The 55,482-nt window shown below is 70.8% G+C and carries 53 protein-coding genes, 1 tRNA gene, 6 pseudogenes and 1 riboswitch (1 of these 61 only partly in view); of the genes and pseudogenes, 23 read left to right on the forward strand and 37 right to left on the reverse strand.

The genetic code is table 11. The annotated features are described in order from the left end of the window. Nucleotides 1-276: 276 nt before the first annotated feature. A complete protein-coding gene (locus Vqi01_RS16210; RefSeq protein WP_013288855.1) occupies nt 277-480 on the reverse strand; it encodes a cold-shock protein in 204 nt (67 codons plus the stop codon). 397 nt (nt 481-877) lie between these two features. Between Vqi01_RS16210 and Vqi01_RS16215 the strand changes: the two genes are divergently transcribed. Beyond that, the gene (locus tag Vqi01_RS16215; protein WP_204035637.1) at nt 878-1,408 is read left to right on the forward strand and encodes a GNAT family N-acetyltransferase; all 531 of its coding nucleotides are present in this window, start codon (nt 878-880) and stop codon (nt 1,406-1,408) included. Nucleotides 1,409-1,572: 164 nt separating this feature from the next. Here Vqi01_RS16215 and paaN read toward each other — a convergent pair whose 3' ends face one another. The 6 genes from paaN to Vqi01_RS16245 form a co-directional block, all read right to left on the reverse strand. Continuing rightward, nucleotides 1,573-3,246 (reverse strand): phenylacetic acid degradation protein PaaN, encoded by a 1,674-nt coding sequence (gene paaN, locus Vqi01_RS16220; RefSeq protein WP_204035638.1) that lies wholly within the window; start codon nt 3,244-3,246, stop codon nt 1,573-1,575. Between the two features lie 52 nt (nt 3,247-3,298). After that, on the reverse strand, nt 3,299-4,318 hold the full coding sequence (locus Vqi01_RS16225) for a GNAT family N-acetyltransferase (protein WP_204035639.1): 1,020 nt from the start codon (nt 4,316-4,318) through the stop codon (nt 3,299-3,301). Nucleotides 4,319-4,591: 273 nt separating this feature from the next. Further along, nucleotides 4,592-5,878: a threonine synthase gene (gene thrC / locus Vqi01_RS16230; protein WP_204035640.1), complete on the reverse strand. Its 1,287-nt coding sequence runs from the start codon at nt 5,876-5,878 to the stop codon at nt 4,592-4,594. A gap of 9 nt (nt 5,879-5,887) precedes the next feature. After that, nucleotides 5,888-6,023: riboswitch (SAM riboswitch) on the reverse strand. A 117-nt stretch (nt 6,024-6,140) separates the two neighbouring features. After that, nucleotides 6,141-6,590 (reverse strand): DoxX family protein, encoded by a 450-nt coding sequence (locus Vqi01_RS16235; protein WP_204035641.1) that lies wholly within the window; start codon nt 6,588-6,590, stop codon nt 6,141-6,143. 289 nt (nt 6,591-6,879) lie between these two features. Next, nucleotides 6,880-7,872 carry an ABC transporter permease gene (locus Vqi01_RS16240; RefSeq protein ID WP_372444367.1) on the reverse strand — a complete coding sequence of 331 codons (993 nt, stop codon included), beginning with the start codon at nt 7,870-7,872 and terminating at the stop codon, nt 6,880-6,882. After that, nucleotides 7,872-10,736, reverse strand: coding sequence for an alpha/beta fold hydrolase (locus Vqi01_RS16245; protein WP_204035643.1), 2,865 nt, complete (start codon nt 10,734-10,736; stop codon nt 7,872-7,874). Before Vqi01_RS16245 ends, Vqi01_RS16240 begins: the two co-directional genes overlap by 1 nt. Before the next feature lie 371 nt (nt 10,737-11,107). Here Vqi01_RS16245 and Vqi01_RS16250 point away from each other — a divergent pair, with 371 nt between their 5' ends. The 8 genes and pseudogenes from Vqi01_RS16250 to Vqi01_RS16280 all read left to right on the forward strand — a co-directional run. Continuing rightward, nucleotides 11,108-12,298 (forward strand): hypothetical protein, encoded by a 1,191-nt coding sequence (locus Vqi01_RS16250; RefSeq protein WP_204035644.1) that lies wholly within the window; start codon nt 11,108-11,110, stop codon nt 12,296-12,298. Then, complete coding sequence (locus Vqi01_RS16255) at nt 12,285-14,648, forward strand: ATP-binding protein (RefSeq protein WP_204035645.1); 2,364 nt, start codon at nt 12,285-12,287, stop codon at nt 14,646-14,648. Before Vqi01_RS16250 ends, Vqi01_RS16255 begins: the two co-directional genes overlap by 14 nt. Then, nucleotides 14,645-15,115 (forward strand): roadblock/LC7 domain-containing protein, encoded by a 471-nt coding sequence (locus Vqi01_RS16260; protein ID WP_189041803.1) that lies wholly within the window; start codon nt 14,645-14,647, stop codon nt 15,113-15,115. The genes Vqi01_RS16255 and Vqi01_RS16260 overlap by 4 nt, the downstream gene beginning before the upstream one ends. Continuing rightward, nucleotides 15,112-15,594, forward strand: a complete 483-nt coding sequence (locus tag Vqi01_RS16265; protein ID WP_204035646.1) for a DUF742 domain-containing protein — start codon at nt 15,112-15,114, stop codon at nt 15,592-15,594. The genes Vqi01_RS16260 and Vqi01_RS16265 overlap by 4 nt, the downstream gene beginning before the upstream one ends. Further along, nucleotides 15,572-16,318 (forward strand): GTP-binding protein, encoded by a 747-nt coding sequence (locus Vqi01_RS16270; protein WP_204035647.1) that lies wholly within the window; start codon nt 15,572-15,574, stop codon nt 16,316-16,318. Before Vqi01_RS16265 ends, Vqi01_RS16270 begins: the two co-directional genes overlap by 23 nt. Nucleotides 16,319-16,358: 40 nt before the next feature. Then, the gene (locus Vqi01_RS16275; protein ID WP_204035648.1) at nt 16,359-16,874 is read left to right on the forward strand and encodes a hypothetical protein; all 516 of its coding nucleotides are present in this window, start codon (nt 16,359-16,361) and stop codon (nt 16,872-16,874) included. Nucleotides 16,875-16,910: 36 nt separating this feature from the next. Further along, a pseudogene (locus tag Vqi01_RS31610) lies at nt 16,911-17,514 on the forward strand (AAA family ATPase); the annotation flags it as partial. A gap of 200 nt (nt 17,515-17,714) precedes the next feature. Continuing rightward, nucleotides 17,715-19,274, forward strand: a pseudogene (locus Vqi01_RS16280) (AAA family ATPase); the annotation flags it as partial. A 375-nt stretch (nt 19,275-19,649) separates the two neighbouring features. Here Vqi01_RS16280 and Vqi01_RS16285 read toward each other — a convergent pair. Next, entirely contained in the window at nt 19,650-19,886 is a 237-nt protein-coding gene (locus Vqi01_RS16285; protein WP_204035650.1) for a winged helix-turn-helix domain-containing protein, read from the reverse strand. 280 nt (nt 19,887-20,166) lie between these two features. Between Vqi01_RS16285 and Vqi01_RS16290 the strand changes: the two genes are divergently transcribed. Then, the gene (locus Vqi01_RS16290; RefSeq protein WP_239098435.1) at nt 20,167-20,379 is read left to right on the forward strand and encodes a hypothetical protein; all 213 of its coding nucleotides are present in this window, start codon (nt 20,167-20,169) and stop codon (nt 20,377-20,379) included. Continuing rightward, nucleotides 20,376-20,693 carry a hypothetical protein gene (locus Vqi01_RS16295; protein WP_204035651.1) on the forward strand — a complete coding sequence of 106 codons (318 nt, stop codon included), beginning with the start codon at nt 20,376-20,378 and terminating at the stop codon, nt 20,691-20,693. The genes Vqi01_RS16290 and Vqi01_RS16295 overlap by 4 nt, the downstream gene beginning before the upstream one ends. Here the strand turns inward: Vqi01_RS16295 and Vqi01_RS16300 are convergent. From Vqi01_RS16300 to Vqi01_RS16375, 16 genes are all read right to left on the reverse strand, one after another. Beyond that, nucleotides 20,647-21,000, reverse strand: a complete 354-nt coding sequence (locus Vqi01_RS16300) for a gas vesicle protein K (protein ID WP_204035652.1) — start codon at nt 20,998-21,000, stop codon at nt 20,647-20,649. The two genes, Vqi01_RS16295 and Vqi01_RS16300, sit on opposite strands and share 47 nt — an antisense overlap. Next, nucleotides 20,997-21,416, reverse strand: a complete 420-nt coding sequence (locus Vqi01_RS16305) for a gas vesicle protein (RefSeq protein WP_204035653.1) — start codon at nt 21,414-21,416, stop codon at nt 20,997-20,999. The genes Vqi01_RS16300 and Vqi01_RS16305 overlap by 4 nt, the downstream gene beginning before the upstream one ends. A 28-nt stretch (nt 21,417-21,444) precedes the next feature. Beyond that, nucleotides 21,445-22,455: a GvpL/GvpF family gas vesicle protein gene (locus Vqi01_RS16310; RefSeq protein WP_204035654.1), complete on the reverse strand. Its 1,011-nt coding sequence runs from the start codon at nt 22,453-22,455 to the stop codon at nt 21,445-21,447. Then, nucleotides 22,439-22,828, reverse strand: coding sequence for a gas vesicle protein (locus tag Vqi01_RS31790; RefSeq protein ID WP_239098436.1), 390 nt, complete (start codon nt 22,826-22,828; stop codon nt 22,439-22,441). The genes Vqi01_RS16310 and Vqi01_RS31790 overlap by 17 nt, the downstream gene beginning before the upstream one ends. 1 nt (nt 22,829) lies before the next feature. After that, nucleotides 22,830-23,150, reverse strand: a complete 321-nt coding sequence (locus Vqi01_RS16320) for a gas vesicle protein GvpO (protein WP_204035655.1) — start codon at nt 23,148-23,150, stop codon at nt 22,830-22,832. Next, nucleotides 23,110-23,565 carry a gas vesicle protein GvpG gene (locus tag Vqi01_RS16325; protein WP_204035656.1) on the reverse strand — a complete coding sequence of 152 codons (456 nt, stop codon included), beginning with the start codon at nt 23,563-23,565 and terminating at the stop codon, nt 23,110-23,112. The genes Vqi01_RS16320 and Vqi01_RS16325 overlap by 41 nt, the downstream gene beginning before the upstream one ends. Nucleotides 23,566-23,568: 3 nt before the next feature. Further along, a complete protein-coding gene (locus Vqi01_RS16330; RefSeq protein ID WP_204035657.1) occupies nt 23,569-24,324 on the reverse strand; it encodes a GvpL/GvpF family gas vesicle protein in 756 nt (251 codons plus the stop codon). A 1-nt stretch (nt 24,325) separates the two neighbouring features. After that, nucleotides 24,326-24,745: a gas vesicle protein GvpJ gene (gene gvpJ / locus Vqi01_RS31795; RefSeq protein ID WP_204035658.1), complete on the reverse strand. Its 420-nt coding sequence runs from the start codon at nt 24,743-24,745 to the stop codon at nt 24,326-24,328. Continuing rightward, nucleotides 24,742-25,800, reverse strand: coding sequence for an SRPBCC family protein (locus Vqi01_RS16340; RefSeq protein WP_204035659.1), 1,059 nt, complete (start codon nt 25,798-25,800; stop codon nt 24,742-24,744). The genes gvpJ and Vqi01_RS16340 overlap by 4 nt, the downstream gene beginning before the upstream one ends. A gap of 5 nt (nt 25,801-25,805) precedes the next feature. Continuing rightward, on the reverse strand, nt 25,806-26,387 hold the full coding sequence (locus tag Vqi01_RS16345; RefSeq protein WP_204035660.1) for a hypothetical protein: 582 nt from the start codon (nt 26,385-26,387) through the stop codon (nt 25,806-25,808). A gap of 275 nt (nt 26,388-26,662) precedes the next feature. Next, nucleotides 26,663-27,172: a GNAT family N-acetyltransferase gene (locus Vqi01_RS16350; RefSeq protein WP_204035661.1), complete on the reverse strand. Its 510-nt coding sequence runs from the start codon at nt 27,170-27,172 to the stop codon at nt 26,663-26,665. A gap of 104 nt (nt 27,173-27,276) precedes the next feature. Next, entirely contained in the window at nt 27,277-28,248 is a 972-nt protein-coding gene (locus tag Vqi01_RS16355) for a hypothetical protein (RefSeq protein ID WP_204035662.1), read from the reverse strand. 209 nt (nt 28,249-28,457) lie between these two features. Continuing rightward, on the reverse strand, nt 28,458-28,937 hold the full coding sequence (locus Vqi01_RS16360; protein ID WP_204035663.1) for a DUF3263 domain-containing protein: 480 nt from the start codon (nt 28,935-28,937) through the stop codon (nt 28,458-28,460). A gap of 178 nt (nt 28,938-29,115) precedes the next feature. Continuing rightward, nucleotides 29,116-30,129 carry an ABC transporter permease subunit gene (locus Vqi01_RS16365; protein WP_204035664.1) on the reverse strand — a complete coding sequence of 338 codons (1,014 nt, stop codon included), beginning with the start codon at nt 30,127-30,129 and terminating at the stop codon, nt 29,116-29,118. Continuing rightward, nucleotides 30,126-31,136 (reverse strand): ABC transporter ATP-binding protein, encoded by a 1,011-nt coding sequence (locus Vqi01_RS16370; protein WP_275408817.1) that lies wholly within the window; start codon nt 31,134-31,136, stop codon nt 30,126-30,128. Before Vqi01_RS16370 ends, Vqi01_RS16365 begins: the two co-directional genes overlap by 4 nt. Nucleotides 31,137-31,292: 156 nt before the next feature. Next, nucleotides 31,293-32,078, reverse strand: coding sequence for a DeoR/GlpR family DNA-binding transcription regulator (locus Vqi01_RS16375; protein ID WP_204035665.1), 786 nt, complete (start codon nt 32,076-32,078; stop codon nt 31,293-31,295). A gap of 197 nt (nt 32,079-32,275) precedes the next feature. On the opposite strand from Vqi01_RS16375, the gene Vqi01_RS16380 reads away from it, so the two are divergent. From Vqi01_RS16380 to nagA, 3 genes are read left to right on the forward strand one after another with little or no spacing between them, the layout of a single operon-like run. Beyond that, nucleotides 32,276-33,205 carry an SIS domain-containing protein gene (locus Vqi01_RS16380; protein WP_204035666.1) on the forward strand — a complete coding sequence of 310 codons (930 nt, stop codon included), beginning with the start codon at nt 32,276-32,278 and terminating at the stop codon, nt 33,203-33,205. A gap of 43 nt (nt 33,206-33,248) precedes the next feature. Then, nucleotides 33,249-34,241: an ROK family protein gene (locus Vqi01_RS16385; protein WP_204035667.1), complete on the forward strand. Its 993-nt coding sequence runs from the start codon at nt 33,249-33,251 to the stop codon at nt 34,239-34,241. Further along, entirely contained in the window at nt 34,238-35,344 is a 1,107-nt protein-coding gene (gene nagA / locus Vqi01_RS16390) for an N-acetylglucosamine-6-phosphate deacetylase (protein ID WP_204035668.1), read from the forward strand. The genes Vqi01_RS16385 and nagA overlap by 4 nt, the downstream gene beginning before the upstream one ends. Nucleotides 35,345-35,353: 9 nt before the next feature. Here nagA and Vqi01_RS16395 read toward each other — a convergent pair whose 3' ends face one another. Next, on the reverse strand, nt 35,354-36,562 hold the full coding sequence (locus Vqi01_RS16395) for a DUF4032 domain-containing protein (RefSeq protein WP_204035669.1): 1,209 nt from the start codon (nt 36,560-36,562) through the stop codon (nt 35,354-35,356). A gap of 111 nt (nt 36,563-36,673) precedes the next feature. Between Vqi01_RS16395 and Vqi01_RS16400 the strand changes: the two genes are divergently transcribed. Both Vqi01_RS16400 and Vqi01_RS16405 read left to right on the forward strand, forming a co-directional pair. Beyond that, a complete protein-coding gene (locus Vqi01_RS16400) occupies nt 36,674-37,441 on the forward strand; it encodes a phosphatase PAP2 family protein (protein WP_204035670.1) in 768 nt (255 codons plus the stop codon). A 9-nt stretch (nt 37,442-37,450) separates the two neighbouring features. Further along, nucleotides 37,451-38,682: pseudogene (locus Vqi01_RS16405) on the forward strand (APC family permease). 66 nt (nt 38,683-38,748) lie between these two features. On the opposite strand, the gene Vqi01_RS16410 reads toward Vqi01_RS16405, so the two are convergent. Further along, a complete protein-coding gene (locus tag Vqi01_RS16410) occupies nt 38,749-39,045 on the reverse strand; it encodes a GRAM domain-containing protein (protein WP_204035671.1) in 297 nt (98 codons plus the stop codon). A 258-nt stretch (nt 39,046-39,303) separates the two neighbouring features. Here Vqi01_RS16410 and Vqi01_RS31460 point away from each other — a divergent pair. Beyond that, a pseudogene (locus Vqi01_RS31460) lies at nt 39,304-39,611 on the forward strand (hypothetical protein); the annotation flags it as partial. A gap of 107 nt (nt 39,612-39,718) precedes the next feature. Here the strand turns inward: Vqi01_RS31460 and Vqi01_RS16415 are convergent. From Vqi01_RS16415 to Vqi01_RS16425, 3 genes are all read right to left on the reverse strand, one after another. Beyond that, the gene (locus Vqi01_RS16415) at nt 39,719-40,213 is read right to left on the reverse strand and encodes a hypothetical protein (RefSeq protein ID WP_204035672.1); all 495 of its coding nucleotides are present in this window, start codon (nt 40,211-40,213) and stop codon (nt 39,719-39,721) included. A 638-nt stretch (nt 40,214-40,851) separates the two neighbouring features. Further along, nucleotides 40,852-41,325: an NUDIX domain-containing protein gene (locus Vqi01_RS16420; RefSeq protein ID WP_204035673.1), complete on the reverse strand. Its 474-nt coding sequence runs from the start codon at nt 41,323-41,325 to the stop codon at nt 40,852-40,854. Next, the gene (locus tag Vqi01_RS16425) at nt 41,322-42,044 is read right to left on the reverse strand and encodes a helix-turn-helix domain-containing protein (protein ID WP_239098442.1); all 723 of its coding nucleotides are present in this window, start codon (nt 42,042-42,044) and stop codon (nt 41,322-41,324) included. The genes Vqi01_RS16420 and Vqi01_RS16425 overlap by 4 nt, the downstream gene beginning before the upstream one ends. A 270-nt stretch (nt 42,045-42,314) precedes the next feature. Between Vqi01_RS16425 and Vqi01_RS16430 the strand changes: the two genes are divergently transcribed. Continuing rightward, nucleotides 42,315-42,563 carry a flavin reductase gene (locus Vqi01_RS16430; RefSeq protein WP_204035710.1) on the forward strand — a complete coding sequence of 83 codons (249 nt, stop codon included), beginning with the start codon at nt 42,315-42,317 and terminating at the stop codon, nt 42,561-42,563. 52 nt (nt 42,564-42,615) lie between these two features. Here Vqi01_RS16430 and Vqi01_RS16435 read toward each other — a convergent pair. After that, nucleotides 42,616-42,771: pseudogene (locus Vqi01_RS16435) on the reverse strand (site-specific integrase); the annotation flags it as partial. A gap of 138 nt (nt 42,772-42,909) precedes the next feature. Here Vqi01_RS16435 and Vqi01_RS16440 point away from each other — a divergent pair. Continuing rightward, a complete protein-coding gene (locus tag Vqi01_RS16440) occupies nt 42,910-43,473 on the forward strand; it encodes a GntR family transcriptional regulator (RefSeq protein ID WP_204035676.1) in 564 nt (187 codons plus the stop codon). Nucleotides 43,474-43,992: 519 nt separating this feature from the next. Here Vqi01_RS16440 and Vqi01_RS16445 read toward each other — a convergent pair. From Vqi01_RS16445 to Vqi01_RS16460, 3 genes and pseudogenes are all read right to left on the reverse strand, one after another. Further along, nucleotides 43,993-44,238: a YxzC family protein gene (locus Vqi01_RS16445; RefSeq protein ID WP_204035677.1), complete on the reverse strand. Its 246-nt coding sequence runs from the start codon at nt 44,236-44,238 to the stop codon at nt 43,993-43,995. A 323-nt stretch (nt 44,239-44,561) separates the two neighbouring features. Further along, nucleotides 44,562-46,703: pseudogene (locus Vqi01_RS16455) on the reverse strand (polymorphic toxin-type HINT domain-containing protein); the annotation flags it as partial. A 72-nt stretch (nt 46,704-46,775) separates the two neighbouring features. Then, nucleotides 46,776-48,557 (reverse strand): potassium channel protein, encoded by a 1,782-nt coding sequence (locus Vqi01_RS16460; protein WP_204035678.1) that lies wholly within the window; start codon nt 48,555-48,557, stop codon nt 46,776-46,778. Nucleotides 48,558-48,658: 101 nt separating this feature from the next. On the opposite strand from Vqi01_RS16460, the gene Vqi01_RS16465 reads away from it, so the two are divergent. Continuing rightward, nucleotides 48,659-49,144 (forward strand): MSMEG_6728 family protein, encoded by a 486-nt coding sequence (locus Vqi01_RS16465; protein WP_204035679.1) that lies wholly within the window; start codon nt 48,659-48,661, stop codon nt 49,142-49,144. Between the two features lie 89 nt (nt 49,145-49,233). Next, complete coding sequence (locus Vqi01_RS16470; RefSeq protein ID WP_204035711.1) at nt 49,234-50,760, forward strand: hydroxysqualene dehydroxylase; 1,527 nt, start codon at nt 49,234-49,236, stop codon at nt 50,758-50,760. A 97-nt stretch (nt 50,761-50,857) separates the two neighbouring features. Here the strand turns inward: Vqi01_RS16470 and Vqi01_RS16475 are convergent, their stop codons facing one another. After that, entirely contained in the window at nt 50,858-51,481 is a 624-nt protein-coding gene (locus tag Vqi01_RS16475; protein WP_204035680.1) for a TetR/AcrR family transcriptional regulator, read from the reverse strand. Nucleotides 51,482-51,541: 60 nt separating this feature from the next. Between Vqi01_RS16475 and Vqi01_RS16480 the strand changes: the two genes are divergently transcribed. Then, a complete protein-coding gene (locus Vqi01_RS16480) occupies nt 51,542-52,120 on the forward strand; it encodes a peroxiredoxin-like family protein (protein WP_239098437.1) in 579 nt (192 codons plus the stop codon). Nucleotides 52,121-52,150: 30 nt separating this feature from the next. Here Vqi01_RS16480 and Vqi01_RS16485 read toward each other — a convergent pair whose 3' ends face one another. Beyond that, complete coding sequence (locus Vqi01_RS16485) at nt 52,151-52,921, reverse strand: enoyl-CoA hydratase/isomerase family protein (RefSeq protein ID WP_204035681.1); 771 nt, start codon at nt 52,919-52,921, stop codon at nt 52,151-52,153. 261 nt (nt 52,922-53,182) lie between these two features. Beyond that, nucleotides 53,183-53,259, reverse strand: a tRNA-Thr gene (locus Vqi01_RS16490). 320 nt (nt 53,260-53,579) lie between these two features. On the opposite strand from Vqi01_RS16490, the gene Vqi01_RS16495 reads away from it, so the two are divergent. After that, nucleotides 53,580-54,671 (forward strand): ABC transporter ATP-binding protein, encoded by a 1,092-nt coding sequence (locus Vqi01_RS16495; RefSeq protein WP_204035682.1) that lies wholly within the window; start codon nt 53,580-53,582, stop codon nt 54,669-54,671. A 54-nt stretch (nt 54,672-54,725) separates the two neighbouring features. On the opposite strand, the gene rlmB is transcribed toward Vqi01_RS16495, so the two are convergent. Beyond that, nucleotides 54,726-55,482 carry the 3' portion of a 23S rRNA (guanosine(2251)-2'-O)-methyltransferase RlmB gene (rlmB, locus tag Vqi01_RS16500; RefSeq protein ID WP_204035683.1) on the reverse strand. The gene runs 365 nt beyond the window's last position, so 757 of the gene's 1,122 nt are visible here — the last part of the coding sequence; the start codon falls outside the window, past its right edge; its stop codon occupies nt 54,726-54,728.

A 55,482-nucleotide genomic window follows, 5' to 3' on the forward strand; every position in this document is an offset into this window, starting at 1 on the left:
GCCCGGCTGACCGGGGTGGCCACCCGGAAAGCCTGCCGGGCCGAAAGCGGTCGGGTCGGTCGGCAGAGGGTCGGGTCGACCGGTGACGGGGTTCGGCTCACCGGGTGACGACGGCGACGGACCTGCCGGGGGTGACTGGTCGGACATGAGGCTCCTCAGCGACGGCTGGATCGACCCATGATCTTCCCTTGTGGGGTGCCCGAACCGCAGTCCCCTCCGGCCGCGATCACGCCACCCCTACCGACGGTCGGCCGGTGGGATGGGTGAGGTGTGCACTCAGGCGATGACGCGTACCCGCTCGGCCTGGGGGCCCTTCTGGCCCTGGGCGATCTCGAACTCCACCCGCTGACCGTCGTCCAGCGCCTTGTAGCCGTCCATCTCGATCGCGGAGAAGTGAACGAAGACGTCCTGCCCGCCGTCGACGGCGATGAAGCCGTAGCCCTTCTCGGCGTTGAACCACTTCACGGTGCCCTGTGCCACGGTGTTTTCCTCACTCTGCACGGCGTTCCAACCAACTCTGGTCACCGGCGCACCGGCAACCCGAATTCACCGTCCCGGCGATCGGAGGCGACCACTGAAACGGTGACCGAAATCGCACGGTACACGAGGAGTGACGAAGGCGCACGACCACAAATCGGGCATAGTTCGACCGATGACGTCCGCTTCTGTCGATCGGATATCGCGGCTGCCGGAATACCTTCTTCCGTCATCCGACATTGATCAACCAAACTGGCTGATCAGAGCGCGCAACTCGGCGAGGTGAGCATCGAGGGAGGGATCGGCCGATCCGATCCGTCTTCCGTCAAGATCGCGGAGGACCGCCCTGCCACAGCAATTCCGAAACTTCGTCGTACATCATTGTGATAGGCATGCCGGCATGACCAACGTGGCGGACGCGGCGGGCCTGCGGCGAGCGGAGATCAGGCGGGTCCGGCCCACGGATGCCGGCCGGATGCGCGCGCTGCGGCTGGAGATGCTCGCCGACACCCCGCTGGCCTTCCTGGAAACGATCGCCGAAGCGGCGGCCCGCCCGCACGCGGAGTACGCCGCCCGGATCGCCCAGGTTTCGGCCGGCACGGTCAACGCACAGTTCGTCGCGGACCCGGGCGGCCGACTGGTCGGCCAGATCGGTGGGATGGCCCACCCGACGGAGTCGAGGGTCACGCTGCTCTACGCGGTCTACGTAACCCCGGCCTGGCGGGGCAACGGCCTGCTCGCGGACCTGGTCGCGGCGGCAGCCGCTTGGTCGCGGGAGTGCTGGCGGGACGAGCTGATGCTCGAAGTGGTGGTGGGCAACGACCGCGCCTACCGGGCCTACCGGCGGTTGGGCTTCACCGACACCGGGGTACGCGTCCCGCATCCCACCGTTCCCGGCCTTCGCGAACTCCAGATGCGCCGCCGCGCGTGACCGCTGGTGCGGGCACAGGGCGAGCTCTCCCGCCAGCCCACCCCAGCCGGCGGCATCGAACTCACGATGACCCGGGAGGGTTCCGGGGCAGCCCGACCCGCGCAGGGATCAAGCCTGACCGCCCGGAGCGGGTCGGGCTGCCCCGGAACCCCCACCGCAACCACTCACACGTGCCGGCGGCTCTGCACGATCCGGAACCGATTGGCCACGTACGCCCCATCGGTCAACGCCGCGTTCGCCGCCGCGTTCAACCCGCTGCCGTGGAAGTCGGAGAACGCCGCCGACTGGTTCACGAAAACCCCGCCGGTGAGGTTGGCCGACAGATGCACCCCGACCTCGATCGCGGCGTCCTCGGCCGCGTCCAGCACCCCGGGATCGGTGGAGTAGACCGCCGCCGTCAGCGCGCCCTTCTCGCCCACCGTCGCGCGCAGGATCTCCAGGCTGTGCGCGGTGGAGTCGGTGGCGATGGCGAAGGAGATCGGCCCGAACCACTCCCGTGAGTAGGTCGCGGTGTCGTCCGCGTCCAGCTTGACGATGGTCGGCGTACGCACCACGGCGTCGGGGAAGGCGGGGTGCTCGACGGTATGCGACTCCAGGACCGGCTCGCCGACCTTGGTGACCTCGTCCAGGCGCTCCAGCACCCCGTCGTTGACGATCGCGCCGGTCAGTTCGACGCCCCGGGCCGGGTCCGCGGTGAGTTTGCCGACGGCTCCGGCGATCCCGGCGGCCACCTCGTCGAAGCTCTTGTGCCCCTGGTCGGTGTCGATCCCGTCCCGGGGGATGAGGATGTTCTGCGAGGTGGTGCACATCTGTCCGCTGTAGAGCGCGAGTGTGAAGCCCAGGTTGCGGCACATCCCGGCGAAGTCGTCGGTGGAGTCGATGACGACCGTGTTCAGCCCGGCCTTCTCGGTGTAGACCGTCGCCTGCCGGGCGTTGGCCTCCAGCCAGTCGCCGTACTCCGTGGAACCGGTGAAGTCGACGATCTTCACAGCCGGGTGCAGGGCCAGGGTCGAGGCCAGCTTCTCGCCGGGAGTCTCCGGGGCGAGCAGCACCAGGTTCGGGTCGAAGCCGGCCTCGGCGAGCACCTCACGGGCGTAGCGCACCGTGATGGCGAGCGGGAGCACGGCGCGCGGGTGCGGCTTGATCACCACCGGGTTCCCGGTGACGAGGGAGGCGAACAGGCCCGGGTACGAGTTCCAGGTGGGGAAGGTGTTGCAGGCGACGACCAGGGCCACGCCTCGGGGCACCACGTGGAAGGTCTTGGTCATCCGCAGCGGATCGCCCTTGCCGGCGGCCTTCTCCCAACTCGCCGTTTTCGGGTGCCGGGTCATCTCCGCGTAAGAGTAGGCGAGCGCCTCCAGGGCACGGTCGAGCGCGTGCGCGCCGCCGGCCTGGAAAGCCATCACGAACGCCTGGCCGCTGGTGAACTGCACCGCGTTGGCCAGCTCGAACACGTTGCGGTGCAGCCGATCGAGGATCTCCAGGCAGACGCCGACCCGGGCCTGCGGGCCGGCGTCGCGCCAGGCCGGCAACGCCGCGGACGCGGCGGCGACGAGTTGGTCGGCCGTGGCGTGCGGGTAGCGGACGTTCAGCGCGACGCCGAACGGGCTGGTCTCGGTGGCGACCCGCTCGCCGTCGGCCGGCTGGTCGAGCGGGAAGTCTCCGTCGAGGTACGCCTCGAAGGCCGCCTTGCCGTCAGCGGCGGCGCTCTCGCCGTACAGCCGAGGGCTGGGTGATTCCGGGTAGGCGGACCAGTACCCCCGGTTCGTGATCGCGGTCAGCGCACGGTTGAGGGTCTCGGCGTGCCTGTCGTACAGGGGGTGCGGGGTGTCCGTCATGCCCGCCATCATGCAACACAAAGCCCCGCGATCAGTAGGGGCGTGTCACAACTCAGATCGTCAGCTGCCAGTTGCTCCATCGATCGAGCACCCGGAAACCGAGCTGCTCGTTGATCGCGATCATGTGGTCGTTGGTCGCCGCGTTGAAGGTGTCGATCGCCCGGACGGCCGGCTCGTGGGCGAGCAGGTGCCGCAGATTCTCGATCTTGGCGAGCAGCCCGAGCCGGCGCCCCCGGTGATCGGGATCGACGATCGTGATCTGCTGGTACGCGTGCCAGTCCGCGGCGGCGCCCAGATCCAGCAGGGTCCACGCGACCAGCCGGCCGGATGCCTCGTGCCGGACACCGACGTGGTAGCGCCGCTTGCCCCGCGCCTCCAGCACCTGTTCGGTGCCGCGTACCCGCTCCGCGTCGACCTGCTCCGGTTCCCACGCCAGCTCGCCCATTGGCGCGTCGGCCAGCAGTCGCCCATCCAGGTACGCCACGTCGGCGACCAACTCGTCCGGCGTACGGCCGCGCCAGAACAGCACCTCGTAACCGGTCGACCGGGATCGGGCGTCGGCCAGCAGCGAGTCCAGTTTCGCCTGGTCGAGATCGGCGGTGTCGAGACGCCGCCGTACGTCGGGCAGGGCATCGACCGCGCCGAGGCTGGTTGCGAACGCGCTGCCCGGCGACGGACGGTCGGGCTCGTCGGGTAGCTGCGTCGGGCTCATCGCGCTGACCCGTTTGCGCCCGCGCTCGCGCAGTACGTCTAGGCCGTGTTCGTACAACGCCCGGCCCACGCCCCGGCGGCGGTACGCCGGATGCACGACCAGATCGGCGGAGGCGTTCTCGGTGTTGTCCAGCTGTGGCAGGTCGAGCGCGAGGAAGCCGACCGGCTCGCCGTCGATCTGGGCGAGCAGGTGAATCGCCTCGCTGCCCGGCATCGGATGGTGGAACAGGGCCATGAACCGCCGACGGCAGAACGGTGGAAAATCCGGCAGATCGGCGGCCACCTGCGCCACACCGATCTGGTATGCCTGCTCGATGGCCGGCTCGTCGGCGGCCCCGAAAGGGGTGACGGTGATGGTCATACCGCCAGCGTGGCGCGACGACAGACGAGCGGGCCAGCGAATTTTCGCTGACCCGCTCGGACGTTGGTCGGGAGGGTCGATCGCACAACGCCTCCGGCGTTGGGTCGTACAGACTAAAAGTCTCCGGCGAAACGCCCTCCCGCACGGAGCATTTTGCGCTGTCCGGTTCCTGCCGTCAAGTCCCCCGCCGCCGCGTTTCACAAACCGGTAAGGAAGGGCCCCTTATTAACGCCTCATGTATAGGAAGGGCCCCTTTTTAACAGGCAACTCGCCTCAGCCGAGCAGGCCGGCGTCGCGCGCCGCCCGCAGGGAGGGCTTGATCCGATGGGTCGGGCCGACCTGGCCGGCGACCGCGTCCAGGGTCTTCAGGCCCTCGCCGGTGTTGAACACCACGGTCTCGGCGGTCGGGTCCAACTTGCCGGACTCGACCAGCTTGCGCAGGACCGCCACGGTCACCCCACCCGCGGTCTCCGCGAAGACCCCGGTGGTACGCGACAGCAGCTGCACCCCGGCGCGGATCTCGTCGTCGTCGGCGTACTCCATCCAACCGCCGGTGCGGCGGACCGCTTCCAGGGCGTACACCCCGGCGGCCGGATCCCCGATGTTGAGTGACTTCGCGATCCCGGTGGGCTTGACCGGGGTGATGGTGTCGCTGCCCGCGTGCAGGGCGGTGGCGATCGGGTTGCAGCCGGCCGACTGTGCCCCGAAGACCTTCCAGCCGCCGGCCGGCGGCTCGACCAGCCCGATCTCGACCAGTTCGCTGAACGCCTTGTCGATCTTGGTGAGCAGTTCACCCGAGGCCATCGGGATGACCACCTGGGCCGGGATACGCCAGCCGAGTTGCTCGGCCACCTCGTAGCCGAGCGTCTTCGAGCCCTCCGCGTAGTACGGCCGGACGTTGACGTTGACGAACGCGGTGTCCTCGAACTCGTCGGTCTCCACCAGCTCGCCGCAGAGTCGGTTCACGTCGTCGTACGAGCCGTCGATCGCCACCAGGTCGCCGCCGTAGACCGCGGTGGTCACCACCTTGCCCTGCTCCAGGTCGCTGGGGATGAAGACCACCGACGGAGCACCCACCCGGGCGGCGTGCGCGGCCACCGAGTTGGCCAGGTTGCCGGTGGATGCACAGGCAAACCGGGAGAAGCCGAGCGTACGAGCGGCGGTCAGCGCCACCGACACCACCCGGTCCTTGAACGAGTGGGTCGGGTTGGCGCTGTCGTCCTTGACCCAGAGTGGAGCGGTGATGCCGACCTCGGCGGCGAGCCGGTCGGCGACCACCAGCGGGGTGAAGCCGGGGTCCAGGGTGACCCGGGTGGCCGGGTCCTGACCGGCGGGCAGCAGGGCTGCATACCGCCAGATGTTGCGTGGGCCTGCCTCGATCTGCTCACGGGTGACGGTGGCGAGAGCGGCCGGGTCGTAGTCGACCTCGAGCGGACCGAAACACTCGTAACAGGCGTGCTGGGCAACGAGTGGGTAGTGGGCCGAACAGGCGCGGCAGACCAGGGCACGGGCGGGGCTGGCGGTGGTGCCGATACCGGGAGCGGCGAGCGTCGACGTCATGTCGAGGTCCTCTCATCTTTCCCCGCGTCGCACCTTGCGGCGGGGACGGAATTGGCACCTGTCCCGTCGGACGCTCAACGGTGAGCGCGCGGGGTGGTTGCCGGGGCGTCATCGGGCCGTATCCCTCAGCCCCTCTGGATGAGGTATGCAGTTGTATCGCCGAGTCTAGGCAATCCGCCGTCGCTCGTCGCCCGTCAATCCCAGCCTGTGAGCGATTCCTCAGCGGCACCGTCGCGTGCCCCGGTGCCGCTGAGGGCCGCCGTCAGGCCGGCACGGACCGCCGATCATCCGCGCCGAACTCCACCGCGTCGGCAGTTCGCTGCCGAAGCAGGGTGTCCAACGCCCAGTTACCTGGGCCGAGCACCGCGACCAGGAAGAACGACCAACAGAACAACACGGCCAGCTCGCCGTGATTGCTCAGCGGCAGGAGGGCCTCGGGCTGATGAACCATGAAGTACGCGTACGCCATCGAGCCCGAGGCCAGTAGCGCGGCGGGTCGAGCGAACAGGCCGACGAACACCAGCAGGCCGCAGAGCCCCTGGATCAGGGCAGCCCACCAGCCGGGCCACTGCCCGAGCGGGATCGGCTCGCCGCTACCGCGGTTGCCGCCGAGGACGCCGAACAGGGATGCCAGGCCGTGGCAGAGGAAGAGCAGGCCGATGACCATGCGGAACAGGGACAGTGCCGGCCCGCCGAACCGGTCAGTACGCATTCTGGTACCTCCATTGGAGATGGGTGGTGGTGGCACCCAGAATGCGGGATTGATAGATAGTTGTCGATGCAATCTCTTCCTTTGGGAACGCTCCCACGCTCATGGTACCGGCTGGAGGTTCCGAAATCAGCTCTGCTGGGGCGGCAGGCCGCCGTCACCGCCGATCGGATCGATCGGCCTGGGAGAAGCGCCCTCCGACCCCGCCCACTCCGATGCCCCCAGCACCCAGCGTCCCTCGATGGGCCTCCCGGTCCAAGATCCGCTGCTCGAGCCACTCCCGAAGGGGCGATCAGGAGACGATGTCCTTGCGGGTGAAGCGCCAGAAAGCGAGCCCCCAGAAGAGGGTGGCGTAGGAGATCGCGGAGATGGTCCCGCGGACGATGTCGTCGGCCTGCACCGGCGTGGAGAGCAGCCCGAGCCAGGCGGCGCTGTAGTGGGTGGGAAGGAAGGAACGGATCGCGCCGAGCGCGGTGATCTGGTCCAGGATGCTGGACAGGATCCACAGCAGCACTGCGCCGCCCACCGCGCCCAGCGCCGCATCCGTGACGACCGAGAGCAGGAACGCCAGTCCGGCGACCACCAGCAGCACCACCGCCAGATAGCCGAGCACCGCGAGCAGCCGCAGCAACCCCGCACCGGGTTCGAGTTGCGCGGCGACGGTGCTGCGCAGCGGTGACCAGCCGTACCGGAGTGTGCCGATCAGCAGAGCGGTGCCGGCGAGCAGCAGCAACGCCAACGCCGAGTAGGTGAGCGCGACCAGCAGTTTGATCGCCAGCAACCGGGCCCGGGGCACCGGTATCGACAGCAGATAACGCAGACTGCCCCAGCTCGCCTCGCTGGCCACGGTGTCCCCGAAGAACAGCGCCACCACCACGACCAGCAGGAACGAGGCCGAGACGAAGAGGCTGAACAGGGTGAAGTTCAGCCCGCCCGAGGTGGCGAGTGAGACGAGGCTGCCGAACTCGCCCCGGCCTGGCTCCTCTTCTTCTGAGCCGAACTGGAAGGCGATCAGGATGATCAGCGGCAGCAGCGCCATGAAGCCGAGCGCCAACTGGGTGCGCCGACGAGCCGCCTGACGACGGAACTCCGCACCGAACGGCAGCGTCCGCGACGGCCGGTAGCCGGCCGCCGCTCCGGACGGCGCCACCCCCGCCCCCGGCGATGCCGTGCCCGACGGCACCGTGCCCGACGGCGCCGAGCCCGACGACACCGCCCCCGACGGCGTCTCCGACTTCGCTGGCTCGTCCCCGTCCCGCGTCGGTCCGACGGTCGATCCCGCCATCATCGGTCCCCGCTTCCCCGAGAGTTCTCGCCCACCAGGGCGAGAAAGGCGTCCTCCAGGCGGCGCCGGGGCACCACCCGGTTCACCCCGACACCGGCCCGGACCAGTTCGGCCACCACCTCGCTGCGAGCCGTGCCGTCGGTGTCGATGACGATCTGCCCGTCGGCCTCGTCCAGCACCCGTACGCCGCCGAGACCGTCGAGCACGGTCCGGGCCGCCGCCGGGTCGCTCACCTCGAACAGCACGCTGGGCGAATCACCGACGATTTCCCCGACCGGCCCGGAGGCCACGATCCGGCCCTTGTTGACCACCACTGCGTGGGTGCAGGTCTGCTCGACCTCGGCGAGCAGATGGCTGGAGACCAGCACGGCCCGGCCGTCGGTGGCGTACCGCTGGAGCACCCGGCGCATCTCGGCGATCTGCGGCGGGTCCAGCCCGTCGGTCGGTTCGTCGAGCACCAGCAGTTCCGGCAGGCCGAGCATGGCTTGGGCGATCGCCAGTCGCTGTTTCATGCCGTGGCTGTACTTGCGCACCTTCCGGTGCACCGACGAGCCCAGGCCGGCGATCCCCAGTGCCTGCTCGAAGTGGGCGTCGGCGATCGGCCGGCCGGTCGCCCGCCAGTACGCCTTCAGGTTCTCCAGACCGGAGAGGTGCGGCAGGAAGCCAGGGCCCTCGACCAGCGCACCGATCCGCGACAGCACGGGCGAACCGGGAACCAGACGGTGCCCGAAGACGTAGATCTCCCCGGCGGTCGGCTGGGTCAGTCCCATCAACACCCGCAGGGTGGTGGTCTTGCCGGCGCCATTTGGCCCGAGCAGGCCGACCACCTGGCCGGGGTGCACCTCGAAGTCCACCTCGGAGACTGCCACGAAGCCGTCGGCGTACTCCTTGCGCAGATGGCGCACGGCCAGCGGGGTGTCCGCGTACGCCGGGTGGACGGAGGTGTCCTGGCGACGGTGCCGCCAGCGGACGACGGCGACGACCGCGACGAGCCCGACCACGATCGCGGCGAGCAACCCGGCCAACACCCAGCGCCAGAGCAGGGCCTCGGTCGGGATCGGCTCACCGGCGACCGTCGGCAGGCTCACCGGAGCCTCCCCGACGGCCACCGTGTGCACGGTCGGCTCGATGGGCGTGGCGTACGCCTGGTCCGAGGTGGCGACGACCAGCCGGAGCCGGTGGCCGGCCTCGACCCGGTGGACGATCGCCGGGAGGGTGACGGTGACCGGCTGGGCGGCGTCGATGTTCTCCGGCAGGCCGGTCAGCCGGACCGGGGCGATCAGCCCACTGGGCAGGGTGGCCGCGCCCTCCTGGTCGACGTCGTAGAGCTTGACGAAGAGGACCGCCGCACCGCTGGCCGAGGCGGCGCGGATCTGCACGGTCGGTGAACCGACGATGTCGACGGCCTCGGCCAACGGCTCGGAGGTGAACCGGGCGTGCTGCCCGGGGAGGTCGTCGGCCACCCCGCTGAGAAAGGAACTGAGCGAGCCGGCGAAGGGCACCGACGAGATGGCGGCCGGGTTCCGGCCGGGCGGGTTGGCCACGGGTTGGGCCGGCCCGGTCACCGTGACCTCCCGCCGCGACTCTCCGCCCACGCCGGGGTAGTCGGTGGTGCGGTAGCCGGTCGCGACCAGCCCGCGGCCCATTGCGTCGAAGCCGGCGATCCGGGAGAAGGTGAAGGTGTCTCCCGGGACTTCCCCGGTCTCCGCGACGTAGTGGTCGAGCCACTGGGCGGTCAGGAACTTCACCCGGTCGGAGTCGCTACGCGGGCCGGCGCCGCCGTCATGGCCACCGGTGAACCAGGCGACCCGGACCGGGGTGCCGTTCGCGGCGATGCCCCGGGCATTGGCGTCGGCCTCACCGAGTGGGAAGAGGGTGTCCGCGCCGCCCTGGACCAGCAGGGTCGGTGCGGTGATCCGGTCCAGCACCCCGGCCGGGCTGGAGCGTCGCAGCAGGTCGACGGCGGCCTGGTCGGCCCGACCGGTGGTGGCGATACGCAGGTACGCGGCGCAGACATCCGCGGCGAACCGACCGCACGACGGGTTGGCACCGCCGCCGTTGCTCGGCGCACCCGGTGCGGTTCCCGGGCCGGTGCCCGGAGCGGGGCTGGGCGGGCCGGGGGCGGGCGCTCCCTCCGGTGCCTCGGCGGTGTTGCCGGAGATCCCGGTCGGGCCGGAGCCGGCGTTGCCTCCGCCGCCGAAGAAGATGCCGGCCCAGCCGGATTTGAACACCCCGTCGGTCGGCGCCGCGCCAGTGCTCTCCGGCAGGAAGGACCGGGCCAGGTCGTTCCAGGTGATCATCGGGATGATCGCGTCCACCCGTTGGTCCTGGGCGGCGAGCAGGAGCGCCAGGGCACCGCCGTAGGAGCCGCCGACCACGCCCACGCGCGGGTCGCCTGCCGCGTCGGTACGGATCTCAGGGCGTTCCGCCAGCCAGTCGAGCAGCCGTTGGGCGTCGCGTACCTCGTAGTCGGGGTTGTCCAGGTGGATCTGACCACCGCTGCGGCCGAAGCCTCGCGCGGTCCAGGTCAGCACCGCGTAGCCGCGCTCGGCCAGGTCTTCGGCATCGGCGCGGACCGAGTCCTTGGTGCCGCCGAAGCCGTGCGCGAGCAGCACCGCCGGAACCTCGCGGCCAGCGGTGGACCGCGGCAGATAGAGCGTGGTGTCCAGGTCGACCGGCTCGTCACCGGTCGGGCCGGATCGGACGGTGAGCATCGCGGACTCGGTGCGGAAACCGGGTCGGTCCGGCCAGGCGGCCCAGACCACGGCCGCCACCAGCAGGGCGAGAACCACCGACGCGGCCACCGCTCGACGTCCGGTGGGCAGGGCACGCCGGATCCGGGCGGCCGAGAGCGGCGATCTCATCTGGCACACGCTACGGCCCGCAGCCTGAGTGTTAGCTGAGATCCGCCATACGTCGGCCCCACTCGGCCAAATCGTCATCCGGAGGAGGTCATCCGCACAACGTCCATTGGGCGAACATTGAGGCGAATTCGCATTGTGGGAATTCCTGCCTTTCGTCGGATTAGACGTTGAAGCACTCCTAATGCCCTTCGGATAGCCACCCTCGGTAGCCACCACGGCGCTCCTGGGTCACATCGCTCGAAGTGACGCAAATCTGACCCCGGCAGGCCGATACCTGGTGATCCTGGTTCGGCTAGTTTTCCGGTCCGGCGCACGGGACCGGCTCGTCGACGCCGCAAGCAGAACCTGCGTCACCGCCGGAGGAGACAACCATGACCGTTCCCGCGTCGCGGGTCCGCCGCCGGCCCCGGACACCGGGTCGGCTGTTGCCGCTGCTACTCGCCACCGTGCTGCTCTTGCCGGTGGCGTTCCTTGTCATACAGGCTTACCGGTTCGTCGACGCCGACCGTGACGCCGTTGAACGAGAACAACTCGGCGTCGAGTATCTCCGGGCACTCGGCCCGGTCACCGAGGCGCTGGTGAATGCGCAGAGCGCTGCGGTCAGCGGCCACCCGCTGCCCAGGGAGAACCTGGACCGGGCGGTGGAGCAGGCCGCAGCGGTCGATGCCCGAACCGGCGACGAGCTGCGCACCAGCGAACGGTGGGCCGGGATACGCGCGAAGCTGGAAGCGCTGCCCGAGCGGTCGCTGACCGACCCGGAGGACGCATTCAACGCGTACGGCGAGGTCACCGACCTGCTGCTGGCCCTCTACGGGAAGGTCCGGGAGACCTCGGGCCTGATCCGGGACCCCGACGTCGACACGTACTTCCTGCAGGACGGCGTCGGTGAGGAGATGCCGGAAGCGTTGATCGCAGCCGGGCGCCTCACCGACCTGGTCATACTGATCGAGCAGCGACCCGCCGCCGACCAGGGGCGTTCCCTCATGGAACTGGCCACCCTCCGGTTCGCCGCGCTGCAACCAGCCAGGGACCTGGTCAACAATCTTCGCGCCGTGGTGGAGAGTTCGGAGAACGCGGAGCTGGGCGCGAACGTGCTCAACCCCTTCGACGCCTACCAGCGGGCGGTCGAGGCGATGGCACTGCTCGCCCTGCCGAACCGGAGCGGCGCGGTGGACACCGAAGGGCTCACCGGCGCGCGGAAGCAGGCGCAGCAGGCGGCCAAGCAACTCCAGCCGGTCCTCCTCGACGAGATCGACCGGCTGCTGGCGGACCGGATCGACCGGTTGAACCGGGACGCTCTGCTGGTGCTGGGCGCAGGCAGCCTCGCGGTGCTGCTGCTGATCAGCCTGGCGGTGAGCAGTTGGCTGTCTCGCACACAGGACAGCCCGACCGCGATCGATCAGCCGAGCATCGGGACCGAGCCGGTGGAGTCGGACCGGCCGACCGGCGACCGGTGGGAACCGGTCGCCCTCCGGCCAGCGGGCGAACAGACACCGGCGCTCCAGCCGGCCGGGCAGGGCCGCGAACCGGACCGGTGGAGGCCCTTCGATGCTGCTCGGTAGGCTCCGGATCCGGGGCAAACTCGCCCTGCTGGTACTCATCCCCCTGCTCTGCATGCTCGGGCTGACGCTCCCGGTGGTGGTCGAGCGCATCGGCGTGGCGCAGCGGGCAGCCGACACCGCCGACACCGTCCAGATCGCCGGCCGGGTCGGCACCCTGCTGCAACACCTCCAGCGGGAACGGATGCTCACCGTCGGTCTGCTCCTCGGTCAGGTCCAGCGCAGCGAGCTGACGCAGGAGATCGCGGAGGTGGACGACCGGGTCGTCGACCTGCGGGCCGAGTTCGGCGCCGACCTGCCGGCCGAGGTGAGCGCAGCCCTCGACGGGGTCAAGCAGTTGGCCGCGCTCCGGACGGCGGCCCTGGCCGGACGGGCCGACCCGGAACGGATCATCGGCACCTACGGGCCGCTGCACCTCGCCCTGATCAACTCGTTGCGCCTGCCCTACGACGTGGACACCCGGACCTCGGCCGGTCGCCAGGTGCTGGCGCTGGACCGGATCCTGCGCAAGAGCGAAGGGCTCTCCAGCGGTGCCGCTCTGCTCGTACTGCTCGCGGCGAAGCCGGACCCGCAGCTGGCCAGCGCCTTCGTGGCCAACATGGCCACTCTCCTCTCCGAGAGCGACCAGGTCCTCGGCCTGATCACCCCGGATCAACTGGCCCTGATGGACATCGAGCAGATCGCGCTGGACGCCCGGACCGGTCCGCAGTTCGTCGAGCGATCCGCCCTGGACCCGGTCAAAGCGCTCGCCGGCACCCCCCTGGAGGCGCTCTTCCCGACCATCTCCTCACTGACCACCCTGGGTCAGTTCGTGGAGAAGAAACTGGTCGCCGACGTCACCGCCGAGGTACGCGACGAACGCCAGCGGGCCCTCGTCGCGGCGTACTGGGTGATCGCCCTGGTTCTACTCATCCTGGGCGTCGTCATCCTGCTCACCCTGGCGATCGGCCGGACCGTGGCCCGGCCGCTGACACGGCTCACCCGCTCCGCCGACCGGGTTGCCAGGGTCGCCGAATCCGAGCTGGTCCGGGTCGCCGACGACGAGGCGGAGACCGCCCAACCGATTCGCCTCGACCGGGTCGACGTACGGGCCCGAGACGAGATCGGCGACCTGGCCCGGGCCTTCGAACGGGTGCAGAACACGGCCGCCCGGCTGGTCGAGCGGCAGGTGGCGAGCCGGCGCAACGTGGCACAGATGTTCGGCCACGTCGGCCGGCGTACCCAGAACCTGGTCGGCCGGCAGATCGCCCTGATCGACCGGCTGGAGCAGCAGGAGACCGATCCGGGACGGCTGGAGAGCCTGTATCGGCTCGACCACATCTCCAGCCGCCTGCGGCGCAACGCCGGCAACCTGGTGGTGCTCTCCGGCGCAGCCGGCGAGGTCGCCCACGTCGCGCCGGTCTCGCTGACCGACGTGGTCCGGCTCGCCCTCGGTGAGATCGAGGACTACACCCGGGTCGACGTACGGGTCCCGACCGAGGTGGCCGCCACGCCGGCGATCATCGGTGACCTGGTGCTGGCGCTGGCCGAGCTGATGGAGAACGCCACCGTCTTCTCGCCGCCACACACCCGGGTCGTGGTCGGCGGCGAACTCACCGACGAGGGTGCCCAGTTGACCGTGGTGGACCACGGGATCGGCATGACCGAGGCACGGCTCGCCGACGAGAACGCCCGGCTCACCCGACGGGAGCGGCTGGACCTCGCCCCGACCGAGGTGCTCGGGCTCTTCGTGGTGGGCCGGCTGGCCCGCCGACATGGCTGGACGGTGTCCCTCCAGGCGACCCCCGGCGGCGGCGTCACCGCCACCCTGCTGGTTCCCCGGTCGTCCCTGGTTATCGGGATGTCCGGCCGGGGCAGCGTCCCGGCCGTACCCCAGCCCGCTCTGCCGCACCGGATCCAACCCGTACCGGCGGTCCAGGCCCAGCAGGCGGAGCCCACCGCCCCGACCGACGCCCCGGCGGCGGTCGGCGGCCCCGCGCGGCCGGTCGCCGATTCACCCGGGCAGCCCGGCTTCGACCAGGCGCTGCTGGCCAGGGCCACCGAGAGCATGGAGTTGGCCGAGTCCTGGGACGCCTTCGCCACCACTGCCGGAGCCGCCCCGACGACCGACCAGAAGCCGGCCGTCGCGACCCACTCGGCCCGCGCCCGCGTCCCGCAATCCCCGCCGGCACAACTGAGCCGACGGGTCCCCGGCGCGAACCTGGTCGCCACGCCACCTCGGCAACCACTCACGCACGACCCCGGCAACCCGGCCGAGGTCCGCGATCTCATCAACGCGTTCGAGACGGGCGTCGCCCGGGCTCTGCGCGATGTCCGTACCGACCGCCGCGACGAAGAAGGAACGCCACGTTGACCAGCCCGCACGTTCACGAGAACCTCGACCACCAGAGCCACCCGGCCGGTGACCTCAGTCCCGAGGCCCGCACCTTCAACTGGCTGCTGGACTCCTTCACGTCCAGCACAGCGGGCGTTCTGGAGGCGATCGCCGTGTCGTCGGACGGCCTGCTGATGGCCATGTCCGCGATCAAGGACCGGTCCAACGCGGAGCGGCTCGCGGCGGTCGTTTCCGGTATGACCAGCCTGGCCGGCGGCGCCGCCAGCTGGTACGCCCTCGGCGGGCTGAACCGGGTCGTGGTCGACATGGCCGAGGGATATCTGCTGATCAGCGCAATCAGCAGTGGCTCGGTGCTCGGCGTGGTCGCCGACCGGTCGGCCAACCTGGGCACGGTGGCCTACGAGATGACGCTCTTCGCCGGTCGGGCCGGTAGTGCGCTCACTCCGCGCCTGATCGCCGAACTGAAGAACTCAGTGCAGCAATGAGTACCGACCCCGCCGGTGCGGAACAGGAGCCGGTGGTCCGGATCCGGCCCTACCTGCGCGAGTCCTTCCTCGCCGGTGACGCCGGCCGGAACGACGCACCGGCGGCGGTCGAATCGGAACCCGACGCGGCCGGGCCGACCGGCCCGCGCCCGTTCGTGCTCACCGCCGGCCGGGTGGCCGGCGCCGACCCGACGATCGGGCTGGAAACTCAGGTGACCGCCCGCCCGACCACCGAACCGTGGCACGTCACGGCCGCCCGGCTGACCCCGGAACTCCAGGCGATCGTGGCGCTCTGCGGTGAGCCGATCTCGGTCGCCGAGATCTCCGCCAAGACCCGGTTGCAGTTCGGCGTGACCCGGGTCCTGGTGGGCGACCTGCGCGCCGCCGGCCATCTGGACGTGCACGTCACGGACACCGACGACGCCCTCGATCCCGACATCATCCTGCGAGTGATTGATGGACTCCGTGCAATCTCCTGACTGGCCGGTCGTCCCGCCGGGCGCGCTCGCCGGCAACAGCGCCACGGCCCGCTACGGCGGCCCGGCACCGGCGCCCCTGCACCCGGCGCCTCAGCACCCGGCGCCCCCGCCGCCGTACCGGCCGCCCACCGCGACGCCCACGGCCACCGGTACGCCGCGCGCCAAGCCGCCGATCCCGGTCAAGATCCTGATCGCTGGCGGCTTCGGGGTCGGCAAGACGACCAGCGTCGCCGCGATCTCGGAGATCGTCCCGCTGACCACCGAGGCGGAAATGACGATCGCCGGGATCGGCGTCGACGACCCGGGACAGCGCTCGGAGAAGACCACCACCACGGTCGCGATGGACTTCGGTTGCGTCACCATCGACCGCAGCCTGAAGCTGTACCTGTTCGGCACACCGGGCCAGTCACGTTTCGGCTTCATGTGGGACGACCTGGCACGGGGTGCCCTTGGTGCGCTGGTGGTGGTCGACAGCGCCCGGTTGGACGACTCCTACCCGGCGATCGACTTCTTCGAGCGCGCGGGACTGCCCTTCGTGGTGGGCGTGAACGCCTTCGACGGGCAACTGGCGCACGACCTCGGTGCGATCCGGTGGGCCCTGGCGATCGGCGATCATGTACCACTGGTGCAGTTCGACGCCCGGGACCGGCTCTCGGTGCGGGACGCCCTGCTGGTCGTCCTGGACCGCGCGCTGGATCGGGCCACCCGGGACAAGCGGGCCTGAGCCGACCGGCTCACGGCCCTCGTGAGAAGGGGTGAGGCGGATGAGAGGCGGACTGGACGAGGCCCTGGCCCGGATGCGCCGGCGTGAGGAGGCGCTGCGGCGGCGGGCCACGGAGTCGACCGGAGCGACCGACGGCCCACTCGGGCCGACGGCGGGCCAGGTGGAAGACGAGGGCCCGAGCCGGATCGAAAGCCGTAACGCGGGACCCGGTTGGGCCACCGCCCGTGAGCGGACCCACGAGGCACCGCAGCGCCACGTGCTGGACGACGCCGCCGAAGCGCTGCGGGCAGTCGTCGCGGCTTACCCGGGGATGACCATCGCCGCCCGGATCGACCACGACAGCCAGGCGTACGACCTGCGGGTGACCTGGTCCGGCGCGGAGGTCACCGTCACCGGGCAGCCCGCCGCCCCGCCACCGTCCTGGCCGTTGTCGGCGAACACCGTGCCTGGCTGGCCGGCCAGCCAGGACGGCCTGGAAACGGACCCGGCGGTCCGGCTGGCCGAGCTGATCCGGCGCGACCCGTCCCTGCTCACCGGCGAGGAGCCGACGGGCTGACCGGACGATGCGTGACCGGGCCGTTAGGGTCGGACGGTGGGCGAACCCGAGTTGACCCTGACCGCGACCCTGCGTCCCGCCGCGCTCGATGCCCGACGCGGCATCGTCCGGATGCACCCTGAGGCACTCACCGCGCTCGCGCTGCGGCCGGGTGATCCCGTCCGGCTCAGCGGCCAACGGGTGAGCGCCGGTATCGTCGCCGCAGCCGAACAGACCGCGAGCGCAGCCCTGCTGCACGCCGACGACCTGATCCTCGGCAACCTGGGCGTACGCGACGGCGGGCAGGTGCGGGTGAGCCCCGCCCCGGTCACCCCCGCCGCCCGGGTGCTGCTCGCCGGACCGGCGGAGATCGTCGCGGTGGTCTCCCCGGAGATGCTCCGGCTGGCGCTGCTCGGCAAGGTGGTCACCGCCGGGGACGACGTCTCGCTGCTGCCTCAGGACGTCCTGCCGGACGCCTCGACGCGCAGCCTGGTCGAGGCGGCCCGGCGCAGCCTCTCCACCCGGGTCGGCTACGCCTGGACCAGCACCCTGCTGCGGGTGGTCGCCGCCGATCCCGACCCGGGGGCGCTGGTCACCATGGACACGGTCGTCGGCTGGGAACATGGGGCCGTCACCCACGGCACCGCCGGCCCGGCGCCCGGTCGGTCCGCGGCCCTGGCCGGCGCCGGTGCCTCGGGCAGCGTCGGCGGACCGCTGGCCGGTCTTCGGGGCGGCGTCGCCGGACCGCTGGCCGGCCTCGGGGGTGGCGCCGGCGGACCGCTGGCCGGTCTCCGGGGTGGCGCCGGCACCAGTCGCGGCGACCAGAGCGGGTCGGATCGGTCGGCCGGAGTGGTCGCGGACGTCCCGTCCGTGGACGAGCTGCCCGGCCTGCGTTCCCAGGCCGAGGAGTTGATCGAGCTGCTCGACCTCGGCTTCCACCATCGGGAGGTGCTGGGCCGCCTGGGCACCACGGTCGCGCTCGGGGTTCTCGTCGCCGGACCGGCCGGCTCGGGCAAGTCGGCGCTGGTCCGCGCAGTGGCCGCCCAGGTCGGCGCACGGGTGCATCCGCTCTGGGCGCCCGAGATCGCGGCGCTGAGCAACTCCTCGGCCGCCGGGCGGCTGCGCGAGGTGACCGCTGAGGTGATCGCCAGCGGTCCGGCCGTGCTGCTGGTCACCGACGTGGAGGCGTTGGCCCCGGCGGACGCCCCCGGCCCGGTGGCGACGGTGTTCCGCCAGTGCCTGGCCCAGGTCGTCCAGGCCGGGGCGGCAGTGGTCTGCACCACCAGCCGGCCGGAGGCCGCCGACCCGGCTCTGCGCGCCCCGGACCTGCTCTCGTTGCGGATCGACGTACCGTTGCCGGACGCGGCCCTGCGCCGGGAGCAGTTGGCCGTACTGACCCGCCCGGTGCCGCTCGCCGAGGACGTCCGCCTGGACGAGGTGGCCGGACGTACTCCCGGATTCGTCGCCGCCGACCTGGCCGCGCTGGTCCGCGAGGCCGGGGTCCGCGCGGCGCTGCGGCAGAAGGCGGCGGAGAACCCGACGGTACGGATGGACGACTTCACCGCCGCCCTGGAGGTGGTCCGGCCGACCACCATGGCCGCCGCCACCCTCGAACTGGCCCGGGTGACCCTCGACGACGTGGGTGACCTGGTGGAGGTGAAGCAGACGCTGACCGAGTCGGTGCTCTGGCCGCTGACCTACCCGGACACCTTCGCCCGGCTCGGCGTGCAACCGCCCCGCGGGGTGCTGCTCTACGGCCCGCCGGGCTGCGGCAAGACCTACCTGGTGACCGCGCTGGCCGGCACCGGTCGGGCGAACGTGCTCTCGGTCAAGGGTGCGGAGCTGCTGTCGAAGTGGGTCGGTGAGAGCGAACGCGCGGTGCGGGAACTCTTCCGCCGAGCCCGGGAGGCCGCGCCCACCCTGGTCTTCCTCGACGAGGTGGACGCCCTGGCCCCGGTACGCGGCCAGGCCACCGACGGCGGCACCACCGACCGGGTGGTCGCCGCGCTGCTCACCGAGTTGGACGGGGTGGAGGCGCTGCGCAACGTCGTGGTGATCGGCGCGACGAACCGCCCCGACCTGATCGACCCGGCGCTGCTGCGTCCCGGGCGGCTGGAGCGGCTGGTCTACGTGCCGCCTCCGGACGCCGAGGCACGGGCGGAGATCCTGCGCGCCTCGGCGCGCAACGTGCCGCTCGCCGAGGAGGTCGACCTCGCCACGCTCGGCGCGGAGCTGGACGGCTTTTCCGCCGCCGACTGCGCGGCCCTGATCCGGGAGGCGGCTTTGGCCGCGATGCGCGAGTCGCTGACCGCCACCACGGTCACCGCCGGACACGTCGAGGCTGCTCGCTCCCGCGTCCGTCCCTCCCTGGACCCGGCCCAGGTCGCCTGGCTGGCCGCCTACGCCGAGCAACGCGGCTGACCCCAACTCTCGACGCGGTAGCGCAAGACCGATGCGCGCTCCGAGCCCACCTTGCCCCGATACATCCCCCCCGCGTCAACGGATCTTGGACCGAAATGGCCCCTCGGAGGGCCGAAAGCGTCCAAGATCTCGTCTCCCCGTAACGCCTCGCAGGCATGGGAAATCCGGCCAGCATGCACGAGCCGCCCAGGCAGCGATGACGCAGTGCCGCCGATCTACTGACCACATCCCTCGCGACCGGCAATCTTGGACATTTTCTGCCCGCAGAGGGGCCTCCCGAGTCCAAGATCCGCTGAGGTGGGGGTGGCCTTCGGGATATATCGGGCGAGACGGTTCGGTCCACCGATCAGTCTCGGCCCCACCGGGGCGTGTCCACTACCCGCGACCGGGGTCCGGCTCCTTGACAAAGACACCGCGTCCGGGCGCACCGACGACTACGCCTCGATCGCGTAGGAGCGCCACCGAACGCGCAGCCGTGGAGACCGACACCGAGTACAGATCGGCCAACTCCGAGTAGGAGGGCAGTTTGCTGCCCGGTTCGTACTCCCCGGCAGCGATACGGGCGGCTATATCGGCTGCGATGTCTGCATAACTGAGCGGGATCGAAGGCATCAGTCCTCCCGGGTTGGCATCCATATCCGATCATGCAGCGCGGCCTCACCTCAAGCGCCTGGTTGACCTATGCCACTAGGTGGATTGGGCTGAGAGCGAACCGCTCGGGTTGGCACCAGAGGTGGTTCACCCTCCGGGTACGTCCCGGATTGCTGGGGCAGGCGCTGGCGTGACCCGTGATCCCCCTTCGGGCTGCTCAGCGGCTGCCCTGGCACCCCAACTCGTAGCGGCGTTGGTTGGCGGTGGCGAAGACCCTGAACTGACCCGGGAAGCAGGAGCCATGACGGGCAAACCGGAGGGGACCAACATGTCCCGGCGCGTGGCCTACGACGAGTACCTGTTCGTCACGGCGCGTACGCTCGCGCGGCGGCACCGGCCGACGTGGAACCACATCCTTGGGCGGGTGACCTGCAGGTGTGGACGCGACCTGCCCTGCTCGGCTCGTCACCGGATTCCGATCAACCGGGGCCACTGGCCGGGAAAGACGGGTTGACGGCGCACGGACGTGCCGGGGCCGTACCTCGCGCCGGTGAACTGCTGCGGGTGGGGCGGGAGGCCAGTGTGCAGTTCCGCAGACCGATCCTGTTCCGGGTGATCCGGGTGCTCGATTGGAGCCGAAGCACCTACCACGGGTGGCTCTGGCTCGACGGGTACCAGATCAACGACAAGGGTGACGCGGTGGCCCGTCGATCGATCTTTGTCCAGCAGGCCGGGCTACGGTCCGCGCCGGAGCCCTCGGCGAGGCTGAGCCGGTCGCGGGTCAGTCGCGCGGGAGCAGGGGGCCCAGGGGGCCGAGGTCGAGGTTGAGATCCTCGGGGGCCAGCCCGAAGTACTCGCGGAGTTCGGTCATCTGCTCCTCCAGCGCCATCAGGGTGGTGCCGATCCGGTCGACCTGCTCGTCGGTCAGGTCGCCGAGGTCGACCCGCCGCAGCGCCTGCCGCTCCATCAGTTGGCGCAGCAGCTCGATCACGGTGAGCACCAGGCTGGCCAGCCCGCGTTCGACCGAGTCCCGGTCGACCGCGAGCCGCCGGTCCAGCTGAGTCACCCGGGGCGGCTCCCCGCCGGAATGACCGAGCGCTGCGGCCAGTTCGGCGGCCTCGTCCCGCTCTGTCATCCCGGCACCTGCCCCGGACCGGCCCCGGGGTCCTCCCAGGGAACGTCCAAGATCGGAGCAGCCGGCCCGCCGGCAGCCTCCGGCGGTGGAACAGCCGGCCCGCCGACAGCCTCCGGCGGTGGAACAGCCGATCCGCCGGTAGCCTCCGCGGCCGGCAAGGCCGATCCGCCGAGAGCCTCCGGTGTGGGGAGGGCCGATCCGTCGACAGCGTCCGGCGCGGGTGAGGCCAAGGCGCCGACCGAGGCGACGAGTGCGCGCAGCGAGATCCGGACCAGGTCGACCTCGGCGATGGAGATGGTGATGTCTCCGCTGATCACCACGCCGGTGGCGAGCACCCGGTCGAGCAGGTCCACCAGGGCGATCGGGCGGTAGGTCAGCGGATCGTCGGCACTGTTCGGGGCGAGGGTCGTGGTCATGCCGGCCTCCGAACGGTGGATCGGCGGGTCAACATGCGGGCTCCCGTACGGTCAGTGCCGGGCCCGCCGGTGGTTCCTCCTCGACGAAGGAGTACGCCGGCCAGGGACCGGTCAGTTCGAGCCGGATTTCGGGGTGCCGGCCGACCAGCTCCTGCACCAGCTCGGTGAAGCCGGCCAACGAGTCGTCGTCGACCAGGTACGCCCCATTGAGCACCATCGCGGTCGACGCGCCGGAGAGACGGCTGTCCTGCGGTGCGTGCTGCCGGGCGGCCACCGCCTGCCCGGTCAGCGCGGCGTGCACCGCCGCCGCGGCCTCGGCGGCGATCCGCTGCCCCTGTTCGCGGGCGGTGAGCTGGGCTCGCCGCCGTCGCAGGTAAGCCGCACCCGCCCCGGCTGGTGCGGCGCGGCCGCCGACGGAAGGCGCCCCGGAGCCCGCCCGGGCCGAGCCCGCGCCCGCCCGCGAGGCTGGCGAGGCCCCCGAGGCCGGTGCCGCCGCCGAGGCCGGTGCCGCCGCCGAGGCAGGCGAGGCCGCGGATGCCGGCGAGGGCGCTGAGGCCGCGGACGCCGGCGAGGGCTCGGTGCGGGGCAGGGCACCGGGCACGGCGTACCCCTTGACGCCCCACTCCCGGCGGCCGGTGAGCCGGTCGAGGGCGGCGACCAGCTCGGCGCGGCGGGCGGCGAGTTGCGCGGCCACCCGGGCATCGTCGTGGTGCACGGTGGCCAGCCGGGCCGGCACCACCGCGCCACTGGCACGCGCCAGCGCGTCGACCACCCCGTGGTGCGTCCGCGCTGCCCGCTCCAGCCAGGTCAGATCCTCCAGGTTGCGCCGCAGCGCCTCCTCGCCGTATTCGACCAGCGGTGCGTCGCTGACCACGGCCACCAGGTCCGCGGACCGGACCGCGCGCACCGGTGCGCCGGTCATCCCGGGGATGGCGGTCAGTACGGCTGGGGCGGCGTCCCGGGTCACTCCGTGCAGCCAGACCGCCATGCCGGAGCCGGCGCGGTCCTCGTCGGTGGCAAGTTCAGCTCTCGTACTCATCCCACTCCTCCTCCCTGCCGCTGCCTCGGGCCCGCTCCAGCCGGGCCACCCGGGGGCGTCGTTCCGCCTCCACCTCTTCCGGGTCGCGTGGGCCCGGTTCGATCGGCGGGCGCGCCCGGGAGCTGAGCCAGGGATCGTGCTCCCACCAGTCGATGCCGATCTGCCGCGCGGTGTCGACCGAGGCGATGACCAACCGCAGCTTCAGCGTGAGCAGCTCGATATCGAGCAGGCTGACCCGGATGTCCCCGGCGATCACGACGCCTCGGTCCAGCACCCGTTCCAGGATGTCGCCGAGGTTGGCCGGCTCGTGCCCGGCGGGCAGGACCTGGCCGGAGTTCTGCACCACTGACGGTGGCCGTGCGCCGCTGGTCAACTCAACCCACCTCGCCCTTTCCGCGCTGGTAGCGCCGCACCCGCCGGTAGCCCAGCAGGCCGCCCTCGACGTCCAACTCCGCCTCGTACAGCCCGAGCAGGTCGGTGGAGGCAGGGATCCGTCGGTCCTCGATCACCTCAACGCCGACCAGCCAGCCGTCCTCGGTGGCCTCCAGGGAGGTGGTGCCCACCGGCTCCCGACCGGTCAGCTCGACGATCTGCCGCATGCCCTCCCGGGCCGCCTCGACCGCGGAAACCGGTTCGACGTGCTCCTCCTCGGGTTCACGGCTGCCGGCCCGGCCGCCGTCGCTGCGAATCGCCATCCCGTTCACCCCCCTCACTCCGGTTACGCGGCGTGCCGCAATCGGCGGAGCGCGAGCCCGTTGCACGCCTGCGCCCGGTCGCCCGGGTGCCGGCCGCGCGGCCGGCACCCCCGACCACCGAACCGCCAGCACCCCCGAGCGCCGAACCGCCAGCACCCCCGACCACCGAACCGCCGGCACCCGCGTCCGCCGAATGCGTCGTCAGTCGGTCCAGCACCTCCTGCTGCCTGCGGTCCCGTTCCTCAGCGGTGATCTCACCCGCGGCCTCCGCGGCGTCCAACTCCTCCAGTTCGCGTCGCACGCCGACCGGGCTGTACTGCTGCGACTCCGCCTCTCGGGCGATCACCTTGACCACCGCGGTCAGCCCACGCACCGGTGCGTACGGCAGGGTGAGCAGCGCCCAGAGAATGTCCACGGGTCACCCCACCAGCTCATGCGCGTCGGCGAAGTCGTACGGCGCCAGCGGCCCGAGCAACCGGGCACGGATCAGGTCCCGGCGCTGTTCGGCGTACTCCTCGGCTGCCGCGATGAACTCCTCGGCCCGTTCGGTGTCGACCAGGAAGACGGCGTACCCCGCGTCCATCTCGTTACTCGGCGCTCGGGGCGCCGATGCCACGGCCAGCGGGCCGAGGGCTTCGAGCAGTCGGGTGGTCTCCGCCTCCCGGCTCAGTTCCACCGCCTGGCTGATCAGCTCGCCCAGCCGGATCCGCTGCTCTCGGGTGACCTCCTCCGGCTGGCCGCGTACCTGCTCGGCGAGATCGGCGGCGGCCGGATTGTCGGCCAGCACCGCCGCGACGAACTCCCCCTCGCGGTAGCGCCCGTGCAGCGCGTACTGGACTCGTCCCTCGAGTTCGTCCAGCGCGGCGGCGAACCGGTCCTGGTGCGTCGCCAGCAGGTCGGTGACCCCGTCCGGGCCGTCCAGCGCCGTGCCGAACCGCACCGGCAACACCGGGGCCACCGCCGCCGTCCCGTCCAGCAGTTCCTGGTACGCGCGCAGGTCCGCCGGCCGGCCGAGCGGCGTGTCCAGTGGTATTTCGCTCACCAGGGCGGCCAGCCTGCCCTGCCGGATCAGCGTCACCTCGGCGGGCGGGTCACCGACACCGGACGCGTTCTCGGTCGGCTCCACGTCCGACGGCACGATCCCGTAGACGAACAATGCTGTCTCCTCCGCCATCTCAGTCCTCCCGCTCCCGGCGGCGCTGGCGCACGCGCTTATCGCCCCCGTCGTCGTCACCACCGCTGACGGCCTCCTTCACCGCGCCTCCGATGGCACCGACGGTCTTGCCGAGGCCGGCCGCCGTGCTACCGGCACCCGATGCCCCCTCGACCATGTCCGGCAGGCCCTTCTGCTTCTTCGGGATGATGTCGAGCCGGTCCACCGTCTCGGCGAAGCGCAGGTACGTCTCGACGCTGGCGATGACCACCCGCGCGTTGATCTCCAACAGCTGGATGCCGACCACTGCGACCGACACCTGCGCATCGATCACCACGCCCTTGTCGAGCACGGTCTCCACCACATCGGCGAGGCTGGTTCCCGAGCCCTGCTGTTGCAGGGCACCGCCCGAGCCGCCACCACTGGTCGTCGCGATCGTCACTGGTCCTCCTCCTCTCGCTGGCGGCGGGCCACTGGTCGACGGGACGTGCCGGCAGCCCGGCGAGGGCGTGACTCGGCAGGGCGTGACTCCTCGGCAGGACGCGGGCGGCGAGCCCGTTCGGAGGTGCGCCGGCGCGGCGACGCCTGCTTCTCCGGCTCCTCGCGCTCCTCGTGCCCGTCCTGCTCCTCGCGCTGGCCCTGCTCCTCGCGCTGGCCCTGCTCCTCGCGCAGGGCGGTCTCGTGGTCCCGGACCACCTGCGAATCCTTGATCTCGCCCCGCCAGCCCGTCACCGAATCCCGGTCGAGCACGGTCTGGGTCATCACGTGCCGGACGAAGTGCTTCAGCTCCAGCCTGACCCGCCGCCCCTGGGCTCGCCAGATGTTCCCGGTCCGCTCGAACAGCCCCTGCGGGTGGTACTCCAGGACCACCAGGATGCGGGTCAGGTCGGGACTGAGCTCGTGGAAGCTGACGGTGCCGTCGACCCTGCCCTTCTCCCCCTTGGACCGCCAGTGGATCAGCTTGTCCGGGACCTGCCGGACGACGGTGGACTCCCAGGTCCGGTGCGACCAGAGGATCTGGGCCTTCCAGGTCAGCTTCTCGTCCGACTCGGTCTCGGCGGTCTCGACCTTCTTCATGAATCCCGGGAAGTCACCGAACTGCGTCCACTGGTTGTACGCGACCCGGGCCGGCACGCCGACCTCGATCGCCTCGACGATGTTGGTGACCTTCAGCTTCTTACCGCCGCCACCCTTGCCGCCCTTCCCGCCGACGGCCGCCATCAACTTCTCCTTACCGCCGGCCATCCCGGCCCGCAACAACGCCTTCATCGGGGAGCCGCCCTCGGCCAGCTTCTGGGCACCGGTGGCGGCGGCCACCAGGCCGGGGCCGCCGCCCTGGCGCGCGTACTCCCCGAGCCGATCGGTGGCGCCGGTGAGCTGCTCGCTCATCACCTGGACGGCGCGTTCCCCGAGTGCCGTCATCAGGTCGCGCACGTCCGCGCCGAGCTGGTCGCGGGCCTTCGTGATCAGGTCGCCCCTGCTGTCACCACTGGTCATCGCCATCACCGCTTCCGCCGCCGGGGCTTGCCGCCGGTGCCAGCGGTATCCGGCTGCTCCGCCTCGGCGTCCTGGTCGGCCTCCTCGTCCTTCGACGCCTCCGCGTCCTGATCGACGACGTACCCGTCGTCGTCCGGACCAGCCGCGTCCTCGTACTCCGGCTCGTCCGGACCGGCGACGCCCTCGTAATCCGATTCGTCCGGACCGGCGACGCCCTCGTGCTCCGGTTCGTCCGGACCGGCGACGCCCTCGTGCTCCGGTTCGTCTCTGCCGGCACCACCGCGGCGGCGTAGCGCATCCGCCGACCCGCGCAGCCTTCCGCTGAGCGCGTCGATACCGCTGCCGGCCGCGGCCGTCGCGGCCGCCCGGCCCGCCGAGGCGAGCGGCTTACCAAACTGTCCGAGGGTGCTCAGCTGCGGCGAGGCACGCAGCAGATCACCACCCCATTTCGTCAACCCGCCCGGGTCCCGGCTCGCGCGACCGAGGGCCACCGCGGCGGCGAGGGTCAACGCGGTACGCAGTTTGCGCCGGCGACCGACCAGGTATCCGACCCCCACGGCGGTCGCGATCCGTGCTCCGCTGTTCATCAGTTCTCCTTCGCTCCCCGGCGCGGAGACACCTGACCGACAGCGACCGAAATGGCGGTCACCGGGGACTGACGCATACGGGCCGCAATCAGGTGTCCCATGTTCGCGGACCCGGCGGGCAGTACCCGGCCCCCTGTTGCCAAAACGTTTACCGCAGCGCCCCAGGTGTGATAAACCCGAAGATCGAACACGCGGGCAGGAAGCGGGAGGATGCGGACAAAAGACGGCTACAAGCTGGGATAACGATGGAATCGATATATGGCAGAGGACGGATTTCAGCGCGCTGGAGGCGGGGTGTCCAGGCTAATTTCGGCGAGCACTCTACCGTCGTCCTCACGCAATTTGGCGCCACATTTCAGGAGTACGGAAATGGCGCCGCGGTTACCCCGAGTCGTCTCGGCCACGACGCGCTGCATTCCGGCGGCCGCCGCGTAGTCGAGCAACCTCCGCAGCGCCGCCGGGCCGAGCCCTTGCCCACGAGCGGACCGGCCGAGCCAGAGGCCGGTCTCCACCGTGCCCGGTTCCCGGCTGCGGGTCATCCGGATCATTCCGACCACCTCGCCCGCGGCCACGATGACGTACATCTGCGTACGCTCCGGGCCGTCGAGGCCGCCGAAGCTCGCCCGGTGAAACTGCCGGAACGCCTCCCGCCGGGCGTGTGACCACCCAGCCGGCGCCGCCACCGGCGGCATCACATCCGCCGGTTCCGCCTCAGCTACCGCTACGGAGAGCAACGGTTCGAGATTCTGCTCGTCCACCGGCTCCAACCGGACCGTACCCGCCACATGCCGCAGTCTTCCGCGCTACACAGCGGGCGTCCACCCGGTTTGCGACCACCGGAACCTCTGGCCAACGCCGACGGACCGGTCGGACCACCGAGCGCCCTTACTCACGCTCCGCTGTCGTCCGGCCGGGTGAACTCGCAGTAGACGACCGAGGCGTCGTCGGCCCGTTTGTGGCGGCGGAGTCGCTCGGGGTGGTCCCGCTCAGCGGCCCGCACCCGGTCGATCAGCCCGCCCGGGCCCTCGGCGGTCACCACGTCGAGCAGGCCGGCCCAGTCGAACAACCCGAACTCCTCGACGGCGGCGGAAGCTCCGTCGGTAAGCAGCACCGCGCGGCGCAGCGCATCCGGCCCGTGCCGGGGAAGGGTGCCGACCACCGCGTGGTAGGCCGCGTCCGGGTCGGCGGCGGCGACCCAGTAGCCGTGCGTTCGGTTCATCCACTTCCGCTGTACGCCGACGGCGTACCGGAACCGGGTGGCCCGGTCGGTGGATTCCGGCAGCTCGGCGGCGATGCCACCCAGGCTCTCCGCCGAGGCCGCCAACCGGTCGTCGACGACCACGTCGACCCGGCCGCCGGTGTCGAGCACCAGCGGGCTGTCGCAGAGCACCAGGTAGTCGACCTGGTCTCCACCGTCGCGCAGCAGGCAGACGGTGCTCGACAGGGTGCCGGGATGGTCAAGGTCACACTGCCCGCCGTGGTCGGCCCGCACCGCGAGGATCGCTGCGGCCAGGTTGCTCACCAGCGTCGCCGCCGGGCGCGCCGCCTCGGCCAGGCTCAGCCGCGCGGCGAGGTGCCGGACGTACCACTGCGGCCCGTGTACGCAGCCGGTGTCGAAACCCTCCGGTACGGTTGCCCCGTCCAGCGCCCCGACCAGCGGGCCGCATCGGAACACCAGATCCTCGTTGACCGTCCGTCCAGGTGGCGGGGCGGAGGCGGAGTCTACCCGCATGGTCGGCGCTGCGCCGACGGCCGCGCCCCGCCGGCGCTCGGCGGAGGCCGCCTCGGGCGGCCCCGGGCCGCCCGCCCGGTACGTCTGCTGCGCCACCCACTTCGGTCCCGCTGGGCCGCCTCCGGTCATCGCCGCCACCTCCGCGCCCCGGCTACCCGCCGGGCGACCCGGCATGCGCCCGGCACCAACCGGCCCCCCGGCTCAAGCGGCACCGACCGCGCACCCGGCCCGGCGGCGATCGCACCCGGCCCGGCACCGACCGCGCACCCGGCCCGGCGGGGACCATTGTGCCCGACCTCAGCGGGGATTTGTGCCTGAGCGGGGATTTGTGCCTGACCTCAGCGGCGGCGGTTGCGTGCCCGGGAGGCGCGTAGGCGCAGCAGTCGGCCGACCAGCACGGGATCGGCGGCGAGCGCCGCCGGATTGTCCAGCAGCGCGTTGAGCAACTGGTAGTAACGGGTGGCGGAGAAACCAAAGCGGTCCCGGATCGCCTGCTCCTTGGCGCCGGCGTGCCGCCACCACTGTCGCTCGAACGCGAGGATCTCCCGCTCCCGCTCGCCGAGCAGGTCAGCCGCATCAGTTGGTGCGGCGGCGACCGGCTCAGCCGCATCGTCCGGCACGAAGTCGCCCTCGGGCGGGGCAGCGTCCGCCGCGTCGCCGTCCGGCGTACCGCTGATGGGCCTGGCGCGGCGGGAGGCGCCCGACTCCGCCTCGGGCGCCGACCTCGGCGGTGGCACCGCGGCGGTGCCCGGACCGGCATCGGCCGGCACCCGGGGGTCGGAATGCTCCGCTGCCGGGGTGGCGTCGGCGGGCTGCATGAGGCTCCTCACAGGGGGCGGCCGGCACGGGCGACGCCAACCGGGCTTCCCAGCCTAACCACAGGTCACCCCGGGCGCACCGGGAGCGCGGCCCGCCGCCGCAAATCCCGCTGGCAGTCGTACGGAAGGCCCGCCGTGGGCGCGATCCGGGGAGGGAGGGATCGCGCCCACGGTCCCCTCAGGCGATGTCCCGCCGGCGCATCGTCCAGAGCGCCGCGCCGAGGAACAGCACCACCCCGACGGTGAACAGCATCGACGAATGTTGCCAGGTGAGTTCCAGGATGGCCGGCTTGCACTCACCGGTGTAGGTGGCCATGCAGGACCGCCAGTCCTGGAGCGTGACTGTCTTCCTCATCCAGGCGTACGCGTACGTGGGCAACAGCCATGCCTCGGCGAACCGCACCTGGGCCATGTCCAGCAGAATGGCGAGCCCGACCTGGCCGACGATGAGGACCGCGACCGCCCCGCCGAGCGCCATCGCGGTGTGCCGGCCGAGCGAGGCCAGGGCGAAGCCCACCGTCGCCGCCACCAGCAGCAGCACCACGCCGCGCAGCCCGGTGAGCAGGAACGACTGCCATGCTCCGGAGGTCATCCCCTCGGTGGTCCCGCGCCAGTTCGCGACCAGCCAGAGGCTGCCGAACCAGGCTGCCGTAGCGGGCAGGGCCAGGGCGAGCATCCCGGTCAGCAGCGCTCCCAGCTTGGTCAGCAGGACGGTCAGCCGCTTCGGGCGCCACAGCAGCAGGTTCATCATCCCGCCGCTGTTCCATTCGGCGCCGACGAAGGAGGCGCCCACCACGAAGCCGACCATGGCCAGGATTCCCGCGAGCGGGATCAGCATCTCGTCGAAGGATTCCCGGAAGACGAAGGTCGACGGCAGGAACCACGCCTCCTCGATCGACTCCCGCGGCGGTGCGGTGATGTCCGCGCAGTCCTGCGGGTAGTGGTCGACGTCCTCGCCCGTTGCCTTGGCCCGCTCGCAGTTGGCCCGCTCCTGCTCGGCCCACTGCACCTGCTCCTGGTGCTGCTGGTCGGCGGAGCGCTTGGCCTCGGCCCACTGGTCGGGGCCGATCTTCTGGTTGGTGATGACCAGGCCCACCACGATGAGCGCCAGCACCAGCAGGCCGCCCGCGGTCATCCAGCGGGTGAAACGCCGCTTGGTCAGCCGGCGCAGTTCGGTACGGAAGAGACTCACGCGCCCCAACCTCCTGCGGTGGGCGCGGAGGACTCCGCCCCATTGACTCGTACGGACTGGTCGACCTGTCGGTGCTGGCCGGGCACCGGCGCCGTGTTGGTCAGTTCGAGGAAGACACTCTCCAGGTCGACCGCGACCGGAGCGAGTTCGCTGACGTAGAGGCCCTGCTCGGCCAGGAGCCGGGTGACCGTGGCCGGCTTGTCCACGCCGGCCAGCATCAAATGGTCCGGGTTGGCGGACACGCGGTAGCCGGCCTTGTGCAGCGCGGTGGCGGCGACCGGCAGGTCCGTGACGGCCTCCAGCCGGACCCGGACCGCGCCGGACGAGTGCTGCGCCAACACCTCGTCGACCGGGCCGAAGGCGACCCGCCGGCCCAACGAGATGATGGTGACCGAGTCACAGATCAGCTGGATCTCGCCGAGAATGTGGCTGGAGAGCACCACGGTCATCCCCGATTGGGCGAGGTTGCGCACGAGCGTACGCATCTCTCGGATGCCGCCCGGGTCGAGGCCGTTGGCCGGCTCGTCGAGGATCAGCAGCTTCGGGTTCTTCAGCAGGGCCGAGGCGACCGCGAGCCGCTGCTTCATGCCGAGCGAGTACGTCTTGACCCGCTCGCCGGCCCGATCGCGGAGTCCGACCAGCTCCAGCACCTCGTCGACCCGCGGCACCGGTACCTCGCCGGCGCTGGCCAGCAGGGAGAGAGTGTCCCGGGCGGAGAAGTGCGGGAAGAACTGTGGACTCTCCACGATCGCACCGACCTGACCGGCGATCTGGGGCAGCGCCGCCGGCACCTCGTGACCGAGGATGGTCATCCGGCCGCCGTCCGGCCGGATGAGGCCGAGCAGCGTACGCAAGGTGGTGGTCTTTCCCGACCCGTTCGGGCCGAGAAAGCCGTGGACCTGGCCCGCCTCGACCCGCATGTCGAAGCCGTCCAGGGCGTTGCGGGTGCCGCGTCGTCGACTGCGGTACGTCTTTCGTAAACCTTCGATCTCCAGGACAGCTGGCAAGCTGCACCTCCCCCGTTGGGTGTGAGCGACGACCGACACCATACGCGGTATGCAACCGCAGGCAATACCCGGTATGCAGCGGCGCGCCGGAGGAGGTTTGTTAAGAGGGGGCCCTTCCTATACCGGAGGCGTTAAAAGGGGGCCCTTCCTTGCACCTCAAGCGCAGATGACGTGGACGCCGGCGGTGCGGAAGGCATCGACCAGCCCGGGTGCGGCGCCCGTGTCGGTGACCAGCGTCTCGACCCGCTCGACGGGGCAGATCCGGGCGAAGGCGTGACCGCCCAGTTTGGACGAGTCGGCGATGATGACCACCCGCTTGGCCCGGGCGACCATCAGGTTGTTCATCGCCGCCTCACCCTCGTGGTGGGCGGCGGCGCCGAGTTGCGGGTCGATCGCGTCCACGCCGAGCAGCGCCACGTCCAGGGTGACCTCGCGCAGCAGTGCCCCGCCCAACGGCCCGACCAGTTCGAAGGACTTCGGCCGCACCACCCCGCCGGCCACCACGACCTTCATCCGGGAGCGGACCAGCAGCTCGTTGGCGATGTTCAGGGCGTTGGTGACCACGGTCAGCTGGGCACCCTCGGCGCTGGTGTTGAGATCCGGACGGACGGCCAGCGCCCTTGCCACCTCGGTGCTGGTGGTGCCGCCGTTGAGGCCGACCACCGTGCCCGGCGAGACCAGCGCCGCCGCGGCCGCGCCGATGCGCTGCTTCTCGGCCGAATGCTTGGCCGTTTTGTACCGCAGCGGCAGGTCGTACGAGACCCCGTTGGCGACCGCGCCACCCCGGGTACGCGTGATCATCTGCTGTTGGGCGAGCTGGTCGAAGTCCCGGCGAATGGTCGCTTGGGAGACGTTCAGTAGCTCGGCGGCCTTTTCGACGGTGATCCGACCGGAATCGGTCAGCATCTCGAGCAGGGCGTTCCATCTCGCGTAACGGTCCACCCCGAGCCTCCGTGTCTGCACGAACGGTGATTGGTTGCGTGCACACTAGTGCTCGAAACTAGGATGTGGCAAAACCTTGGGCTGCTCGATCGCGCCTCCAGTTGCTATTCCCACCAGTTTTCACGCACAATGAACGCTCGAAAGGTGGGATAAACGAGCCGTATTGCGCAACGGCCCGCCCGGGCAAGGAGTTCTCAATGGCTTACGTTCACACAGAGATCGCGAGCCAGCCGAGCTGCTGGCGCCAGGCGGGCGAACTCGCCCCCAAGGTGCTCGACCGACTGCCCCGGCCCGGTGAGCGGGTCGCCGTCGTCGGCTGCGGCACGTCGTGGTTCATGGGGATGGCGTACGCGGCCCGCCGGGAGGCCGCCGGCCAGGGCGAGACGGACGCCTTCCAGGCCAGCGAGTTCCCCGTCGACCGCCGCTACGACCGGCTGTTGGCAATCACCCGTTCCGGCACCACGACCGAGGTGCTGGACCTGCTCACCGCGCTGCGCGGGCGGACTCCGACCACGGTGCTGGTCGGCGATCCCGGCTCTCCCGCGGCGAGCCTCGCGGACGCCGCCGTCACCATGCCGTTCGCCGACGAACGCTCGGTGGTGCAGACCCGCTTCGCCACCACCGTGCTGGCCCTGCTCCGCGCCCATCTCGGCGACAACATCACGGCCCTCGTCGCCGACGCGGAGGTCGCCGTCCGCGCCCCGTTGCCGATCGACCCGAGCCTGATCGAACAGGTCACCTTCCTCGGCCGGGGCTGGACGATCGGCCTGGCTCAGGAGGCGGCTCTGAAGTGCCGCGAGGCGGCCGCCTTCTGGGCCGAGGCGTACCCGGCGATGGACTACCGGCACGGCCCGATCGCCGTGTCCGGCCCCGGCCGGCTGGTCTGGGCCTTCGGCGAACTGCCCGACGGGCTGCCCGAGGACGTCGCCGCCACCGGTGCGGCGTTCGCGCACAGCCGCACCCACGGGGTTCGCACCGTGCTGGGCCGCTGGGCCGCCCGTCGTACCCCGGTCGACCCGATGGCCGACCTGATCCTGGCGCAGCGGTTCGCCGTCGCCCTGGCGACCAGTCGCGGACTCGACCCGGACGCGCCCCGGCACCTCAGCCGCTCCGTGGTGCTCACGTGAGGCATCACGCTCGCGCCGGCACCCGGCGCGGTGACGTGTCGGCATGAACATCGGCGAAGTGGCCGTCGCACTGGACGTGGGCGGCACCGGGATGAAGTGCGCACTCGTCGGCGCAAACGGTGCCGTGGTCCACGCCGAACGGCACCCGACCGACGCCGGACGCGGTCCCGACGCCGTGGTCGACACGATCCTGGCCGTGGCGCAGGGACTGGCCGGCAGGGCGCGCGCGCAGGGACTCACCCCGGCCGCGCTCGGCATCGTGGTGCCGGGCGTCGTCGACGAAGCACGCGGCGTCGCGGTCTGGTCGGCGAACGTCGGCTTCCGGGACGTACCCCTGCGTGACCTGGCGTCCGCGCGGCTCGACCTGCCCACGGCGCTCGGCCACGACGTGCGCGCGGGCGGCCTCGCCGAGGCGCGGGTGGGTGCCGGCCGCGACGCCGGGAACGTGCTCTTCGTGGCGATCGGTACCGGAATCGCCGCCGCACACGTGGTCGCCGGCTCGGCCGCCACCGGCGCGCACGGCGCCGCCGGAGAACTCGGCCACATCCTGGTCCGCCCGGACGGGCCGGTCTGCGGCTGCGGGCGTCCGGGCTGCCTGGAGGCGATCGCCTCCGCCTCGGCCGTGGCCCGCCGCTACGCCGAACTCTCCGGAATCGGAGCGACCGGGCCCACCGGCACCACATCGGACGATGGGTCCGCCACCGGGCCTGGGCCGGGACGGACCATGGTGACCGCCGCCCAGGTGGCCGCCCGGGCGGCGGCGGGCGAAGAACTCGCCAGCCGGGTCTGGCGGGAAGCCGTCGAGGCGCTGGCCGACGGTCTCGCCACCGGCCAGGCGCTCTTCGACGTGGAAACGATCGTCCTGGGCGGCGGCCTCGCCCAGGCCGGCACCGGGTTGTTCGGCCCGCTGCGTACCGCGCTGCGGGACCGTCTGACCTTTCACCGGGAACCACAACTGGTCCCGGCCGCTCTCGGCGACGAGGCCGGATGCCTCGGCGCCGCCCTGCTCGCCCTCGACCAACTGGAGACGAGATGACCCTTCGGGTGAACGGCAAGGTGGTGACCCCGACGGGGGTGATCCGGCAGGGCTGCGTCGAGGTCAGAGGCGACCGGATCACCGCAGTCGCCGAGTATCCGTCGATCCGCGACGGCCACTGGATCGTGCCCGGTTTCGTGGACATCCACACCCACGGCGGAGGCGGACACACCTTCACCACCGGCGACGCCGAGTCCGCCCGCGCCGCCGCCGCGTACCACCTGAACCACGGCACCACCAGCCTGCTGGCCAGCCTGGTCAGCGCGCCCTTCGAGCTGATGCGCTCGGCCACCACGGCCTTCGCGCCGCTGGTCCGCCAGGACGTGCTCGCCGGCATCCACTTCGAGGGGCCGTACCTGTCCGCCGCCCGGTGCGGCGCACAGAACCCGGAGTTCCTCCGCGACCCGTCCATCGACGAGCTGACCGAACTGCTCAAGCTCGGCGAGGGAACGGTGCGGATGGTCACCCTCGCCCCCGAGCTTACGGGCGCGATCGAAGCCATCGGTCTGCTCACCGGGCAGGGCGTGGTCGCCGCGGTGGGCCACACCGACGCCACGTACGAGCAGACCTGTGCCGCCGTGGCGGCGGGCGCGAGCGTCGGCACCCACCTGTTCAACGGGATGCGCCCGGTGCACCACCGGGATCCGGGGCCGGCGGTGGCGCTGCTCACCGCGCCGAACGTGTTCTGCGAGTTGGTCGCCGACGGGGTGCACCTGCACGAGGGGACGCTCACCTTCGCCGTCGCGACCGCCGGTCCGGAAAGGTGTGCGCTGGTGACCGACGCGATGGCCGCCGCCGGCATGCCCGACGGCGAGTACGAGTTGGGCGGCCAAGCGGTGACCGTCGCCGACGGCCAGGCCCGACTCGCCGACGGCACGATCGCCGGCAGCACCCTCACCATGGACGCGGCGCTGCGCCACGCGGTGGCCGTCGGCATGCCGGTGCCCGACGCGGTACGCATGGTGTCCACCACCCCGGCCCTGGCCGTCGGCCTCGGCGACCGGGTCGGTGCCCTCACCGCCGGTCTACGCGCCGACCTGGTCGTGCTCGACGACGAGCTGAACGTGGTGCGGGTGATGCGCGCCGGCGAATGGGTCCGGTAACGGCAGCCCTCAGCTCCTCGACATCTCGACGCCGAGGACGGCCTGCTCGTCGGGGCGGTGCACCAGCACGTCGGCCAGGTACGACTGCACCGCGTGCCGCATCCCCACGTCCCGCCCGGCCCGCTCGGAGATCAGCCACTTGTGCTCGATGATCTGGGCGAACAGCTCCTGCGGCTCCAGCTTGCGCCGCAGATGGGCGGGAACCGCCCGGACCACCGGCTCGAACACCTCGGTCAGCCAGCGGTGGGCGGCCTGCTGCTCGTCGGTCAGGTCGCTCTCCGCCCGGTACGCGTCGAGGTCGTTGAGCAGCTTGCGGGCCTGGTTCTCCTCGGCGTCCAGGCCGGTGAGCCGGAGCAGCCGGCGGTGGTGGTAGCCGGCGTCGACGACCTTCGGCCGGACCAGGTACCGTCCGTTTCCCATGGTCGACATGGCCACCTCGGCCACGTCGAAGCCCATCTCGTTGAGCCGGCGGATGCGCCTCTCGATGTCGTGCCGGGCTTCCCGCTCGACCTGCTGCTCGTAGGTGATCTCGTGCCAGAGGCGCTCGTAGCGCTGCACGACCTCCTCGCAGACCACCTCGGGATCGATCGAGTCGTGCAGCAGACCGGCGGCCTGCAGGTCCAGCGCCTCCCCGAAGATGTTGACCCGGGCGATCTCCAGATCTTCACCACGCTGACCGTTGGAGAGCGCGCTGCGCAGCGCCCCGGTCTCCGCGTCCACCAGGTACGCGGCGAAGGCACCGGCGTCCCGCCGGAACAGCGTGTTGGACAGCGAGCAGTCGCCCCAGAAGAAGCCCGTCAGATGCATCCGGACCAGCAGCGCGGCGAGCGCGTCGAGCAGACGGCCCATCGTCTCCGGCCGCAGCGTGTGGGAGAACAGCGCCCGGTAGGGCAGCGAGAACTGGAGGTGCCGGGTGATCAGCACCGGGTCGAGCGGCTCGCCGGCGTCGGACTCCCGGTCGGCGACGATCGCTATCGCCCGCACCGACGGGAAGTCGATCCGCTCCAGGGCGCGGAGCAGGTCGTACTCCCGCTCGGCCACCCGCTCGCCGGTCTCCTTGACCGCGTAGACGTATCCACCTAGTTGCACAAATCGCACCACGTGCCGGGAGATGCCCTGCGGCAGCGCGACCAGGTGCTCAGTCGGCCACTGCTCCAGCGGGGTCGACCAGGGGAGGTCGAGCAGTGCCGGGTCGACGAGAGCCGAAGTGATCCGCACGGCGTCCAGTCTGACGCGTACCCGGGCGGAACGCTTCCCCACGTGTTTGGGCCCACAGCCATCCCGCACCGCTGCGGCCGGCCACCGCGTCGGGCCGGTAGCGTGATCCGGGTGCGGGAGACGACACCGGTACGCGGCAGGTTACGCCCGGCGCCGGTACGCCCGGCCGGCTGGTGGTTCGACGCCGTGCTGCTGGCCGCCCTGGTCGGGCTGACCGCCGCGCTCGCCGCCGGCATGCTCTTCGGCATCGACCGCGCGGTGGCCGACTGGGCCGACGCGCATCGGCCCACCGCCGCCCGGTGGATCGCGATCGTCCTCAACTACCTCGGTCAGGGCACCCCGCTGACGCTGATCGCGGCCGGTCTGGCGGTGTTGCTGGCCGTCCGGCTGCGCTCGGTGCGCCCCCTGCTCGTACCGGTGACCGCCTTCGTGCTCACCCTCCTGACCATCGGGCCACTGAAGGTGTGGACGGCCCGCCCCGCGCCGAGCGCCAGCAGCAAGGAACCGTTCCTGCCGGCGGAGCGGACCCTCCCTCTCTTCCAGGACGACCTGCCGGTCCGGTTCGCCCAGTCGTACCCGTCCGGGCACGTCGCCAACGCGATCGTCTGGTACGGCGTGATCGCCCTGCTGCTCGCTCCGCTGCTGGCCGGCCTCGGCCGCGCGATGCCCCGCGCGCTGGTGCTCGTGGTCCGGATCGTGCCGCCGGCGGTGGTGCTGGGCACCACTACCTATCTGGGCTGGCACTGGTTGACCGACTCGGTGGCCGGGCTGCTGCTGGGGCTGCTGCTGGACCGGCTGCTACACCGGGTGCCCTGGGACGACCTGCCACTGCCCGGCCCGTTACGCAACTGGGGTGGCCCGTTCACCACGTGGCCGTAGGCTGCGGCCGTGGATCAGCTTGCCCGCCGGTTGGGCGTACCGGACGCCGTGACCATCGGTCTGGGCTCGATGCTCGGCGCAGGCGTCTTCGTGGTCTTCGCCCCCGCCGCCGCGGCGGCCGGCGGGGCGGGACTGCTGGTCGCGGTGGTGCTGGCCGGTTTCATCGCCTTCTGCAACGCGACCAGCTCGGCCCGGCTCGCCGCCCGCTACCCCGAGTCCGGCGGCACCTACGTGTACGGCAGGGAACGGCTCAACCCGTTCGCCGGGTTCCTCGTCGGCTGGGGCTTCGTGATCGGCAAGACGGCCAGTTGCGCGGCGATGGCGCTGACCATCGGGGCGTACCTCTGGCCGGGGCAGGCCCGATTGGTCGCGGTCGCCGCCGTCGTCGCGGTGACCGCGGTGAACCTCCGGGGCGTGACGAAGACCGCGACCGCCACCCGGGTCCTGGTGCTGGTCGTGCTGGCGGTGCTGACCCTGGTCGCGGTGGTCGGCGCTTTCGGCGTCTCGATCGCCCGGTTCGATCAGCCCGGCGGCTCGGCCCGGGGCGTGCTCACCGCAGCGGGCCTGCTCTTCTTCGCCTTCGCCGGGTACGCCCGGGTGGCCACCCTCGGTGAGGAGGTACGCGATCCCCGGCGCACCATCCCCCGGGCGGTGCCGCTGGCACTCGGCATCGTGCTCGCGATCTACCTGACGCTCGCGGCGGTGGCCGTCGGCGTGCTCGGTGCCGACCGGCTGGGCGCCTCCGCCGCGCCCCTGGCCGACGTGGTGACCGCCGCCGGCCTGCCCGGCCTGGAGTGGGTGGTCCGGGCCGGGGCGACCGTCGCGGTGACCGGCGTGCTGCTCTCCCTGCTCGCGGGCGTCGGGCGCACCACCCTGGCGATGGCCCGCCGCCGTGACCTGCCCGGCGGGCTGGCCGCGGTGCACCCCCGTCACCAGGTGCCGCACCGGGCCGAGTTGGCGGTGGCCGCCGTGGTGATCCTGGTGGTCGTGCTGGCCGACGTGCGGGGGCGATCGGCTTCTCCAGCGTCACGGTGCTGGTCTACTACGCCATCACCAACGCCGCCGCGCTGACGCTCGGCCGGGACCCGGCGCGGAAGCTGCCGGTGCAGGCGCTGGCCGTGATCGGGCTCGTCGGCTGCGTACTGCTCGCGGTCAACCTGCCGCTGGCCAGCGTGCTCGCCGGCTTCGGTGTGCTCGCCCTCGGCGCCGCCTGGTACGCGCTCCGCCCAGCCCGCCACTGACCTCGCAAAACAGCCTGCCAGGGCGGGGCGTTGTTCTGACAGCAAGAGCGCTTTCCGGAATGGGTTTTACGACGTCAGCTCGGCGATTTTGTCGATGAACTGGTCGCGTTTGCCCACGACAAACCGGTACTCGACGCCCGACATCGTCGTCACGGCCAGTCCGTTGGGGACCAGCCCCAGGTTGCGGTACTTGCGGGTAGCGACGATGTCCTGGAGCGGGATGTCGAGGGGTGCGCTCTGGACGTTGACGGCGTGCGCTCGAAACGAGAGGTGCTGGTCAGTCAGGGTCAGTCGGCCACCGACCGACTCGACCCCACGCCATAGGTTTGCCCGGCGGCTCATCAACACGTTGGCATCGCTCATGCGGGTCACATTCCTTGGCTAGCGCCGCTTGAAGGAGGGCGAGCGTACACGAGTGCAGCAGGGGCCATCAATGCGCGCCGCACGAACCACCCGAGGGCCACCACAACAACGAGAGCGCCCCGCCGGATCGGTGATCCCGGCGCTCCTTCGAACCCACGGATCGGTTACCTCACGAGCGCCTTCATCCTCCCCGTTTTGGGGTCGGTGGCCAAAACGGTGTCTCCGATCTCGATGGCGCCCCTTTCCTTTTACAAGGTGACTGCTCTCTACCTGCTCGAACGCGACCGCATCAGTGGCAAGATCGTCGACGCGTTCATGAACAAGGACACTGCCGCCGCCTGGCGAGCCACCGAAGAACGTGCTGACCCTCCAGCAAGCACACACCGACCTCGCCGACGACCTCGCCGCCTACGAAGCCAAACTCGGACGAGCCGCCGGCAGCTGACCGCCCGAACCCGCCGAGCCGCCGGCACCGAAGAAGCAGCGCCGCAACCACAAGGCATAGCCCAGCAGCCCCGCCACCGACGGACCACCGGGCTAAAAACTGCTTCACCAGATCAAGTTAGTTTGACAGCAGCCGTGACAGCAACCCACGCGTACGACCGTGGCCACCCGTGCACAGCAATGCCGCGGGACTACGTTGTGCAATCACTCACGCTCTTGCTTGAGGCATCTACGGTCGATCGAATGTAGCCAAGGATAAACGGTATTCTTCACTCCCAGACTCGGGGTAAATCTCAATTATGAAGTCCGACAGCGCATTCGTCGTTGGCTTCCCATCTGGATCAGCAGTGCCAGGCTCAGCCTTCCAATCAATCAAGTGGATGGTGACGGCATAGCGCCCTGGGTCCGTCGGCAGCGCAAGGGGGTCAACGCCCGAGTACTGACCTACAGCCTCCAGACCACCAAGTGCTGTTTGCCCCTTAGCGATCAGCAAATATGGCTTCGACGAAACCAGTCGGTACCGGCCTTCACGCTCCGTCAAGCCTCCAGCCGGGCCGCCGTGTCGGACGGTGAATTGATAAGCACCACCCCCGCCGATATTGATCGGCACGAACACGCCAGCCTCAATGTGACGGAGAAGCGCCGCGTCCTCGGATACCTCGTCTTCCCACTCGTCCAGGCTGGTCACACCTGCGAAGTGCTCAGGCTGCCAGACGCCGAACATCCCAGCGTCGGTCCTGGCAGCCCGAATCAACTCCCATCCGTCCGAAGGCACATCAGCTCCTAACATCGCGCCGAGATTGTGACTCTCCAGACCGTATCCCCAAGCTTCAGCCCCTGGCCCCTCAGCTGTGCAGAGATCTGAGCGCCGAGGCTTCTGTTCACCGAGGAATCGAGCAGCCACATGTTATCGATGTGATCGGCGCCGCCCAGCTGAAGATCAATCTTGTGATCGATGTCGGCGCCGGGGATGGTTTGCCTCCCATTTGCGCGCCAAACATCCGCCGCGCTTGCCGAACGCTGCACTTTAGTAACTACGAGCCGATCGGCAGAATTGAGTGCCGCAACCTTCGCGTCGGCAGCCACCCTCTGCTCGGCAGTCCAACTGTCCTTGTACTTGAGGTTAAGCGTAGCCCCGTTGCAATTGTGTACGAGGACGGGCGTGTCACCGGCGAGCACGTAGTACGTGTGGGATTTTCACCCCGTCACGCAATGTTACTTACGTTCTCATGGCGTTTCACCTGGCCTTTCGTGCGTGGCGCCTACTCGCCGCATCGAAATATATCGGTGTTGACGGCAACGACGACGGCAACCTGGGGAGACGTCCGCGCCCTTCAGCGGTCGGGGCATCGATGGATGTCGCTATCCCAGGTAGGGGGTGGCGCGGTGCTCGGCGTGGTGGTGGAGGCGGAGGCGGACGGTGTCGTGGATGGGGATACGGTCGAACTCGGTGGGGTGGATGAAGCGGACCTCGGTGGACTCGTCGCTGACGGTGATGGTGCCGCCGACGACGCGGGCGAGGTACGTGATGGTGAACTCTTGGCGGACTTCGCCGTCGGGGTAGGCGATGACGTGCGCGGGGTCGGTGTAGATGCCGAGCAGGCCAGTGATCTCGATGTCGAGGCCGGTCTCCTCTTTGACCTCGCGGACAGCGCACTGTTGGAGGGTTTCGCCGATGTCCATGGCGCCGCCGGGCAGCGACCAGTTGCCGGAGTCGGTGCGGCGTTGCAAGAGGACCCGATCATGCTCGTCGGTGACGATGGCTGCGGCGCCGGGGACGAGGCTGTTGGCGGCGGGTGCGTTGGGGTCGTGGTAGTAGTCGCGCCGGCCGGTCACCGGGTCTCCTTCGAGTAGCTGGTGGTGGTTTGCCAGATCTGTTCGAACTGGTCGGCGTGGGCGGCGAAGATGCCGTGCGGCGAGAGTTCGCGCAGGTGCAGGGCGGGGTGTTGGTAGCCGCGGGCGCGGTACAGGTGTGGGGTGACGATCATCTGGTGGTCGAACCGGAACACCGAGTTGTACAGGTGCACGGTGTGCAGGCCGATCTCCACCCCTGGCACGCCGTGGAGGGGTTCGCAGAAGTTGAGGGCGTTACGGATCCGGCCGGGTAGGGTGCCGCCGATCTGTTCGAGGGCGTCGCGTTCGGCGACGTGCGGGCAGTCGGGGTCGGCGAACGCGAGACGGACCCGGGCGCCGTTGGCGGCCTTGTCGGTGATGAGCTGCATGGTGTTGGGCAGCAACTCCAGGAGGAACGGGTAGGCGTAGCCGAGCAGGTCGATCCGCGTCGTGGCGCCGGTGAGCAGGGCGGCCCAGACGTGGTGAGGGATGTCGGCGCGGTGAGCGTAGGCGGCGACGACCTCAGCGGTGGCCTCCGCGCCCGGAGCCTGGTCGGGGCGAGTCTGCGGCCACAGGTCGGCTTCGGTCTCGCCGAGGGCGTCGGCAACGGCGAGGCGGGTGCGTTGGTGCGGGACGCGACCGGCGAGCCACCGGGTGACGGTCTTGACGTCGACACCGACGGCTGTGGCGAGGGCGGCCGGGTCGAGGTGGGCGCGGAGCATGGCCGCGCGGAGGCGGTGACTCATACCGACCCACGGTAGTGGACACGGCGGGACGCGCCAGGGTCGTGGAAGTGTCCGGCGTGGTGTCTGTCGGGACGTTGGGGTGCCCGAGGCTGGTTCGTAGGTTCAGCGACAGGGCCTCGCCGGTTCGCTTGCGGCAGTACGCCGGGCTGGCGGGTGCCAGGGGGGAAGGGGTTGCCGTCGGCCCTGGGAGTGGTCGGGTCGGTGTCGGCAGTGGCCCCTTCCCCCTTCCAACGAGCCCGATGGGTGGTGGGGTTGTTGTCGGTGCATCAGCCGGTACGGCCGCAGTGGATCTGCGCGGGGTGCGGGGCGGCGTGGCCGTGTCGGACCCGCAAGCGGCAGCTCGTGGCGGAGTTCACCGGTGCGCGGATATCGCTGATGCTGCACCTGTCGGCGTACCTGGTCCAGGCGTGCGAGGACCTGCCGAACACGCCGTCGGGGATCCTGCACGCGCGGTTCCTCGCCTGGCCACGCTCGGCGGCGCTGCGCAGCGAGTAGCGGCGCCCCGGCCAGGGATCGTGCTCTGGTCGGGGCGCCGCTGGTCGGTGAGTCAGTCGTCGGTGGGTGGGGTGTCGTCGTCCGGGTCGGTGTCGTCGGGGTGTAGGGCGCGGTTCATGGCTTCGATGGCGTTGCGGTGCAGGCGGGGCCGGACGTGGGCGTAGATGTCGGCGGTGACGTGCAGCCGGGCGTGGCCGAGGAGTTCCTTCGGTCCACGCCCCTGCCGGCGTGCGTCCCGTGCACATAAGGTGTCACGTGACACCTGTGACGGTCAAGAGGTTTAGGTACACGAGTGTCATGTGACGCCCGTCTCGCCCGATCAGCCCATGACGGCTACGATCAGCGCATGGCCCACGACCCAGACGACAAGCGAGCACTGTTCCAGCAGGTCGTCGACGACATCCTCGACCAGATCCGCGACGGACGCCTCAACCCCAACGACCCACTACCGTCCGCCCGCAAGATGGCCGACCTCTACGGCGTGGCCTCCATGACCGCCCAACGCGCACTACGCGAACTTCAACACCGACGCGTCACCTACAGCGTCGCCGGCAAAGGCACCTTCGTCCACCCCGACGCCTTCGACCTCCTCCGCGGCGGCGTCCTCCGCGAACCCATCGACAACCCCGACCTCCGCCGCCGAGTCGCCGCCTACCTCGCCGATCAACAGGCCATCACCATCCGCTACCACCACGCCCGCACGGCAGACGACAAGAACGCCGCCCTGCACGACCTGCTGCGCCACGCCGACACCAACAGCGACCTCATCGACGAAGTAATCAAATACCAGGCCGACCGAAGCAACTTCGCCCAGCAGCCCGAACACCTCCCACGCCCCAACCACGACGACCAGGCGCCATCACCCGCCAAGCGCTCCCGCAGCAACCGCAACCGCGCCCCGAAGCAGTAAGCCAGCCAGACCGAGGCCCTCGACCAAGATCCGACTGGCTCAAAACTGCCCTACAGGATCAAGAGAAGCGGCCCTGCCGAAGCCGGGCCGCGCGCACGCGCTACAGCCGTTCCGGCCCCGCGCGCACGCCCGCTAACACCGAGCCACCAACCCGCGCCCACGACGATCCGGTGGCCGAGGCCGTGACGATCCCTTCACCGCCCACCCTTGGCGAGTGGTTCCGGGAATCGACGCCGCACCGCTACGCGGCACGCCACCGAGCATCCCTGGCCCCGGTGCATCACATCGATTGATCTGGATTGGTATCGCAATGCTGACGGCAACCGTGACGGCAACGCAGGCCGACCGCCACGAACCCGTACAGACAGCCGTCACGCTACGCATTCACCTCAGCCGTCAAGGAAGGCCGTCGCAGAGCATCGATGTTTTGACTTTCTTGCCGTCTCGAGCCCGTATTCGAGAATCGAATATACGGGCAGCATTCGCCCCCGCGCTCGCGAATGGCCCCCCGTTCATCGACTATGCATCAAGGTCCGCTATCCAGGCGCGAAAGTCCTCTTCGCCATGGAGATATACCCCTGGCCCCTCCTGAAGATCGGCGCCGGCTAGCCGATCGAGGGCGGTCCAAAGAGTTGAATCTGATGAGTAATCTGCAGATTCGTCTTTGATCAGCTCCAGGGCCCAGTCCGCGACTTCCTCTCGCCTAACCGACCCCTGGATCAGGGCGGCCATCCTGCTCCTGACCTGCTGGTGGATGTCCTGCACTACTACCAACTCCCTGTGTAGTTGCCGCCAGCGTCGAACATATAGTGAACCTTGCTGCCGCCGGTTGCGCCAACATCAGGGCGAACGATTCTGGCCCTTCCGCTATGATCCAAGGTTTCGTGCCAAATACGGGTAGTCCCAGTATCAGGATTCCACTCCCGCACGAGGCGACGGCCAACCATCTCCCCAGGCGTCCGCGCCTCGGCTATCTCACCATAAAAGCGGACTCGACCATCGGATAGCTCACGAACGCCACCCTTTCCATACTTTGCCGCTTGATCCAAAAACTCCTGTGGGTACGCCTTAAAATGCGGAACCTCGCCGCCACCGCAGTTGTGGACGAGGACCGGCGTCGTGCCGGCGAGCACATAGTACGTGTGGATGCCTGCAACGGTGAGGTTGTAGGCGGTGCCTTGTTGAACGGTGTTCCAGTCGAGCCCCGTGACGGTGAGGGTTGCTCCGGTGGCCGTGTGCAGTAGGTCTCCAGGGTCGAGATCCTGGCTGTCCTGCCACTGCTGGTCGGTCACATTCCAGAACGGGTGGTCCTCAGTGGTGGTGACGTCTCCACCGCTCACCTTGAGATCGACGAGCTGATCCTCGTGAACCCACAGGTGGGTCACCTCGCGAGCGCCTTCCTCCCCCGTTTCGGGGTCGGTGGCCAGGACGCTGTCTCCGATCTCGATGTCTCGGATTGGCTTCTTGCTGCCGTCCGCCATCAGGACTTCGGTGTCACCGCTGAAGCTGTGGAAACCACAGGCTCCCCCTGCGCCACCGCGGACTGCTGATCGCGCTCCGGAGCCCGCCATCCCGATGGATGTACGAAGTCCTGCGCCACTCGCGAGGCCGAAGGCTCCTGCGCCTAGGGCGGGCAGGAGAACCGCGCCGCCTGCCCCCAGCACACCGCCGATCGCTCCGCCGAGGACGGCTTCGCCGGCGAGTTGCCAGCCGCTCTCCTCATCGGCGTCGAGGCCGTTGCTGACCAGGGACCCGACAGCGCCGCCGACGAACCCACCAATCGCTGCGCAGCCGACAGCGGCTACGCCGAAGCTCCCTGCGGTGCAGGCTGCACCGACGACGACACCGGCTGCGACACCGGCGACCGTACCCACTGCCCCGGCGTTCCGGCACCAGAAGCTGGCCTGGCATTCGCGTTGTTTGCGTTCTGCCTCGGCGCGTTCGTTGCTCGCCTTCCGGAATGCTTCTCGTTGCTGCTGACAGCTGGATCCGCAGGCCGGGGGAACGTACTTCTTGACGATCTTGGTGACCGTCTTCCCAGAGGACGTGGTGCTGACATAGGCACGGTCGCCGGTGTCCTCGTTGTTTTCAGTGAAGTACAGGCCGGTGGGGTCGGCATTGTCGATCGGGTTGTTGCCGCCGTACTGGTACCCGTTGTACTGAGCGGGGCTATCGGCGACGAGGACCGGGTCGACGGAGATGAACCGGCCCAGTGTGTGGTCGTACTGACGGGCACCGACGTTGGTCAGGCCGGTGGGATCGATGTCCCCGCCGACGAAGCCCTTGTTGTTCACCCAGACCGGGTTGGAGCCGCGCGGCGCACCGTACGGAGTCTGACGGCGGATGGAGACGGCTTGGGTGCCGGCGTTCACCGCGATCTGTTGCGTGCCCTGGTGGTCGTTGAACAGCCAGGTCAGGTCGGTGGTAGCCGAGCCGCCCTTGCGGGACGCGCAGACAGTGCCGGCGAAGCTGTAGTAGCGGGTGCCGGTGTTGACGTTGCCTTCCCGGCGGATTTCCTGACCGGGTAGGTAGAGCGTGGTGCCGCTGCTGTCGCGGCGGATGATCCTGGTGCCGTCGGCGTCGTAGACGTTGGTTTCGATGGTCTGGCCGCCGGCGGCGACCGTCGCCAGCTTGCCCTCGGCGTCCCAACCCAAGGTCTGACTGTTGGTACCGGTGCCGCAGTTGTTCGCGGCGGTGCCGGTCGGCCGGCAGATGGTGTTGCCGGCTCCGTCGTAGGCGTAGTTGTTGACGATGTCACTCTGGCCCGGTGCCTGCGTGGTCATCGCGGTGACGGCGTGTGGGCGTACGACGTTCTGGCCGCCGGTCGGCACCGCGTAGGTGCGGGTGGTGTCGCCGCTGGCGGTGTGGCTGATGCGGCGGGTGGCTTCGTCGCGGTAGACGGCGTCCTGGGTCCAGGTGCCGCCGGGCATCTTGTAGATCGATCCGCTGCGTTCGCCGTAGGCGGTGTAGCTGGCGGTGGCCATCGTGCCGGCTGCACCGGTGAGGCTGGTGTCCAGCCGGACGGGCATCCCGGTGGTGGCGTCGTAGTCGGTGGTCACTTCCTCGGTGACCAGCCCACCACCGGCCGGGTAAGAGATCGACGTCGGGGTGCCGGTCGCCTCCGAGTAGTTGTAGGCGTAGATGTAGGTGCCGCTCAGGCCGGTCTCGTTACCGGGAATGACGTAGTTGATGCCCTTGGGCTGGTAGCGGTTGTCGAAGCTGCGCAGCCGGACATCACTGGATGACCCAAGGCGACGACCAGCAAGTCGATTGTCATCTATAGGTGATATGCGTCATAGGGCCTACTCCGTCGCCTCGCGCGGCTCGGGAGCGTTGGGCGGGGTCTCCGGCTCGGGCGGGGCGGCTTTGCGGAGCAGGGCGTTCAGGCCGGCCCGGCGGGCCATCACGGTCAGCCGGTCCCCGGCTACGATCACTCGCCGCCGCTCAGGCGTCCAGTCGTACCGCTGGCCGGCACGGGCGTGCGCAAGCAGGCGTACGCTCCCCGCCTTGTTCACTGTGGCGAGCGGCTGCCCGTCCAGAGCCGAGCCGGCCGCCACCGCGACCTCGGTGACCAGCAGGGCGTGCCGACCGACCGGGATGGTGGCGATCACCGCCCGGTCCAGCAGCGCGGCGGCGAACGACGGGGCGGCCAGGTAGGAGACGCTGCGCGAGGTGCCGATGCCGAAGGCACGCTGCACCCGCTCGGCGAAGTCGCCGTCGAACAGCCGCAACACCACCCGGAGCTGGTCGTTGATGGCCCGGCCGTTCAGCGCCGCCCGCAGGTTGGCTCCGTCGTCGGTGGAAACCACGACCAACGCCTGGCAGGTGGCCACCGAGGCGGCCCGCAACGTCTCCTCCTGCGCCGCGTCCCCCACCACCAGCGGTACACCCAGCCGCCGGGCGAGCCCGGCGCCGCGCGCGTCCCGGTTCTTGTCGATCGCCACCACCTCGAGGCCGAAGTCGTTGAGCTGAGCCATCACCCGGGTGCCGATGTTGCCCAGCCCCACCACCACGACGTGCCCGGAACGCTCGGGCAGGATCCGCCCGGTGTGCAGGGCCAGCCGGGCGTTGACCACCCCGTCGACCACCACTGCGGTGATCAGCGGAATCAGCGCCAGGCCGGCAAGGTTGAGCACCACCTGCATGATCTGTTCGGCGGCGCCCTTGGCGGTGTCCGGGTCCTGCCCGGTGAGGGTGGTGACCAGGGCCAGGTACACCGCATCGGCCAGGTTCACGTGCGCCGCGTTGGCGTACAGCCCACCGAGCACGCCCACCACGGCGAGCAGCAGGATCACCGCGATGCCGATTTTGCGGCTGGCGAAGCTGCGGATCGCCCGCAGCACCATCGCCACCGGTCGGCGGCGGCGCCGGGCCCGGGCCATTCGGCGTGCGGCCAGCTCGGCGCCCGCCGGTCGACCGACCGCCTCGGCGAGCACCACGTCGGCGTCCCGGTCGCGCGCCGGCAGCACCAGCACCTGCTGCGGATCGCGGGTGTCGGCCACCCCGCAGACGATGTCGTTCGGCCGTACGTCGTCACTGCGGGCCACGTAGAGGGTGCGTCCGCCGTGCCGGAAGTGGGTGGGCGCGACCTCGCCGAGTGCGGCGGCCACGAAGGCCGGGGCGGCCATCGAAGTGTCCGAGAGCACCGCCGAGTCGGGGAAGATCTGCCGGACCCCGTTGGCCAGGCCGGTGTTGAACATCCGCACCACCAGGCGCAGCCGGGGCTCGACCTCCTGGGCGCACAGGGCGGCGTGCATGTTGCCCACGTCGTCCTGGTGCAACAGGGCCAGCCCTTCCGCCCCGGTCAGCCCGGCCCGGCGGAAGGTGATCTCGTCCAGCCGGTCGGCCCGGATCACCTCGACGCCGGGCAGGTCACGGCCGTCCGGCCCGGGAGAGCGTCGGCGCTCGGGCACGATGAGCGTGATCCGCAGCCGTTTGGCCTGTGTCTCGCCGCCGCGTAACGCCCGCACCACCCAGTAGGCGAGCGGGTCCTGGCCGCAGATCACGTAGTGCGCCCGAGGCTCACCGTTGGGCCGTAACCGGCGGCCGGCTCGCAGGGCCCGGTCGAGCAGCGGCTCCGCCATGCCCGCATGGTAGTCACCGGGGTCGCTCCCCCGCAGCCCGGTGACGATCATGAACTTCACTGGTCCGGCATGTCCCCGCTGCTGGAGGGTACGGCAGCGACATGCAGACGTTCCTCCCGTATCCGGACTTCCTGGCCAGCGCCCGAACGCTGGACCAGCGACGGCTCGGCAAGCAGCGGGTCGAGGCGATCCAGGTGCTGCGCGCGCTGACCCGGCCCGGGTACGGCTGGCGCAACCACCCGGCGGTGAAGATGTGGACCGGGTACGAGGAGGCCGTGACCCGCTACGGGCTGGACGTCTGCGAGGTCTGGTGTGCGACCGGCCGGGCGGACACCTGTGCCGCGACCCTGACCGCCGATCTCGCCGCCGCCCGCGGCATCGAGCACGTCCGGTCCCAGCAGGAGCTGGCGGTGGCCGGTGAGCTCCCGCCCTGGCTCGGCCGCACGGACCTGCACCTGAGCCACCGCTCGGCGCTGCTACGCAAGGATCCCGCCCACTACCGCCCGATCTTCGGCCCCGACGTCCCCGACAACCTGGACTACGTCTGGCCCCCCTCCGACCGCATGCAAGGAAGGGCCCCCTATTAACGCCTCGTGAGGTAAAAGGGCCCCTTCTTAACAACCGGATGCTTCCGCACACTTCGGGCAGACTGGTGAGGTCGAGCCGGGAGGTGCGGGTGGCGCTGTCGCAGGTGGTCGGCCGGCTCATCGGCGTACGCCCGCACCGGATGGACCCGGGCGGCGGCGGCCCTGACCGGGTGCCGCGGCCGGTCACCGCAGTGGTCGTCGGCGGTGGAATCGCCGGCATGTCCGCGGCCGTGGTCCTCGCCGAACGAGGTGTCGAGGTGACCGTCCTGGAGGCCGCGCCCACCCTCGGCGGCCGGTTGGGTGCCTGGCCGGAGACGCTCGCAGACGGCAGCGGCCACGTCAACGAGCACGGCTTCCACGCCTTCTTCCGGCAGTACTACAACTGGCGCAACATCCTGCGCCGGATCGACCCGGCGCTGCGCTTCCTGCGGCCCGTGCCGGGTTACCCGGTGGTCAGCGCACGCTGGCCGACCGAGGAGTTCGGGCGACTGCCGCCCGCCCCACCGGCGAACCTGCTCACCCTGTTGGCCCGCAGCCCCAGCGTGCGGCTGCGCGACCTGGGCGGGATGGACCGCGACGCCGCCCTGCCGCTGCTGGCCTACCATCCGGTACGCACCTACGCCGAGTTCGACCGCGTCACCGCCGAGGAGCTGCTCACCTCGCTACGGCTGCCGGACCGGGCCCGGGCGATGCTCTTCGAGGTCTTCTCCCACTCGTTCTTCAACCACGAGGCGGAGATGTCGGCCGCCGAGCTGATCGCCCAGTTCCACTTCTACCTGCTCGGCAACCCGGAAGGGCTGGCCTTCGACTGCCCCGACGAGGACTACGCCACGGCGATCTGGGCGCCGCTGGCCCGGCACGTCGAGCGCCACGGCGGACGGGTGCTCACCGGCGTCGCGGCGATTGCGCTGGACCGTGATCCGGCCGGCTGGCGGGTGGCGACCGCCGAGCGGGCGTACCGGGCCGGGCACGTCGTGCTGGCCGTCGACCCGCCGGCGCTCGCCGCGCTGGTCGCGGCCTCCCCCACGCTGGCCGACGCCGCCCCGCAACTGATGGCGGCGATGCCCACGTACGGGCGGCCCGGCCCGCCGTACGCGGTGGCGCGCTACTGGTGCGACGGAGACGTACGCCTCGATCGGGCGATCTTCAACGGGGTGTCCCGCCAACCCACGCTGGATTCGGTGACGCTGTACCACCGGCTGGAGCACGAATCCCGGCGCTGGGCGGAGCGCACCGGCGGCTCGGTCATCGAGCTGCACGCGTACGCCTGCGAGCCGGCCGTGCCCGCGACGGAGCTGGCCGAACGGATGCGCGCCGAGCTGACCGAACTCTGGCCGGAGGCCGGTCGGCTGCGCGTGCGTGAGCTGCGCGCCCGGGTGGAGGCGAAGGCACCCGCCTTCGCGGTCGGCAGCCATGCCCGGCGGCCCGGCGTACGCACCGATGCCGACGGGCTCTACCTGGCCGGCGACGGCATCCGCACCGACTTTCCCAGTGCGCTGATGGAACGGGCAGCGGCCACCGGCATCCTCGCGGCGAACCACATCCTGCGCTCGGCGGGCGCCGCCACCGAGCCGCTGCGTTCGGTCCGGCCCCGGGGCCTGCTCGCCCGCCGCTGACGCTGGGTCCGCCGCCTGCTCGACGCCGCCGAGGAGGCTGATCCCACGCGAGTCTGCCTGGGCGCGGACGGGCGGCACGGACGGCGGACGGGGTGGGTCAGCTGGACCGGTCGGCCAGACCTCGCAGGAACAGGGCCAGGCCGCCGTCGAACTCGGCGTCCGGGCCGACCTGGCCCGCGGAGCGGGCCGTGTCGGCGAGGTAGGGGAACGCCTCCGACGGAAGCTCGGCCAGCACTGCGGTGCCGGGCCCGGCGAGCGGGCCCAGGTGTTCCAGTTGGATCGCGCCGAGGAGGTAGCTGAGCAGCCCACGCAGGGCGACCACCCGTTGCTCGCCGGTCAGTCCGGCCTCGGTCAGCAACCCGAGCATCGTCTCCGTCCAGCGCAGCACGGCACGGGAGCGGTGCCGGTGCACGGGCACCAGGGCCGCGATCGCCGGATGGGCGGCGACGGCCGCGCGCATCCGTCGCACCATGACCGTGACACGGTCGGCCCACGGCAGCCCCGGATCGGGCGGTTGGCTGTCGATCCGGTCGAGGACCCGCTCCACGACCAGCCGTTCCAGCTCGCCGCGATCGTCGACGTACCGGTAGAGGGCCATCGCGCTCATCGACAACTCGGTGGCCACCGCCCGCATGGTGAACCCGGCGAGTCCGTCGCGGTCGATCACGGTCAACGCCGCCGAGGCGATCCGGTCGGGAGTCAGGGAGCGGGGCCGAGGCATGGCCCTTGACACCCTACTGCACCCTCGTAGGTATACGTCGTACGCCTACAGGGAGGCCCCGTGCGTACCCCTCTTTCCCGGCCGGTCGTGAGCACCCGGACGCTCACCCCGGTCAACGCCGGACCCGTCGAGCTGCCCGACCCGCAACGGCTGGTCCACCTCCAGTTCCGCCGGTTCGCCGGATGTCCGGTGTGCAACCTGCATCTGCGCTCGGTGATACGCCGACACGCCGAGATCGAGGCGGCCGGCGTACGTGAGGTGATGCTGTTCCACTCCCCCGCCGACGAGTTGCGCGAGCACGTCGCGGACCTGCCGGTCGCCGTGGTCGCCGACCCGGACAAGCGGCTCTACCGGGAGTTCGGGGTCGAGGCCGGACGCCGGGCGCTGCTGGATCCCCGAGCCTGGCTGCCGATCGTCCGCGCGGTGCTTACCGGCGTGTGGCATGTGCTGCGCGGCCGGGAGCGACTGCCCGCCAGCACACCGCACGGCGGGCGGCTCGGTCTGCCGGCCGACTTCCTGGTCGCTTCCGACGGCCGGATCGTCGCCTTCAACTACGGTCGGCACGCCTACGACCAGTGGTCGGTGGACACCCTGCTGACCCTGGTCGCGGCCCACCGCCGGATGCCCGACCGGCCCTGACCGCGCCACGCCGGCGGGGGCGCGGGGACATCAGCGGCTGGCGGGCGGCGTCCAGCCGAAACCCGGCGGACGACGCTCGTGGAATGCCGCAAGGCCTTCCTGGGCCTCGCCGCTGTCCCGCATCTGCCGGTGCCACCAGGCAACCCGGTCGTCGTCGACCCGGTCGTCGACGATCTCCTTCGCGGCGGCGACGCTGAGCTGCGAACGCTCCGCGATCGTGCCGGTGAGCCCGTCGATCCGGGCGGCCAACTCGGCGCCGGGCAGCACCTCGTCGACCAGGCCGACGCGCAGCGCCCGCCCGGCGTCGATCAGATCTCCGGTGAAGAGGAGATGCTTGGCCGCCGCCGGGCCGACCAGTCGGGCCAGCCGACGCGTGGTGGGCGCCGGGTAGACCAGGCCGAGCCGGGCCGGCGGTACGCCGAACCGCGCGTCCTCGGCGGCGATCCGCAGGTCGCAGGCGACGGCGAGCTGGCAGCCTCCGCCGACGCAGGCGCCCCGGATCGCGGCCACGGTCGGCTTGGCGAAGACGGACAGACGTTCCTCGGCCGCGACCGCGATGCCGAGGTCGCCGGCCAGCAACTCGTCCAGGTCGCCGAGGTCGGCACCGGCGCAGAAGGTGCCGTCGGCGCCGGTGAGCACCAGCGCGCGTACCGTCGGATCGGCCTCCAGGCCGTCGAGCAGCACCGGCAGTTGCCGCCACATCGCCGGCGTCATCGCGTTGCGCCGGTCCGGGTTGCGGATCACCACCGTGGCCACCGGCCCCGTCACCTCGACGACCAGTTCGGCGTCCGCCACCGTCACCGTCCCTCCGCCGGGCCGGCGTGACCTGCACCGGCGTTGGCCGCGAGGTTAGCCTGCCGACGGCGCTGCCGGCGCGGGCAGGCCACATCGCTGCCGGTCGGGTCACACAGGTCACATCGCTGCCGGTCGGGTCACGCAGGCCACACCGCTGCCGATCGGGCCACGGGGGGCGCCCGCTGCCGATCGTCGGCCCGTCGCCGGCCGCGCCCGGTGGGCGTCGGCGCCTCGCCGACGCCCCCGGTGTGCCGTGCGTGATACGGATGGAGCCCCCGGCCGGGATCGAACCGGCGACATCCCGCTTACAAGGCGGGTGCTCTGGCCAGCTGAGCTACAGGGGCGCTGTGCCGTGGTCAGCATAGCGACCAACGTCCGCTTTTCCCGCTCGGCAGGGGTCCCGAGCACGGGAAACGTCAACATCCCGACCTGCAGGCGTCGATTCGTGTCCGAGCGTGCCCGAGTGACCGGAATGCGAATGCTTCCGATCCCGTCAACGATCCCGCATCTTGGCAGTACGGCGAAAGCCGTTTACGGTGCAGTGACACGGACGACATGGGCCACCCCCCTGCCGGTCGTGGCGCCGGCACGGGCCTTTCCTGCCGGTTGCTCCTTCACTCGGATCGTCCGGCACGTTCCTGCCGGTGAAAGGAAGCGTCCCCTCATGGCTACGGTCACCTACGCGAAGGCGTCCCGGATCTACCCGGGCACCGAACGCCCCGCGGTCAACCAGCTCGACCTCCAGATCGGTGACGGCGAGTTCCTCGTCCTGGTCGGTCCCTCCGGTTGTGGTAAGTCCACCAGCCTGCGCATGCTCGCCGGCCTCGAAGACGTCGACGAGGGCGCGATCTACATCGACGACCGCGACGTGACCCACCTGCCGCCGAAGGCCCGTGACATCGCGATGGTCTTCCAGAACTACGCCCTCTACCCGCACATGACGGTGTACGAGAACATGGCGTTCGCGCTCAAGCTGCGCAAGACCTCCAAGTCGGAGATCGACCGGCGGGTCAAGGAGGCGGCGGCGCTGCTCCAGCTGGAGGAGTTCCTCAGCCGCAAGCCGAAGGCGCTCTCCGGCGGTCAGCGCCAGCGGGTCGCGATGGGCCGCGCCATCGTCCGGGAGCCCCAGGTCTTCCTGATGGACGAGCCGCTGTCGAACCTCGACGCCAAGCTCCGGGTGCAGACCCGTACCCAGATCGCCTCGCTCCAGGCCAAGCTCGGCGTCACCACCGTTTACGTGACCCACGACCAGGTCGAGGCCATGACCATGGGCCACCGGGTGGCGGTCATGCTCGACGGCGTGCTCCAGCAGGTGGACAGCCCCCGGGCGCTCTACGACACCCCGGCCAACGTCTTCGTCGCCGGCTTCATGGGCTCGCCCGCCATGAACATCAAGACCGTCCCGCTCACCGAGCAGGGCGCGGCGTTCGCCGAGTTGTTCATCCCGCTGACCCGGGAGCAGACCGAGGCGGCCCGCGCCGAGGGTGGCGACGGCAAGGTGACCGTGGGCTTCCGTCCGGAGGACTGCGACATCGTCAGCGCGACCGAGGGCGGCATGCCGGTCGTCGTCGAGCTGGTCGAGGACCTCGGCTCGGACGCCAACGTCTACGGCCACGCCGCGCTGGACGGCGCCTCCGAGCGGTTCGTCGTGCGTACCGACCGGCGGCACATGCCGAACATGGGCGACACGATCTTCGTGAAGCCGCGTACCGGCCGGAGCCACGTCTTCCACGCCGCCACCGGGCAGCGGATCTGACGTAGCGACAGTGAAGGGGCGGTCCGGCGGACCGCCCCTTCGTCGTTCGCGAGGTCAGCCCTCGACGGCCCGGCGGCGGGCCACCTCGGCGAGCGTGACCGCAGCGGCCACGCTCGCGTTGAGCGATTCCACCTCGGAGACCATCGGGATGCTGACGGTCAGGTCGCAGGTCTGCCCGACCAGTCGGGACAGCCCCCGCCCCTCCGAGCCGACCACCACGACCAGCGGCCCGACTGCGGCCTCCAGGTTGTACAGGTCGGTTTCGCCGTCGGCGTCCAGACCGACCACCACGAAGCCGGCGTCCTGGCACGCCTTCAACGACCGGGTCAGGTTGGTGACCTGCGCCACCGGCACGCGGGCCGCCGCGCCGGCGCTGGTCCGCCAGGCGGTCGCGGTGATCCCGGCGGCCCGTCGCTCCGGTACGAAGACCCCCTGGGCGCCGAACGCGGCAGCCGACCGGATCACCGCACCGAGGTTGCGTGGGTCGGTGACCCCGTCCAGCGCCACCAGCAGCGGTGCCGGCTGCTCCACCGCGGCGGCGAGCAGGTCCTCGAACTGCTCGTACGCGAACGGCGGCACCTGGAGGCCGATCCCCTGGTGCAGCACGCCTCCGGTCATCCGGTCCAGCTCGGCCCGGCTGACCTCCAGGATGGCGATGGCCCGGTCGGCCGCGGTGCGGACGCTCTCGTTCACCCGGTCGTCGATGTCGATGCCCTGCGCGAGGTAGAGCGCGGTGGTCGGCACCTGGGCACGCAGCGCCTCCAGTACCGGATTACGCCCGACCAGCAGCTCCGGCGCGTCCTTCGCGGGG

This window comes from Micromonospora qiuiae, from assembly GCF_016863555.1.
In the GTDB taxonomy this organism is placed as follows: domain Bacteria; phylum Actinomycetota; class Actinomycetes; order Mycobacteriales; family Micromonosporaceae; genus Micromonospora; species Micromonospora qiuiae.

Coding starts and splice junctions, on each gene's coding strand:
- Vqi01_RS16215 (WP_204035637.1), top strand. CDS start 878: ATGACCAACGTGGCGGACGCGGCGGGCCTGCGGCGAGCGGAGATCAGG.
- paaN (WP_204035638.1), bottom strand. CDS start 3,246: ATGACGGACACCCCGCACCCCCTGTACGACAGGCACGCCGAGACCCTC.
- Vqi01_RS16225 (WP_204035639.1), bottom strand. CDS start 4,318: ATGACCATCACCGTCACCCCTTTCGGGGCCGCCGACGAGCCGGCCATC.
- thrC (WP_204035640.1), bottom strand. CDS start 5,878: ATGACGTCGACGCTCGCCGCTCCCGGTATCGGCACCACCGCCAGCCCC.
- Vqi01_RS16235 (WP_204035641.1), bottom strand. CDS start 6,590: ATGCGTACTGACCGGTTCGGCGGGCCGGCACTGTCCCTGTTCCGCATG.
- Vqi01_RS16240 (WP_372444367.1), bottom strand. CDS start 7,872: ATGGCGGGATCGACCGTCGGACCGACGCGGGACGGGGACGAGCCAGCG.
- Vqi01_RS16245 (WP_204035643.1), bottom strand. CDS start 10,736: ATGAGATCGCCGCTCTCGGCCGCCCGGATCCGGCGTGCCCTGCCCACC.
- Vqi01_RS16250 (WP_204035644.1), top strand. CDS start 11,108: ATGACCGTTCCCGCGTCGCGGGTCCGCCGCCGGCCCCGGACACCGGGT.
- Vqi01_RS16255 (WP_204035645.1), top strand. CDS start 12,285: ATGCTGCTCGGTAGGCTCCGGATCCGGGGCAAACTCGCCCTGCTGGTA.
- Vqi01_RS16265 (WP_204035646.1), top strand. CDS start 15,112: ATGAGTACCGACCCCGCCGGTGCGGAACAGGAGCCGGTGGTCCGGATC.
- Vqi01_RS16270 (WP_204035647.1), top strand. CDS start 15,572: ATGGACTCCGTGCAATCTCCTGACTGGCCGGTCGTCCCGCCGGGCGCG.
- Vqi01_RS16275 (WP_204035648.1), top strand. CDS start 16,359: ATGAGAGGCGGACTGGACGAGGCCCTGGCCCGGATGCGCCGGCGTGAG.
- Vqi01_RS16285 (WP_204035650.1), bottom strand. CDS start 19,886: ATGCCTTCGATCCCGCTCAGTTATGCAGACATCGCAGCCGATATAGCC.
- Vqi01_RS16290 (WP_239098435.1), top strand. CDS start 20,167: ATGACGGGCAAACCGGAGGGGACCAACATGTCCCGGCGCGTGGCCTAC.
- Vqi01_RS16300 (WP_204035652.1), bottom strand. CDS start 21,000: ATGACAGAGCGGGACGAGGCCGCCGAACTGGCCGCAGCGCTCGGTCAT.
- Vqi01_RS16305 (WP_204035653.1), bottom strand. CDS start 21,416: ATGACCACGACCCTCGCCCCGAACAGTGCCGACGATCCGCTGACCTAC.
- Vqi01_RS16310 (WP_204035654.1), bottom strand. CDS start 22,455: ATGAGTACGAGAGCTGAACTTGCCACCGACGAGGACCGCGCCGGCTCC.
- Vqi01_RS16320 (WP_204035655.1), bottom strand. CDS start 23,150: ATGGCGATTCGCAGCGACGGCGGCCGGGCCGGCAGCCGTGAACCCGAG.
- Vqi01_RS16330 (WP_204035657.1), bottom strand. CDS start 24,324: ATGGCGGAGGAGACAGCATTGTTCGTCTACGGGATCGTGCCGTCGGAC.
- Vqi01_RS16340 (WP_204035659.1), bottom strand. CDS start 25,800: ATGACCAGTGGTGACAGCAGGGGCGACCTGATCACGAAGGCCCGCGAC.
- Vqi01_RS16345 (WP_204035660.1), bottom strand. CDS start 26,387: ATGAACAGCGGAGCACGGATCGCGACCGCCGTGGGGGTCGGATACCTG.
- Vqi01_RS16355 (WP_204035662.1), bottom strand. CDS start 28,248: ATGACCGGAGGCGGCCCAGCGGGACCGAAGTGGGTGGCGCAGCAGACG.
- Vqi01_RS16360 (WP_204035663.1), bottom strand. CDS start 28,937: ATGCAGCCCGCCGACGCCACCCCGGCAGCGGAGCATTCCGACCCCCGG.
- Vqi01_RS16380 (WP_204035666.1), top strand. CDS start 32,276: ATGGCTTACGTTCACACAGAGATCGCGAGCCAGCCGAGCTGCTGGCGC.
- Vqi01_RS16385 (WP_204035667.1), top strand. CDS start 33,249: ATGAACATCGGCGAAGTGGCCGTCGCACTGGACGTGGGCGGCACCGGG.
- nagA (WP_204035668.1), top strand. CDS start 34,238: ATGACCCTTCGGGTGAACGGCAAGGTGGTGACCCCGACGGGGGTGATC.
- Vqi01_RS16410 (WP_204035671.1), bottom strand. CDS start 39,045: ATGAGCGATGCCAACGTGTTGATGAGCCGCCGGGCAAACCTATGGCGT.
- Vqi01_RS16415 (WP_204035672.1), bottom strand. CDS start 40,213: ATGTTCGGCGTCTGGCAGCCTGAGCACTTCGCAGGTGTGACCAGCCTG.
- Vqi01_RS16425 (WP_239098442.1), bottom strand. CDS start 42,044: ATGCTCCGCGCCCACCTCGACCCGGCCGCCCTCGCCACAGCCGTCGGT.
- Vqi01_RS16440 (WP_204035676.1), top strand. CDS start 42,910: ATGGCCCACGACCCAGACGACAAGCGAGCACTGTTCCAGCAGGTCGTC.
- Vqi01_RS16460 (WP_204035678.1), bottom strand. CDS start 48,557: ATGGCGGAGCCGCTGCTCGACCGGGCCCTGCGAGCCGGCCGCCGGTTA.
- Vqi01_RS16465 (WP_204035679.1), top strand. CDS start 48,659: ATGCAGACGTTCCTCCCGTATCCGGACTTCCTGGCCAGCGCCCGAACG.
- Vqi01_RS16475 (WP_204035680.1), bottom strand. CDS start 51,481: ATGCCTCGGCCCCGCTCCCTGACTCCCGACCGGATCGCCTCGGCGGCG.
- Vqi01_RS16495 (WP_204035682.1), top strand. CDS start 53,580: ATGGCTACGGTCACCTACGCGAAGGCGTCCCGGATCTACCCGGGCACC.